Source organism: Pseudoalteromonas sp. Z1A8, assembly GCF_011378855.1.
Lineage (GTDB): Bacteria > Pseudomonadota > Gammaproteobacteria > Enterobacterales > Alteromonadaceae > Pseudoalteromonas.
Genome location: NZ_WTLB01000033.1, coordinates 1 through 49201, shown reverse-complemented (window position 1 = coordinate 49201; position 49201 = coordinate 1). Strand labels below are relative to the sequence as shown.

52 protein-coding genes are annotated in these 49201 nt (G+C 39.8%); 7 read left to right on the top strand and 45 right to left on the bottom strand.

The window, feature by feature from the left end:
* Positions 1-105: 105 nt before the first annotated feature.
* Together GQR55_RS13560 and fadR are read right to left on the bottom strand one after the other, a co-directional pair.
* The gene (locus GQR55_RS13560) at positions 106-711 is read right to left on the bottom strand and encodes a peroxiredoxin C (RefSeq protein WP_166421016.1); all 606 of its coding nucleotides are present in this window, start codon (positions 709-711) and stop codon (positions 106-108) included.
* Positions 712-1074: 363 nt separating this feature from the next.
* Positions 1075-1788, bottom strand: coding sequence for a fatty acid metabolism transcriptional regulator FadR (gene fadR, locus GQR55_RS13555; protein WP_004335692.1), 714 nt, complete (start codon positions 1786-1788; stop codon positions 1075-1077).
* A 529-nt stretch (positions 1789-2317) separates the two neighbouring features.
* Here fadR and dsbB point away from each other — a divergent pair.
* Together dsbB and GQR55_RS13545 are read left to right on the top strand one after the other, a co-directional pair.
* Positions 2318-2836: a disulfide bond formation protein DsbB gene (dsbB, locus tag GQR55_RS13550; RefSeq protein ID WP_165728713.1), complete on the top strand. Its 519-nt coding sequence runs from the start codon at positions 2318-2320 to the stop codon at positions 2834-2836.
* Between the two features lies 1 nt (position 2837).
* Positions 2838-3140 carry a DUF6170 family protein gene (locus GQR55_RS13545; protein ID WP_165728712.1) on the top strand — a complete coding sequence of 101 codons (303 nt, stop codon included), beginning with the start codon at positions 2838-2840 and terminating at the stop codon, positions 3138-3140.
* Positions 3141-3164: 24 nt separating this feature from the next.
* On the opposite strand, the gene GQR55_RS13540 is transcribed toward GQR55_RS13545, so the two are convergent.
* Entirely contained in the window at positions 3165-3461 is a 297-nt protein-coding gene (locus GQR55_RS13540; protein WP_165728711.1) for a helix-hairpin-helix domain-containing protein, read from the bottom strand.
* A gap of 313 nt (positions 3462-3774) precedes the next feature.
* Here GQR55_RS13540 and GQR55_RS13535 point away from each other — a divergent pair, with 313 nt between their 5' ends.
* Positions 3775-4092, top strand: coding sequence for a YebG family protein (locus GQR55_RS13535; protein ID WP_165742291.1), 318 nt, complete (start codon positions 3775-3777; stop codon positions 4090-4092).
* Positions 4093-4365: 273 nt separating this feature from the next.
* On the opposite strand, the gene putP is transcribed toward GQR55_RS13535, so the two are convergent.
* A complete protein-coding gene (putP, locus tag GQR55_RS13530; protein WP_166421015.1) occupies positions 4366-5844 on the bottom strand; it encodes a sodium/proline symporter PutP in 1479 nt (492 codons plus the stop codon).
* Between the two features lie 328 nt (positions 5845-6172).
* Between putP and GQR55_RS13525 the strand changes: the two genes are divergently transcribed.
* On the top strand, positions 6173-7399 hold the full coding sequence (locus GQR55_RS13525) for an HDOD domain-containing protein (protein ID WP_166421014.1): 1227 nt from the start codon (positions 6173-6175) through the stop codon (positions 7397-7399).
* Between the two features lie 60 nt (positions 7400-7459).
* On the opposite strand, the gene GQR55_RS13520 is transcribed toward GQR55_RS13525, so the two are convergent.
* The 10 genes from GQR55_RS13520 to ccmA are packed head-to-tail and all read right to left on the bottom strand — an operon-like array spanning position 7460 to position 15183.
* Positions 7460-8191 (bottom strand): VacJ family lipoprotein, encoded by a 732-nt coding sequence (locus tag GQR55_RS13520; RefSeq protein ID WP_002959276.1) that lies wholly within the window; start codon positions 8189-8191, stop codon positions 7460-7462.
* Positions 8192-8200: 9 nt separating this feature from the next.
* Positions 8201-9457: a c-type cytochrome biogenesis protein CcmI gene (gene ccmI, locus GQR55_RS13515; protein WP_166421013.1), complete on the bottom strand. Its 1257-nt coding sequence runs from the start codon at positions 9455-9457 to the stop codon at positions 8201-8203.
* On the bottom strand, positions 9458-9919 hold the full coding sequence (locus GQR55_RS13510; protein ID WP_166421012.1) for a cytochrome c-type biogenesis protein: 462 nt from the start codon (positions 9917-9919) through the stop codon (positions 9458-9460). It lies immediately after the preceding gene.
* Entirely contained in the window at positions 9919-10488 is a 570-nt protein-coding gene (locus GQR55_RS13505) for a redoxin family protein (RefSeq protein WP_166421011.1), read from the bottom strand. Before GQR55_RS13505 ends, GQR55_RS13510 begins: the two co-directional genes overlap by 1 nt.
* Positions 10485-12455, bottom strand: a complete 1971-nt coding sequence (locus tag GQR55_RS13500) for a heme lyase CcmF/NrfE family subunit (protein ID WP_166421010.1) — start codon at positions 12453-12455, stop codon at positions 10485-10487. Before GQR55_RS13500 ends, GQR55_RS13505 begins: the two co-directional genes overlap by 4 nt.
* 2 nt (positions 12456-12457) lie before the next feature.
* On the bottom strand, positions 12458-12937 hold the full coding sequence (gene ccmE, locus GQR55_RS13495; RefSeq protein WP_166421009.1) for a cytochrome c maturation protein CcmE: 480 nt from the start codon (positions 12935-12937) through the stop codon (positions 12458-12460).
* The gene (ccmD, locus tag GQR55_RS13490; protein ID WP_149614289.1) at positions 12934-13137 is read right to left on the bottom strand and encodes a heme exporter protein CcmD; all 204 of its coding nucleotides are present in this window, start codon (positions 13135-13137) and stop codon (positions 12934-12936) included. The genes ccmE and ccmD overlap by 4 nt, the downstream gene beginning before the upstream one ends.
* 2 nt (positions 13138-13139) lie before the next feature.
* Complete coding sequence (locus GQR55_RS13485; protein ID WP_024610533.1) at positions 13140-13877, bottom strand: heme ABC transporter permease; 738 nt, start codon at positions 13875-13877, stop codon at positions 13140-13142.
* On the bottom strand, positions 13877-14563 hold the full coding sequence (ccmB, locus tag GQR55_RS13480) for a heme exporter protein CcmB (protein ID WP_166421008.1): 687 nt from the start codon (positions 14561-14563) through the stop codon (positions 13877-13879). Before ccmB ends, GQR55_RS13485 begins: the two co-directional genes overlap by 1 nt.
* Positions 14563-15183 carry a cytochrome c biogenesis heme-transporting ATPase CcmA gene (gene ccmA / locus GQR55_RS13475; RefSeq protein WP_166421007.1) on the bottom strand — a complete coding sequence of 207 codons (621 nt, stop codon included), beginning with the start codon at positions 15181-15183 and terminating at the stop codon, positions 14563-14565. The genes ccmB and ccmA overlap by 1 nt, the downstream gene beginning before the upstream one ends.
* 112 nt (positions 15184-15295) lie before the next feature.
* Here ccmA and GQR55_RS13470 point away from each other — a divergent pair, with 112 nt between their 5' ends.
* Both GQR55_RS13470 and GQR55_RS13465 read left to right on the top strand, forming a co-directional pair.
* On the top strand, positions 15296-17746 hold the full coding sequence (locus GQR55_RS13470) for a flagellar hook-length control protein FliK (RefSeq protein WP_166421006.1): 2451 nt from the start codon (positions 15296-15298) through the stop codon (positions 17744-17746).
* Positions 17747-17748: 2 nt separating this feature from the next.
* The gene (locus GQR55_RS13465) at positions 17749-18057 is read left to right on the top strand and encodes an EscU/YscU/HrcU family type III secretion system export apparatus switch protein (RefSeq protein WP_024589934.1); all 309 of its coding nucleotides are present in this window, start codon (positions 17749-17751) and stop codon (positions 18055-18057) included.
* 31 nt (positions 18058-18088) lie between these two features.
* On the opposite strand, the gene GQR55_RS13460 is transcribed toward GQR55_RS13465, so the two are convergent.
* From GQR55_RS13460 to GQR55_RS13310, 31 genes are all read right to left on the bottom strand, one after another.
* Positions 18089-18490 (bottom strand): DUF2802 domain-containing protein, encoded by a 402-nt coding sequence (locus GQR55_RS13460; protein ID WP_166421005.1) that lies wholly within the window; start codon positions 18488-18490, stop codon positions 18089-18091.
* A gap of 17 nt (positions 18491-18507) precedes the next feature.
* Complete coding sequence (locus GQR55_RS13455; protein ID WP_166421004.1) at positions 18508-19005, bottom strand: chemotaxis protein CheW; 498 nt, start codon at positions 19003-19005, stop codon at positions 18508-18510.
* Positions 19006-19029: 24 nt separating this feature from the next.
* The gene (locus GQR55_RS13450) at positions 19030-19824 is read right to left on the bottom strand and encodes a chemotaxis protein CheW (RefSeq protein WP_166421003.1); all 795 of its coding nucleotides are present in this window, start codon (positions 19822-19824) and stop codon (positions 19030-19032) included.
* Positions 19825-19827: 3 nt separating this feature from the next.
* Positions 19828-20598 (bottom strand): ParA family protein, encoded by a 771-nt coding sequence (locus tag GQR55_RS13445; RefSeq protein WP_166421002.1) that lies wholly within the window; start codon positions 20596-20598, stop codon positions 19828-19830.
* Positions 20599-20610: 12 nt separating this feature from the next.
* The gene (locus GQR55_RS13440) at positions 20611-21570 is read right to left on the bottom strand and encodes a flagellar motor protein MotB (RefSeq protein ID WP_166421001.1); all 960 of its coding nucleotides are present in this window, start codon (positions 21568-21570) and stop codon (positions 20611-20613) included.
* Position 21571: 1 nt separating this feature from the next.
* Positions 21572-22336: a flagellar motor protein gene (locus tag GQR55_RS13435; RefSeq protein WP_166421000.1), complete on the bottom strand. Its 765-nt coding sequence runs from the start codon at positions 22334-22336 to the stop codon at positions 21572-21574.
* A complete protein-coding gene (locus GQR55_RS13430; RefSeq protein WP_166420999.1) occupies positions 22329-23495 on the bottom strand; it encodes a chemotaxis response regulator protein-glutamate methylesterase in 1167 nt (388 codons plus the stop codon). Before GQR55_RS13430 ends, GQR55_RS13435 begins: the two co-directional genes overlap by 8 nt.
* Before the next feature lie 58 nt (positions 23496-23553).
* Positions 23554-25734, bottom strand: a complete 2181-nt coding sequence (locus GQR55_RS13425; RefSeq protein WP_166420998.1) for a chemotaxis protein CheA — start codon at positions 25732-25734, stop codon at positions 23554-23556.
* A gap of 15 nt (positions 25735-25749) precedes the next feature.
* On the bottom strand, positions 25750-26523 hold the full coding sequence (locus tag GQR55_RS13420) for a protein phosphatase CheZ (protein ID WP_166420997.1): 774 nt from the start codon (positions 26521-26523) through the stop codon (positions 25750-25752).
* A 17-nt stretch (positions 26524-26540) separates the two neighbouring features.
* Positions 26541-26924, bottom strand: a complete 384-nt coding sequence (gene cheY / locus GQR55_RS13415) for a chemotaxis response regulator CheY (protein WP_008132609.1) — start codon at positions 26922-26924, stop codon at positions 26541-26543.
* Positions 26925-26964: 40 nt separating this feature from the next.
* Positions 26965-27675 (bottom strand): RNA polymerase sigma factor FliA, encoded by a 711-nt coding sequence (locus GQR55_RS13410; RefSeq protein WP_033012732.1) that lies wholly within the window; start codon positions 27673-27675, stop codon positions 26965-26967.
* Between the two features lie 26 nt (positions 27676-27701).
* Entirely contained in the window at positions 27702-28562 is an 861-nt protein-coding gene (locus GQR55_RS13405; RefSeq protein WP_002959312.1) for a MinD/ParA family protein, read from the bottom strand.
* Positions 28555-30036 carry a flagellar biosynthesis protein FlhF gene (flhF, locus tag GQR55_RS13400; RefSeq protein ID WP_166420996.1) on the bottom strand — a complete coding sequence of 494 codons (1482 nt, stop codon included), beginning with the start codon at positions 30034-30036 and terminating at the stop codon, positions 28555-28557. Before flhF ends, GQR55_RS13405 begins: the two co-directional genes overlap by 8 nt.
* A gap of 21 nt (positions 30037-30057) precedes the next feature.
* Entirely contained in the window at positions 30058-32169 is a 2112-nt protein-coding gene (gene flhA / locus GQR55_RS13395; protein WP_166420995.1) for a flagellar biosynthesis protein FlhA, read from the bottom strand.
* Between the two features lie 72 nt (positions 32170-32241).
* Positions 32242-33372, bottom strand: a complete 1131-nt coding sequence (flhB, locus tag GQR55_RS13390) for a flagellar biosynthesis protein FlhB (protein WP_166420994.1) — start codon at positions 33370-33372, stop codon at positions 32242-32244.
* Positions 33373-33381: 9 nt separating this feature from the next.
* Positions 33382-34161: a flagellar biosynthetic protein FliR gene (gene fliR, locus GQR55_RS13385; protein WP_166420993.1), complete on the bottom strand. Its 780-nt coding sequence runs from the start codon at positions 34159-34161 to the stop codon at positions 33382-33384.
* Between the two features lie 2 nt (positions 34162-34163).
* Complete coding sequence (gene fliQ / locus GQR55_RS13380) at positions 34164-34433, bottom strand: flagellar biosynthesis protein FliQ (protein ID WP_002959325.1); 270 nt, start codon at positions 34431-34433, stop codon at positions 34164-34166.
* A 40-nt stretch (positions 34434-34473) separates the two neighbouring features.
* A complete protein-coding gene (gene fliP / locus GQR55_RS13375) occupies positions 34474-35214 on the bottom strand; it encodes a flagellar type III secretion system pore protein FliP (RefSeq protein WP_166420992.1) in 741 nt (246 codons plus the stop codon).
* A gap of 4 nt (positions 35215-35218) precedes the next feature.
* Positions 35219-35602, bottom strand: a complete 384-nt coding sequence (gene fliO / locus GQR55_RS13370) for a flagellar biosynthetic protein FliO (protein ID WP_010553903.1) — start codon at positions 35600-35602, stop codon at positions 35219-35221.
* Positions 35599-35997 carry a flagellar motor switch protein FliN gene (gene fliN, locus GQR55_RS13365; RefSeq protein ID WP_166420991.1) on the bottom strand — a complete coding sequence of 133 codons (399 nt, stop codon included), beginning with the start codon at positions 35995-35997 and terminating at the stop codon, positions 35599-35601. Before fliN ends, fliO begins: the two co-directional genes overlap by 4 nt.
* Before the next feature lie 20 nt (positions 35998-36017).
* On the bottom strand, positions 36018-37109 hold the full coding sequence (gene fliM, locus GQR55_RS13360) for a flagellar motor switch protein FliM (protein ID WP_166420990.1): 1092 nt from the start codon (positions 37107-37109) through the stop codon (positions 36018-36020).
* Positions 37110-37118: 9 nt separating this feature from the next.
* Positions 37119-37649, bottom strand: coding sequence for a flagellar basal body-associated protein FliL (gene fliL / locus GQR55_RS13355; RefSeq protein ID WP_166420989.1), 531 nt, complete (start codon positions 37647-37649; stop codon positions 37119-37121).
* Between the two features lie 57 nt (positions 37650-37706).
* Positions 37707-39659 (bottom strand): flagellar hook-length control protein FliK, encoded by a 1953-nt coding sequence (locus tag GQR55_RS13350; protein ID WP_240916850.1) that lies wholly within the window; start codon positions 39657-39659, stop codon positions 37707-37709.
* 89 nt (positions 39660-39748) lie between these two features.
* Positions 39749-40195, bottom strand: a complete 447-nt coding sequence (gene fliJ / locus GQR55_RS13345; protein WP_166420988.1) for a flagellar export protein FliJ — start codon at positions 40193-40195, stop codon at positions 39749-39751.
* Entirely contained in the window at positions 40195-41529 is a 1335-nt protein-coding gene (gene fliI / locus GQR55_RS13340; RefSeq protein ID WP_002959338.1) for a flagellar protein export ATPase FliI, read from the bottom strand. Before fliI ends, fliJ begins: the two co-directional genes overlap by 1 nt.
* A gap of 18 nt (positions 41530-41547) precedes the next feature.
* Positions 41548-42354 carry a flagellar assembly protein FliH gene (gene fliH / locus GQR55_RS13335; protein ID WP_024589950.1) on the bottom strand — a complete coding sequence of 269 codons (807 nt, stop codon included), beginning with the start codon at positions 42352-42354 and terminating at the stop codon, positions 41548-41550.
* Positions 42355-42357: 3 nt separating this feature from the next.
* Positions 42358-43398 (bottom strand): flagellar motor switch protein FliG, encoded by a 1041-nt coding sequence (gene fliG / locus GQR55_RS13330; protein WP_007581881.1) that lies wholly within the window; start codon positions 43396-43398, stop codon positions 42358-42360.
* Complete coding sequence (gene fliF, locus GQR55_RS13325; protein WP_166420987.1) at positions 43391-45103, bottom strand: flagellar basal-body MS-ring/collar protein FliF; 1713 nt, start codon at positions 45101-45103, stop codon at positions 43391-43393. The genes fliG and fliF overlap by 8 nt, the downstream gene beginning before the upstream one ends.
* Positions 45104-45123: 20 nt before the next feature.
* Positions 45124-45456, bottom strand: coding sequence for a flagellar hook-basal body complex protein FliE (fliE, locus tag GQR55_RS13320; RefSeq protein ID WP_008168784.1), 333 nt, complete (start codon positions 45454-45456; stop codon positions 45124-45126).
* A 156-nt stretch (positions 45457-45612) separates the two neighbouring features.
* Complete coding sequence (locus GQR55_RS13315; protein ID WP_166420986.1) at positions 45613-47079, bottom strand: sigma-54 dependent transcriptional regulator; 1467 nt, start codon at positions 47077-47079, stop codon at positions 45613-45615.
* Positions 47076-48188, bottom strand: coding sequence for an ATP-binding protein (locus GQR55_RS13310; protein WP_166420985.1), 1113 nt, complete (start codon positions 48186-48188; stop codon positions 47076-47078). The genes GQR55_RS13315 and GQR55_RS13310 overlap by 4 nt, the downstream gene beginning before the upstream one ends.
* A 132-nt stretch (positions 48189-48320) precedes the next feature.
* On the opposite strand from GQR55_RS13310, the gene GQR55_RS13305 reads away from it, so the two are divergent.
* Positions 48321-48917 (top strand): DNA-3-methyladenine glycosylase I, encoded by a 597-nt coding sequence (locus GQR55_RS13305; protein WP_166420984.1) that lies wholly within the window; start codon positions 48321-48323, stop codon positions 48915-48917.
* Positions 48918-49201 lie beyond the last annotated feature (284 nt).

Here is a 49201-nt window from a genome sequence, read left to right as displayed (position 1 = left end):
GGACCGTTCGAATTTCAAAAACTCGGTACACCATTAAGTCAAAACATGCTTAACTGAATGGTGTTAGCCAATTGGCGGTTTTTTTATTTAAAACTAAGGGCTAAATTATAGATCGCCTTCGTTTTCAGATAAGAACTTAGCAACGCCTTCAGGGCTTGCGTCCATACCTTTTTTACCTTCAGTCCAACCAGCAGGACATACTTCACCGTGCTCAGTGTGGAACGCTAGTGCGTCAACCATGCGAAGCATTTCGTCGATGTTACGACCTAATGGTAAGTCATTCACTACTTGGTGACGTACGTTACCTTCTTCGTCGATTAAGAATGAACCACGAAATGCAACACCCGCTTCTGGATGCTCAACGTCATACGCTTTACAAATTTCGTGTTTAACGTCTGCAACTAGTGCGTATTGAACTTTACCAATACCGCCGTCTGCAACAGCCGTGTTACGCCATGCGTTATGTGAGAATTGTGAATCGATAGAAACACCAATTACTTCTACGCCACGCTTTTGAAACTCTTCAAAACGCTTATCAAAAGCAATAAGTTCAGAAGGACATACAAACGTGAAATCTAGCGGGTAAAAGAAGATAACTGCTTTTTTACCTTTAATTGTTTCATGAAGGTTATAGCTATCTACAATTTCACCATTACCAAGAACTGCTGCAGCGGTAAAGTCTGGTGCCTGGCGGCCTACTAATACACCCATTTTATTCTCCAAATATTTTGAGTTTGTTTTCAATTGCTTTCGCAATGCTGGTACTTATATGGGCGCTAAAAATTAAAAACCAATAGCGCGTACATATAATTAATTGGCATTCTAAAGTTATTCCCTGCAAAAGAACAATCGCATTTAACGATGTGAGCAATCGAAAATAACGAACACTCATAACTTTTACTAATACACGTGAATAATAAATCTATTCTCATGTATAAGTTGCGCTGTGATTAGAGGAAGTTTTTAATTAGATGGAAGAGAGTTTAATACATAGATTGTTTAAAATTTATATGCTGTGGTGCTTAATTTTTATAAACACAAAAAAACCTGCAAATGCAGGTTTCTCGTTTAGATTTAATCCATTATATCTGAGGGCATATCGCCACGGATTTTCTGCCAAATCTCACCTGTTTGATGACCGTATTTACGCATCATCGAAATAGCACCATCGTGCTCTTTATTCTCTGCTAAGATTGTTAAATCTTTATAAAACTGACGAGCAAGTTCACGAGTTCCGGCATCAGAGAAGTAATGACAACCAATCTTTGAATAAAAACCTCTAAAACCGTTGAGTATTAATACATAAATACGGTTATTACCCGCAACGGCTAATTCGTGATGAACTTTATAATCGTAGTCAGCAAATGCCTGCGCAGTGTCTTCTAGCTCATGACTTTGTGATAAAATTTCAATTACACGTTCAGGATTCAACTTAATTGCAGCACGTGTATAAATAGCACTAATATTAGTACGTGCAGATAAAAGCTGATCTGTCAGCTCTGGCATCTTGTCTTCATCTAAGCGCGCTAGTGTTTCAAGAATATTTAAGCCAGACGTTTCCCAAAAGTTATTTACTTTTGTTGGTTTACCATGCTGAATTGTTAACCAGCCATCACGTGCTAAACGCTGTAATACTTCTCTCAAGGTCGTTCTTGTTACACCAATTAACTCTGAAAGTTCTCGCTCGGCAGGTAGAATTGAACCTGGAGGGAAATCGCCGTTCCAAATAGATTCAACTATATATTCTTCAGCAAATCCTGCTGGGCTTTTCGCTTTAAAAATTCTCATCCAGTTCCCACTCGAATTAATCAACACTCATCGTTTTACACGAATAACTGACTGATTGTACCAGACGAAGCATAACTAACAAGTAAAGTCAGGTATATTAATAAGCAAATGAGTAGAAATTAAAGATTAATAAATAATAAAATTTAGGTTTCTCTAATATCGCTACAATGTATAAATATACAGAGCAATATTCATTGTAGGTACATTGTAATTATTGATATTTTTATTTACACCATACTTAACTGAATAAACTTAATACACATAAGTACATTAAAAAGGAACACCTATGCAACAGAGCGTTCTAACAGCAACTTTAAAGAATTGATCAGGCAATGCACCAAAGTTTATAACTAAGCTCATGTATCAATGGGAACTAAGTAGAGCATCATGTAACCTCTGCTGAGGCTGGATTGAGTGGTCAATAATTTCATCTTACAAAAAGCGACTTCGGTAGCTTTTTTTTCCTTTTTGTTGCCGCATACATTATCCTAGGTCATAATCTAACGTCTTATTTAAACGCGGAATTTTTATGAACTGGCTTGCGCAATTACCCACCCAACGTACCCCGTGGCTTTTATTTACAGCTATCGTTTTTTTACTTGAAGTGACCGCCCTTTTCTTTCAATACCAAATGGGATTGGCGCCTTGCATAATGTGCATATATCAACGTACCGCTGTACTGGGTTTATTAGGTGCAGGCATTGTAGGTTCGACTAAACCACAGAGCAAAGCAGTTCGTATATTAGCGTATGTAATTTGGGGTGTATCGAGTGTTTGGGGATACCTTATAGCTCGCGAGCATATTGATATGCAAACCACCACAGACCCTTTTGCATTTAGCTGTGAGTTTGAACCAAACTTCCCATCGTTTATGCCGTTACACGAATGGATACCTAGCTTTTTTCAGGCGACCGGGGATTGTGGAAATATAGATTGGCAGTTTATTGGTTTGAGCATGCCTGCTTGGATGGAAATTATATTTGCGCTATTCTCAATCACTTTGTTTGCTTTAGTGATTAGCCGCTTAATAACAAAAAAGTCGATTTAATATGTTTACCTTTTTTTCAAGCCAATTAGATGATCTTAAACACTTAAAAGTGCGCAAGCGCCAGGACGTAATAGCACTTTCGTTAAGTATGTTATCGCCAACTGATAAAGTGTTACTACGTATTATTAAATTAATATTACTAAGTCCACTATTTTTAATATTCACGGTATTTAAAGGTTGGATATTAATCCCGTTTTTGATACTTGGTGGGCTTTGCTATCCGCTATTAACAACACCTATTGAAATTAACTTTGCTAAAAAGCACTTAAGCGATGCATTAAAACAATTTAATCAGGGCGCATAGCGCCCTGATTATTACTTAATAGCTTTAAAGTGAAATTTTCCCCTCTAATTTAGCTAATAGTTTTTTACCAATTCCTTTAACTTGCGATAAATCACTGACGCTTTTAAATTCACCGTTTTCTTCACGATAATCCACAATTGCCTGCGCTTTTTTCTTACCTATACCCGGTAGCTTAGCAAGCATATCTGCATCAGCATTATTTATACTAATTGTCTCAACTTGAGGCATTTGCTTGGTTACTTCCGATAGTTGTGCATATACGGTAGTTGCAGGTAGTAAGCATAATAAGCTTATGATGAGTAAATTTTTTAACGTTTTCATTAAACTTGCCCTTATTCTTCTTTTCTTAATTTTGAGTATTGCTCAGGAAATCAATAAATAAGGAACTGTAAAGTTCATCACTTAAAGTGTACCTAAGCGCATTATCACTATGATCCGAAATCCTGAAAATGCAGCTGGTACAACAAAGTGATTGCTTAACTAAAGTAAAGTTACCGTTTTTTGTCAAATTTAAGACACCTAAAAATTAATACTTCACGCTTGCAAATTTACTTGCAAACCATTACTGTACATAAAAACAGTAATCTAATGGTTTTTACAAACCACGGTGCCAAGCAATTTTGCAGGAGAAATCATGGCTGTTGTTGTTAAATATGTTGTAGAACGAAACGGAGTCGAGCGTATGACGTTTACTACCAAAAAAGAAGCTGATGCTTATGACAAGATGCTCGATATAGCAGAATCACTTGAGCTAATGCTAGAAAAGGTAGACGTACCGCTTAGTGAGCAACAAATTGAATCACTTGCTTTAGAAATAGCGAAAAGCAAAGATGACTTTATGACTATATTAAAGGGCGGCAAAGATCCCGTTGTTGCCAAAGCGCCAACAAAAAGTAAAAAGTCAGATAATGTTGCATCAATTGAAGATAGCAACGATAAAAAAGCAAGTTAATTCGTAGATTGCCCTTTCCTCGGACGGGACAAACTAAATAAAAAAGGGAGCAACTAAGTTGCTCCCTTTTTTATTATATCAATTCACTTAATTAAGTGATCTATTTTAAGGATAAAAAAACGTGTTGATAGCTAGGCAAAAAATTCGATATTTAGTTGTTCTAAATGATAATTTTTAATGCCAGTAGCAACACATTAGCCCCGAAAAATAATTAAGTATTATTGCGGATTGGTATTAATTACTACTCATTCAAAAATGAGTAGTAATTGCTATTTAAAGCTCTTTTTCTACTTCATCAAATAAAGCGGTAATGTTTTGCTCTGGCTCTTTTGTAGCTAAGCTAACAACAACAATTGCGATACTAGATAAAATAAAGCCAGGTACTATTTCGTACATAAAGCTACTTAAGCTTTCACCATTAATAGTAAACGGACCATAAACCCAAACAAGCACTGTAAACGCACCTACTAACATACCCGATAACGCACCGGCAAAATTCATACGTTTCCAGTAAAGGCTGAACAGTACCAATGGACCGAAAGCAGCACCAAAGCCTGCCCATGCATTACTTACTAGGTCTAAAATAGAGCTATCTCTATCGTACGCTAAATAAATTGCAAACAGGGCAACAAATGCAACGCTAATTCGACCAACAGTAACTAATTCAAAGTCGCTAGCATCTTTACGTAAAAATGTTTTATATAAATCTTCAGTCAATGAACTTGAGCTTACTAGCAATTGCGATGAGATAGTACTCATGATAGCAGCCAAAATTGCAGCTAGTAAAAAGCCAGCAATAAGTGGGTGGAACAATAACTCAGAAAGAATTAGGAAAATCGTTTCAGGATCTTCAACTACAATATTATTTTCATAAGTATAAGCAGCACCAAATATACCAGTACCAACAGCACCAAGGGCAGCAACAATCATCCATGTCATACCAATACGGCGAGCTTTAGGCATATCTTTAACACTACGTACCGACATAAAGCGAACAATGATATGTGGTTGACCAAAATAACCTAAGCCCCACGCCATTGCAGAAATAATACCTAATGCAGAGCCTGCACCAATCCAGTTAAGCATATCTGGGTTTACGCTATGCAGAGTTGACTCTAGAGGTTGTTCTAGTAAAGAGTATGCTACGGTAGGCACTAGAATCAGTGCGATGAACATAATACAACCTTGCACAAAGTCAGTTAAGCTAACCGCTAAAAAACCACCAAACAAAGTATATAAAACTACAACACCCGTTGTAATGTATAAACCCACTTCATAACTTAGACCAAATGAGCTTTCAAATAGTTTTCCGCCAGCTACAACACCTGATGATGTATAAAGAGTAAAGAAGACTATAATCACAACTGCTGATACAACACGTAATAAGTTAGACTTATCATTGAAGCGATTTGAAAAGTAATCTGGGATTGTTATAGAGTCATTTGCTTTTTCAGTGTACACACGCAATCTTGGTGCAACTAACAGATAGTTTAACCAAGCACCAATCACCAAACCGATTGCTATCCATGTACTACTAAAACCAGTAACAAACATCGCACCAGGTAGGCCCATTAAAATCCAACCACTCATATCAGATGCACCTGCAGACAGTGCAGCAACACTTGGAGATAGATTTCGTCCACCTAGCATGTAACCTGATACATCGCCAGTAGATTGCTTATATGCATATAGTCCGATACCTAACATTACAATAAAATATAATGCTAGTGAAATAATCATTCCTGTTTCCAAATTAGCCTCCGCATAATTATTAATAATAGGCTTTATCCAAATAATGACTCTTAAAGTTTTATAGTTAAGACACTATTGGGGTAAAACCATTCTCGCTGACTATATCATGCTTAATAATAAAATCTCCAACTTGTTACTTCTAGCTGATGTAAAAATATTCATGTTGAGCATTTTAAAAGCGAATTGATGAAATATAATAAATTAAATGCAGAAACGCCTTCATTTTTAATGATAATTTATTAATCTAGCAAATATACGTAATGCTATTTTGAGTCTTTTGCCATATATTATTACAATAACTAATTACATTAATCTTACGGAACTATTTATGTATTTTTACGCTGCACGCCAACCAATTTTAGACAGAGATAAAAAACTCATCGGATATGAGCTTTTATTTCGCGATGGCGTTGATAACGTATTCCCCGATATAGATGGTGACGAAGCAACTACACGACTTATTGAGGGTAGCCAGTTTAACTTTGGCTTAGAAGATTTAACCGACAATAAACCCGCTTACATAAACTTTACCCTAGAAACGCTATTAAAGGGTTACCCTACACTACTGGGTAAAGATACTATAGTTGTAGAAATACTTGAAACAGTGCAGCCTGGTAAACGCTTATTAGCCATTGTTAAAGATTTAAAAGATAAAGGTTACACTATCGCTCTTGATGACTATATTCATCAACCTGTATGGCGTCATTTTTACCCATTTATTGATATTATTAAAATAGACTTTTTAGCATCCGATATAGATACAATAAAAACAGTTCTTAAAGACTTAAAACCACACTCGCATATTAAGTTGCTTGCCGAAAAAGTAGAAACCTACGAAATTTACCAACAAGCTTTAGAGCTAGGTTTTGATTATTTCCAAGGATTTTTCTTCTCAAAACCTGAAATGGTGCAAAGTAAGGCTCTACCACCTTCAGAAATGGCGTTAGCCGAATTACTTTACGAAACATCAAGCGTTGATATGGATCTTAAAAAGATCACCAATGTGTTCGAGCGTGATGTAAACCTATCTTATAAATTACTTAGGTATTCAAATTCAGCAGCGTTTGCTAGGCGTGCTGAAATAAGCACTATTAAGCAAGCACTTATAGTACTTGGTGCTAACGAAATTAAAAAGTTACTATCACTACTATTTGCAGCCCAAGTCTCAGCAGATAAACCTGTAGAGCTTATTAGGCTATCACTTACGCGCGCTCGATTTGGTGAATTACTCGCTATATCTCATGGTCAATTTAAAGACACCGGTATGGCGTTTTTAACAGGTATGATGTCACTAATGGATGCCATTTTAGATGAGAGCATGGAAAGCGTAATGAAAAAGCTGCCACTTTCTAATGATATAAAAGCAGCATTATTAAACGATGAAGGCTTGCTAGCAAAGTATTTGAGCTTAGTTAAATACTACGAACAAGCAAACTGGTCCGCTGCAAACGAAATCACTAAAGAGTTAAATCTAGGTGAAAAAGTACCTGATGCCTATCATGAAGCACTGGCTTGGGTTAATGAACAAATGCAATTAATAGTTAACGAAAAGTGAAACATAAATGGTAAATAAAAACGCCAGCATTAAGCTGGCGTTTTTGTGAGTGTAATTAGATTATAAACTTTCTAAAAAGTCTTCATCAAAATCAGCTGGCTCTTCTTTAATTGGAGGATTGCCATCGTACAGCTCATAAATTTGACGCTGAAAGTAAATATCTTTTACAAATAAGTACGGATCAAGTGAATCATTTAATAATCCTTCTTGCGGGATTAATGACGCACGCGCTTCAACAGCCTTTAAAACAAACACTAAAATAGTTTGTGGAGTCGTTAGCGCAACTTCAGGTAATACAAAATTGTCGACTACGTCACCTGTTAGATTACGTGCTGTTGTTGGACCCATGCCTGGAAGCATTAAATAAGCACCATCACCCACTCCCCATACACCTAACGTTTGTCCAAAGTCTTCGTCGACAATTTCAAGACCAAGTGAGCTTGCAACATCAAAGATACCAAACAGACCGACAGTAGAGTTAACTAAGAAACGCGCGAGGCTCACACTTGCGTTACCCGGTTTACCTTGTAGACCCGCATTAATCATATCGACAGGTGCTGTAATATTACCCGTAAAATTCACAATACCGTTTCTTACTGGTACAGGCGTTACTTCAACATAACCTACAGCAACTGGACGCAATAAATAAGCATCCAATACATCCATATTAAAGTCGTATAACGGACGATTAATACTTTGCAGCGGATCCCTGTCATCTACTTTGCTTTGTGGTACTTGAGCACACCCGGCTAGTATCAATAAACATAAAAAAGTAAAACTGTGTTTTAACATCTAACGTCCTTAAGGTATTAATGTATCAATTTGAAGTTGGTAGTCACTTACACTTTCACGCTTTAACGACTGTGAATGCCCTTCTAGCTCACCAGAACTTGGCATAACCGAATCATCTATAGAAATACGCGCCGAAATAATAATATTTTCTGCACTAGATAAGTTAAGCCCTGCAACCATCGCACTACTATCACTTAGCTCAATAGTAATTGGAAATGAATATTTAGCGAGTTTAACAGCAGCTAGCGGCATTGGCGAACCCGTTGCTGCTTTTGCAAATATAAACAAAATGCCGTCTTTTGGTTGTTTATCAATAAGCTCTTTTGCAATATCTACGGTAACCGCAATCGTGCTGTTGTTACTGATAGTAGCAGGTATAACAGAGCCTTCACTTTGCATTTTCTGTTCTATATCACTAATACGCTCAGAGATCATGCTATATCGAGAATCATTTTTTTCCATACTCGCTAATAAAACCTCAAAAGCGGCTTTGGCTTGCGGCCAATCTTTACGCTCATACGCTATCAGCGCGAGTAACGAAATAGCATCTAAATTTGTAGGCTCAACTTTTAGTACTTTTGAAAGCATACCTGCCGCACGGGTCATATTAGCTTCACTGCCTTCAAGTAATAAAACCTGGCTGTAACTAATAAGTACCTGCATATTATCAGGGTTCATACGCAATGCTTTATCAAATGACTGCTGCGCCATATCAAACTCGTTCAGTGACATAGCAACTCGACCAAGTAGCATCCAAGCAACTTCGTCATCGCCAGAGCGGCTAAGCTTAGTACGAAGCGCCAATGCAAAAGCCTGCAGCTCATTTTGGCTAAGTGGTTCGCCTGTTTGCATTACAGCGCGCTCGCCGTAATCAGCTAAATTATCCATTGCATCATGCCAAGCTGATATTTGTTGCTGGCTACCCGTTAGACCATAAAAAACACCGGTGAGTGCCAGAACAAACGCGCCACCCGTTAAAGCAAAAATACGATTATTACCTTTGCTGTTTAGTGATTTCTCTGGTGATAGCTCGTTCAATAAACGGCGTTTTAATTCAACGATTGATTCTGCATGATTTACGCTATCAATACGTTGATTATCTAAATCAGTTTGCAAATCAACTAAACGCTGCTCATATATGCTAATTAGCTCAGCATTGGCATTATGAGTAATTGTTTGTACACGCTCTTTTTTTAAAAAAGGTAACATCACAAACCCAAGAGCAATCAGTGTGAGTAAAACAAAACACGCCCACATTAAAATCATTTAACTTTGCTCCTGACGTTTATTTTGTTCAATTAGCTTAGCTAACAGCATTTCGTCGTCGCTGCTCCACGTTTGTTTTACTGATGCTTTTCGCTGACGAATAACAATAAAACCAAAGCCGACTATGACAATTAATACAGGTAATACCCACAGTACTAAAGTCGCTGGTGTAACCGGTGGATCGTAATGAACAAAATAGCCAAAGCGGTCGATCATGTAATCAATCACTTCGTCTTTGCTCTTACCTTCTTTAACTAACACGAGTACTTTATCGCGCAGGTCTTTGGCAACAACAGCATCTGAATCTGCAATGTTTTGATTTTGACATTTAGGGCAACGTAGCTCTTTAGTCAGCTCTTCAAACAATATTGCTTGTTTATTACTATCAAATTGATAGCGATCTTGCTCTGCAAACGCACCCATGCTTGCAAAAAGGCTAAGAGTAAGTAATAACCACTTCATTATTTAAGCTCCTGCATTATTGGCGCAAATTTAGCGCGCCATACTCGCGGGTTTATATCACCCGTGTGATGCAACAAAATAGTGCCGTTTTTATCGACTAAAAATGTTTCAGGGGCACCCGACACACCTAAGTCCAATGACAAAGTACGGTGTAAATCTAGAATGTTAAATTGGTATGGGTCGCCAGCACGTTGCAGCATATCGCTCACTTCTGTGCGAAGTGATTGCATATTAAAAGGGCCATCAAAGTCAGCATCGTAGCCTTGTACGTAATAAAGCCCAATAATTTTAACGCCTTGCTCACGTAACTTAGTTAAGTAGCCAAGCTCAACTAAACATGTTGGGCACCAAGTGCCCCATACATTTAGTAAGTAAACCTCACCTTTTAACGACTCGTTAGTCCACGGCTTATTGTCTTGCATTAAATCGGGGAGATTAAATGATGGCATTTCTTGGCCTAATCGTCCCGTTTGAATTTCACGAGGATTAGCAAACAGTCCTTGGTATAAAAATACACATACGAAAGCAAACACTAAAAGCGGCGCAATAGCTAAAATTTTACGGTTCATAAAACACTCTCCGATGCAGCCTTACGAGCTGTTTTAGCTGATGTACGATAGCGTTTATCAAATAAAATCATAAATCCAGCAAGCGAAATAAGCACACCACCAATCCACATCCAACGAACAAACGGTTTATGATAAATTCTAAGTGACCACGCACCTTGGCTTAACTGCTCACCTAATGCTAAGTATAAATCACGTGTAAAACCGGCGTCTATTGCCGCTTCAGTCATAAACTGCATACCAATGTCGTACTTACGTTTTTCGGCGTGTAAGCGTGTTACGAGCTCATTATTTTTAAGCACAGATACAACACCCGCATGGCCGCTGTAGTTTGGTCCGCGAATCGTTTTAACACCATCAAAACGGTATTCATATTCGTTAAGTTGAACGGTATCGCCTTGCTTCATCGATACGTCACGCTCTACTGAATAAGCAGATGTAAGTGTTACACCTGCAATAACAAACGAAATACCAATATGTCCAAGTACCATTGCCCAGTAGCTTACACCTAAACGTTTTAAGCCTTCTTTTAAGGTACCGTGCACAGCCGCTTTGGTGTAAATATCAATAACTGTTGATATCGCAACCCAAACTGCAAGCGTGGTGGCTAGTAGCGTAAGTGGTTTTACTAAATCGTAACTTGAGAACAACCAAGCACAGGTAATCACTACACTGGCTAATACGCCCATTAATATTTTGTTTTGTAAAAAGGCCCATTTATTTTGCTTCCAGCGTAAAAATGGTCCTATTCCCATCAAAATAGCAAACGGGACTAAAATTATTGCAAACATCTTATTAAAAAACGGTTCACCAATAGAAATACTGCCCAAGCCCATTTCTTTATGAACCATAGGTAATAACGTACCCAGCAATACAATTAATGTAGCAACCACTAAAAATATATTATTGAGCCATAATGCCACTTCGCGTGATACAAGTTTGTATCGGCCTTCGCTGTGTACTTGCGATACACGCAGTGCATATAACGCTAAGCCACCACCTACAACTATGCCTAAAAAGGCGAGTATAAATAAACCACGATCAGGGTCTGTAGCAAAAGCATGCACCGATACAATAATACCTGAACGCACAATAAAGGTGCCTAACAAGCTTAATGAAAATGCTGCGATAGCAAGTAATACGGTCCATGATTTAAATACACCGCGTTTTTCGGTTACGCTTAACGAGTGCAGTAATGCGGTTGTAACAAGCCATGGCATTAATGATGCGTTTTCGACTGGATCCCAAAACCACCAGCCACCCCAGCCAAGTTCTGAGTATGCCCACCAGCTACCAATTGTAATACCTAGTGTTAAAAAGCCCCACGCAGTCATTGTCCACGGGCGAGACCATTTAGCCCATGTGTTATCAAGCTTGCCAGTTAATAGCGCAGCAATAGCAAAAGAAAAAGCAACCGATAGCCCTACATAACCCATGTAAAGTAATGGCGGGTGAATAATCATGCCCGGATCTTGAAGTAACGGATTTAAATCACGCCCTTCAACAGGGAAATAAGGAAGTAGGCGCTCAAACGGGCTTGAAAGTAGTAAGGTGTACATCATAAAACCTACACCTAAAAAACCAAGTACGCCCAATACACGAGCACGTAGCACCCAAGGCAATGATTTAGAACGCGCAGCGACAACTGCAGTCCAACCAGCTTGCATTACTAGCCACAGTAAAATAGCACCTTCATGGCCGCCCCATGTAGAGGTGATTTTATAATACCAAGGCAGTGTACTACTTGAATGATATGCCACATACGATACGGTAAAATCATCCGTTACACTGGCGTAAATAAGTGCTGCAAAAGAGATTAAAACAAAAGCGAATTGCCCAATTGCTAAAGAGGGAGCTGCACGCATTAATCGAAGATTACCGGTATGCGCGCCCCAAAGAGGAAAAATACACAGTAAAACGCTTAGCACCATGGCAAGCGTTAATGAAAAATAACCAATTTCTGGGATCATAGCTAATTACCACTATCTAAGTTGTATTTTGGTTTTTCGTGCTTAATACCTTTAACTGCCTCAGCAACTTCTGCTGGCATATATTCTTCGTCATGCTTTGCAAGCACTTCAAATGCTTCTATCACATTAGGTTCGATTAATACGCCCTGCGCTACAATGCCTTGCCCCTCACGAAATAAATCAGGCAATATACCTTGATAGCGCACGGTCACTAATGGACCTGTATCAATTAGCTTAAAGCTTACTTGCAAACTCTCTTCATTACGTTCAACCGTGCCTGGTACAACCATGCCACCAATACGTAGCTTTTGCCCAATGAATGGTTTTTCTTTATTAGGGCCTTTACCATCGATAAGCTCGCTTGGCGTATAAAAAAGATTTATGTTTTCTTGGAGTGCATAAAGCACTAAACCAATTGATCCACCAATACCAAACAATACGGCAATAATTACCAATAGGCGCTTTTTACGTCTAGGATTCATGATACTTGTTCCTGTTTAGCTTTTTTAATTCGCGCTTCACGTATTATTTGTTGCTCTACTGAAGCCATAATACGTTTAGTATCTCTTAAAGAGTTCACTAAAATACCGAGTAAAATAAGTGCGCACGTACCAAAAGAAAGCCATACATAAAACCCGTAGCCTCCCATTGCAATAAAATCAGAAAAAGAGTCAAACTGCATAATTACCCCTTATTTAACAACAAACGCACCCACGGTCGGTGCTTTTCGCGTTGTAAAATTTCATTTTTAAGACGAATTAAAGTCACTGTCCCTACAAAAGCAGCAAAAGCTAAAATATTAACCATAAGTGGCCAAAACATACTTGGGTCAATTGCTTTGGTGTCTAGCTTTGTAATGCTTGCGCCTTGGTGTAGCGTATTCCACCACTCAACTGAGTAATGAATAATAGGTAAGTTAATTACGCCCACAATCGCTAAAATAGAAGCCGCACGCCCTGCTGACTTTTTATCTTCAAACGCATGGTAAAGCGAAAGTACGCCAAGATATAAAAATAATAAAATAAGCTCAGAGGTTAAACGTGCATCCCACACCCACCAAGCACCCCACATAGGTTTACCCCATGCAGCGCCAGTAATAAGTGCGATAGCTGTAATACATGCACCAACAGGCGCAATTGCAATAACGGCGAGTTCAGCATTTCGCAGCTGCCATACAAGTGCAACAATGGCGGCAATTGCCATTGAGGAGTAAGCACCCATAGATAAAATAGCAGAAGGAACATGAATAAAAATGATACGGTAGCTGTCTTTTTGTTGGTAATCGGCAGGTGCAAAACCAAGACCCCATACCCATCCAACAATCATACTAACTACGGTAACTACGGCAAAATAAGGCAGTAACGTATTGCATAACTGGTATGCACGCTCTGCTTTAGCATAGGGATGTAACCATTTCCACATTAACTTACACTCACTTTTAAAGCTGACGATATGGCAATTGGTGCGCTAATAATAGCAATAAGTAACATTGCACCAAGGATGGCAAGCTGCCCGCTATAATCCAGTGACATAGTACTGGTATCGATAGCTGACGTTGCAAAAATCAAAACAGGAATATACAAAGGCAGTACGAGTAAACTCATCAAAATACCCCCTTTTTGTAATCCCACAGTAAGCCCAGCGCCAATTGCGCCAATAAAGCTCAATAGTGGTGTGCCTAATAATAATGTTAACACGGTTGCTGTTAGCGCCGTACTTTCTAGGTTTAATAACAACGCAAATAGTGGCGTCATTAATACAAGCGGTAACCCTGTTACTACCCAATGAGCAGCCACTTTAGCAAGTACCGTTAACGACAACGGATAAGACGATGCAATTAATTGTTCTAATGAGCCATCATTAAAGTCATCTCTAAAGAGCTTATCTAAGCCCAGCATGGTAGAAAGTAATGCGGCAACCCAAATAATCCCCGGCGCCATTCTCGCCAATAGACCGGGCTCAGGCCCTATCGCTAACGGAAATAATGAAATTACAATTAAGAAGAACAAAATAGGATTTACAATTTCGGCACGCTGGCGAAACGCAAGCTTTACATCTTTGCTAAATACCGCACTAAATAACAACCAATAAGAGTGTTGACGAGTCATTAGTGGCGATACTCCAATGTAACTGTTTGCAAGTTACTAAAGTGGGTAGTTAAGTCTTGGTGGGTCGTTAATAAAATAGCGCCACCACTTTGTAAGTGTTCGGTAAATCGCTGCTGTAAAAAGGCAACACCGCTTTTATCAAGCGCGGTAAATGGCTCATCAAGTACCCATAGCTTTGCATCACTTAGCCAAAGCCTTACTAAAGCAACACGTCGTTGTTGCCCCGCAGATAACATTCTAACGGGTACATCTTCAAGTCCAACAAGGCCAAGTTGCGCTAAAATAGGGTATAAGTCTGGCTCGTATATATAGCCATTAATTTGTAACCAGTGGCGAACATTTTCAACTGCACTGAGCTGGGTGTTTACACCTGTTTTATGGCCTATAAAAAGCAGTTCTCTGGCATACTCTTCATAGTACTTAGATATAGGCTGTTCTTGAAATAAAACAGCCCCTTCGTCAGGCACAGAGAAGCCTGCGATAATACGCAATAGCGATGTTTTACCAGCCCCATTAGGACCCGCTAATTGCATGATTTGACCGCTATTAAGGCTAAAATTAAGATCCGCAAACAAACAACGATCTTGCTTGATGCAGGTGACGGACTTAATGTGTAACAAGATGAGATTCTCTCTGCCAAAAATTAGGCGTTAGTCTACCATAATGATAGGGTAATACGAATATTGCTTTAAAATCGATTCACTTAAAATAGAGAAAACTTGATTTAAAATAATGAATACGCCAACGCAAATAACATTATCTAATTCATTGGTTATCAATCAATCGACCAATAGCCAAACCAATGAGTTACCACAGTTACCTAATGAGGTACTTGCGGCTAAAAACATTCAATTTTCGAAGGACTCGATTACGCTTGATGTATTTATAGATAAGCATTGGCAAACATTAAGACTTGGCACTACAAGCGCACCGCAAAATTTACAAAAAATAGCCAGTGCTAACATACAGCTCAGTCCCGATGGCAAACAGCTCAACATCACGCCAAGCAGTACAACCCTTACTTTAAATCAACCAGTGCAATTACAGCGTTTATTAAATTATGTAAGCACAGGCACTGAGGTACAAAGCCAACCCATGGATGTACAAGTGGTTATATCGCCTACTCCTAAGTTAGTTATTGATAAACTCAACTCGAGTATTGCAATAAATAAAGAGGTAGCCCAGTTACTTATAACCGAGCAGCCTTTAAAAGTAGTTGTTAGTACTACTAACAAAGGCGCACAGCTTAATGTTATTAATCGCTTTGCAGATACAATTCACTCGCAACCACTTAGCCAAACTAAGCTTACTAATTTACTCGCGGCCTTATTGCCTAGTGCGCAACTGCAAGCTACACCTAAGCTAGCAATTTTGACTCATCCTCAAAAGTCAGGTTCGTTTACAACGCCTATTACTAATCAACAACTTGCCGAGCTACCTAACACTCCTATTAAAGTAAATTTAGTGAACCAGGCAGATAAATTATTTATTAAAACCGATACAAACAATATAAAAGTAACGCTTAACAACTCATTTTCTAAACCATTTAACGAGTTACTTTTAGCGCAAAAAAGCAGTGTCCCTGAAATACCTTTTTCTGCGTCCACTATTAAAGTAAGCCCACTGCTTACACCTGATAGCCCAATAAAGTCGTGGCTACAAAATAGCTTTAGTGATTTAAAAACGCGAATTAATGATGCAGTTAAATATTTTGAAAGTAAGCCCTTTGCAGCAGCAAATAAATCTGAATTAACAGCGTCATCAATACCCTCTGCTCTACAAAAAGTGCCTTTAGATATACAACTGAGCGAATCACCGAAAAATAGAGTTAATATTATCCAAGGTGCAAGTACCCAGCTAACAAGTAACATTTTGCCAGAGCACTTTTCAAGACTCCCGCCGCTTATGCAGTTAACTCAACTTATGAAAGGAAGTGTTAGCATTTGGCAGTCACCACAAAATACAATAATAACATCAGCTAAAGCGCCGATATCAAGTAATATTAATCAAAGTAAAGTCACTAGCCCTTTGCTTAATGATTTAAAAGCAAACCAATTTAGTCCTCTGAATATTAGTACCAACAGTAAAGTTGATACGTTAATTAAGCCTACAAGTGAAATTGTTACTAAAGGGCAAATAACCTCTTCAGTGCAACCAGTAATAAACGGCAACAATCAAAACAGTGCAAACTCAGCCACGATTAAAAACATTCTCCCATTAGCAGAGCCGTTATCTAATATTGCCTCTCGTAGTCAAATGCTACAACCAATAGAAGCAAAGCTATTAAGCACATTATTAAAGCTTCCTGATACCCCAATCCCTATGAATATAGGGACTGGTAGCAAACCACTTTTAAGTAGTCAAATTACTGACATTACAAATAAAGCGACAAAAGAAACGCCCGATTTAACTCGCTTAATTAACCAAGCATTTAATCGCATGGTCTCAAGTAATAATATTAACCCTGCGACCATACAGCGTGAAGTATTAGCCACCTTACAACCATCTCAATTAACGGGCGATATGCTGCAAAGTAGCTTTACTAAAGGGCTTGAACAAGTTGCTGTGAGTATTTTAGCAGCCCCTATTATCAGCCAATCGGTAACACCAATAAGCTTTAATAACCAAACTGGTTTAGATGCACTTTTAAAAGTACTCATACCTACCTTTAAAACGGGTAACAGCGGGGCAAAAATACTAGAGCAACTTCAGCAAACTCAAGTGCAAGCTTTAGCCAGCGAAATTGTAAACGTTAAAAACACACTTAACCAAGTGAGTGTTTCAACACAAAACCAACAACCAGACACAAACCCACTTGCACAATTTTTATTACCAATGAAATTACCGCCAGACGCCGCCCAAACAGAAATAACGCTGGGGCAATATAAAAAGCCAAGCGCGGATAAATTAGATGATAAAAATGTATGGTTTGTAAGACTGAACTTTGATTATGCACAAATTGGGCAACTACAAATTACCGCTGAGCTAATGGATAAAGCACTTGATTGCCAGCTATTAGCCTCAAGCCAAGAAGTAAGCGCTATTGCTCACCCTCACTTAGATAATTTAAGATCTAAACTAGCGAAGCATGGCTTACAGGTTGGAGAGCTTAACTTAAAGCGAGGCGATGCAAGTAATCAGGCATTTTATAAATCTCATGCAATCATTAATATTAAGGTTTAGTTATGAGTGATACACCCATTAATAAATCAGCCATTGGGCTTTTATACGAAGCTGGCAACACCCCCACTGTAAGTGTAAAAGGGTTTGGTGAGTTAGCTGATGAAATAATTGCAGCGGCAAAATTAAAAGGAATTATGATCCACGAAGATGCCGCGCTTGCTAAAACGTTGTCGCATTTAAGCTTAGGAGAAGAAATCCCTAAAGAGCTTTATTATGTCATTGCAGAGCTTATTGCGTTTTCGTATGTATTAAGAGGTCAATTTCCACCAGGTTGGCAGGATTTTCAAGGTAAGTTAAATATTAAAGCGTGAGATTATTTATACGTTTATAAACAAAAAGGCGCTAAGCGCCTTTTTGTTTATGTAATGAAAATAGTAATTCGGCTTCTGCTCTAGGTAATTCACATTCGCGTATTACTTCATCTAGGTCCGCACCTAATTCAACCATTTTTACAGCACGAGAGTAAATTTTGGCATCAGGATCATCGTACTTTTGCGCTGCTTGTTGTTGCATTAAATCTTGATTTTGTTGCTCAACCTCAAGCACGCGCTTACCAATACTTAAGAGCCCTGTTCTAAGCTCTGATATTTCACTGCGCAAAATATGAGTTTGTTCTGAACTATCTTTAAGCTGCTGCAATACAGCATTAATTTCATTCGCTTGTTTATTTTTTAATGCAATTATTAGCGCAAGCGATATAAGTCCTACCGCTAACGCTGATATAGCTATACTAAGTAACAGCATAATTTATTTGGTAAAGCTTATATATCGCTTAACTCATCCCATTCGTCATCACTGAGTAATTTATTTAAATCAACCAAAATCAGTAATTCGTTATCGCGGTTACAAACACCTTGAATAAACTTAGCACTTTCTTCAGTACCAACATTTGGTGCACTGTCGATTTCAGAGCTGCGTAAATAAACCACTTCAGATACGCTATCAGCTAAAATACCAATAACTTGCTCTTCTGCTTCAATAATTAAGATACGAGAGTTGTCAGTTGCATCCGCAGGTAGCAAACCAAAACGTGAACGTGTATCAATAACCGTTACAACGTTACCACGTAAGTTAATAATACCAATCACATAAGAAGGTGCACCTGGTACAGGGGCTATTTCTGTGTAACGCAGTATTTCTTGAACTTGCATTACATTTACGCCGTAAGTCTCTTCTTCTAGCTTAAACGTAACCCACTGTAAAATTTCATCATTATTATCTGCGTTTTTATTTGCTGACAGTAATTTATCTTGATTCATGCTATTACCCCCTAATGGTCATTATTACTGACGGCTATCTAAGCCTTTCTCTAATAATATATTTAAATTATCTACGTCTATTAAAGCACACATTTTTTCTTTTATAACACCAGCAAGCCATGGGCGCTTACTTTTATTTGTACGCCATTTTACATCTTCTTTACGCAATGTAATATTATTTATCAACTTTTCAGCCAATAAACCCCACTGGCTATCGCCTAAGGTAATTAAATATTGATAATTTAAAGACGCTTCTAATTTATCATCATACTTTTCTGGCATTACCCAACGCGCAGTATCAACAACATTAAGCTTTTCTTCTCTGTTGAGCATAACGCCCTTAAACCACTTTGGCTTACCAAACAAATGATTTACTTCACCTAATTGATGAATACCGCCGAGTGCTTTTAATGGCACCGCAAGAGTTAAACCTGCTACTTCAAAAAATAATGCCTGAAACTCACCATCAAAATAGTCAGATTGACTATTGGCCTCAATCTCTGGCTCTGGTTTTTCTATTGTAGTAGTTACAGGATTTGTAACTTCATCATCTGCGGCTTTATTAACTTCTTCAGCCTCAAACGTTGGTTCAACTATTGGCTCAATTTCAGCATTGAGTAAGTCTTTATCAAATATTTTTTCTGCTGCTTTTATCTGTTCTTTAGGTTTTAAATGAATGCGCTCTTGCTGTGAATCGTCTGGAATTTTCTCAAGTAATTTTGCAACTGGCTCAAGGTCATCTACAGGCTCGTCTTCACATAACAAAGCCCCTAAGTATTGTTTCATTACTTTTTCATTAGCAAACAATTGCTTACTCATTCATTAACCTTGTTCAATTAAATATTCTAGTAGTGCTTTATATGCGTACACACCACGCGAGCGAGGACAATACTCTACAGGCACTTTTTGTGCAAAGCTTGCATCTCTAAATTTGGTATCCACCGGTATTACACCAGGCCAAACTTTATCACCGTATGTATTTTGCAGCGTTTTATATGCTTCTAACGATGCTTTAGTTCGTTTGTCGTACATAGTAGGAATTATAGTATATTGATAATCTTTCGCTTGAGAGGTTTGCATTAATTCCATGGTACGCATCATTCTATCAAGGCCTTTAAGTGCTAAAAATTCCGTTTGCACTGGTACTAAAATCCGCTCGCTTGCTGCAAGCGCATTCACCATCAACACTCCTAAAACCGGAGGGCAATCTAAAATGGCATAATCATAATGTTCGCTTATTTTTGCAAGCGCTTTTTTTAGTATTAACCCCATGCCTGTTTTATTACCCATACTTCTGTCAAGCGTGGCTATCGCCATTGTTGCGGGTAAAATATCTAGATTATCAAGTGTTGATGGGCATAAAGCTTGAAGTATTTCTTCACTTTGCATGCTTGTTCCACGTGCAAAAATATCGTACACACTGACTTCTAAATCTTCTGAGTCAATGCCAAAGTAATAAGTGAGTGATGCATGGGGGTCTGTATCTATAAGCAACACACGCTTACCTTGCAAGGCCAAAATACCAGCAAGGCTCACTGCGGTCGTTGTTTTACCAACTCCCCCCTTTTGATTAGCGACAGTCCAAATCTTCACATTACATCCTAATTACTGTTCATTGCGCGTTGTTATGCGAATACCACCATGAGGCAAACGAATTATTTTTATTGTATCGTCATCTGAAGGTAATTCAATTTCAGGCTCGGCCACTAAAGGTTCATCAGATTGCTCATGACTTTCAATATCTTTTTTTGGCGGTAGCCCATACTTAGAAAGTGCGATAACAACTTTACGATTCTCTGCTCGCCCTTGCTCTGTGTCGTTACTTGCAAAAGGTGAGTATTGGCCATAACCTTCTATCGCCATTCTGGCAGAATTAATACCTAATGCTTCAAGTTCTACCAAAATAGACGTGGCTCTAGCTACAGAGAGCTCCCAATTTGAGCGAAATATTTCATTACGAATACTCTCATCATCAGTATAGCCACGAACTCTTACATAGTTATCTACTGGAGCAATAATATCTTTAACAATTTTGACGACTTGCTTTGCCCTAGAATGTGCCACTGAGCTACCACTTGAAAATAGCATGCCTGAGCTTAGCTCTATAATCAGCCAATCTTGGTTAAGCTCTAAACTAGCTTCTCCATCGCGAATTTCATCAATAAGCGCTGACTGTAATTTAGTTAGTAAGCTGTCGAGAGGCTTTCCTAGATATTTTTGTTGTATGTTACTTGTATCACTTTGACCGTCGAGTAGCTCTGGGCCTTGTTCTTCTTTTAAAACACTTTCGCCGTAAAGAACTTCTTGTTCAGGTGTCACTCTATCGGTCAATATCCCATTACCATTGACGCCTTCACCCTGACCAGAGTGCTGGCGGGCTGATTTATCAAAAACATGTTCGAGGGAGTCTGACAATATTTGAAATTGCTCTTCTTTGTTAATCGCTATTGCATACAGCACTACAAAAAAGGCAAACATAATGGTCATGTAATCGGCATACGATACAAGCCAACGTTCTGTATGTTGGCTTTTAGGAGCAGAATGACGAAGTCGTCGGCGTAACATATTATTCGCCCACTAGATTAGGACGCTCTACGCGGTAGGCTTCAAGCTTTAATTCTATATTTACTGGGCTTTCGCCAACGCTTATTGCGATAATCCCTTCAGCAAACATTTCATGGTAAAGCATTTTTTGCTCTACACGCTGCTTTAACTTATTTGCCATAGGTAAAAACAATAAATTAGCTAAGCCAACACCATAAATGGTCGCAATAAATGCCGTTGCAACGCCCGCACCAAGCATTTGCGGGTCAGTAATAAACGACATTGCCTGTATTAAACCAAGCACTGCGCCTAAAATCCCAATGGTAGGACTGTAGCCTCCCATTGCTTCATAAACACGCGCAGCTTCAAGTAAACGATCGCGTTCTAGCAGTAAATCAATTTCTAGTGTGTCATGCAGTTTTTGCTCTGAGCAGCCATCTACAAGTAAGCTTAAACCCTTTGCAGCATACGCATCTGGGTGAGCCAGCGCTTCATTTTCAAGCGCTAAATAACCTTCTTGACGCGCTTTATGAGACCATCGTTTAACTTGCTCTATTGCGTCTTCAATATCGTATTGTGGCGCAACAAAAACCCACGAGCTCATATTTAACATTTTTTTAAAGGTACTTGCTGATGTTTGCAACATAACAGCGCCAAGCGTGCCGCCTAATACAATAATAAGTGCAGGGCCATTAAATAAAGCAGAAACAACGCCGCCTTCTAAAGAATACCCTAAACTTATTGCGCCTAGTGCTACAAATAGTCCAAATACTGAGAGTTTATCCACAGCCCACCTCTCTCTTTATGCGCGCCGCAACATCACTCAGTGCTAAGCTTTCACTCGAAAGCCCAGCATTAGCAATGGCTTGAGGCATTCCATAAACAACACAGCTTTTCTCATCTTGCGCCCAAATAGTAGCACCCGTTTGTTTTAACATTCTGGCACCGTCACGTCCATCAGCGCCCATTCCTGTTAAAACAATAGCTAGTACATCACCTTGATACGTTTTGGCTGCGCTTGCAAAAGTAACATCTACGCTCGGTTTATAGCTTATTCTCTCGCTATGATCTTCAAATACGCGCAGAGTTCTATTTGCTCCACGCCCTTCTACCATCATTTGCTGTCCACCAGGCGCTAAATAAGCAGTTCCAGACTGTAAGCGGTCACCTTGCTGTGCTTCTTTAACTTTTATTTGGCACAGACCATTTAAGCGCGCTGCGAATGCAGGTGTAAATGCAGCTGGCATATGCTGAATAAGTAAAATCGGGTGAGGAAAATTAGCTGGCAATTGAGTCAGTATAGTTTGCAGTGCAACAGGCCCGCCTGTAGAAGTACCAATAGCAACAAGCTGGTATTGCTTTCCACTTGCTCGCATTGAGGCAACATTTGAACCTGACGATGTTGCAGGGGTTGCTTTTTGAAAGCTTCTATCAGGCTGTTTTATGGAAGGCGTTAATGTGCTTGTTCTTTGCGAAAGTGAACTTGTTGTTGGTTTAGTTGGAATTACTGACTTAGGCGGTGTTGGAACTCTAAATGTTCGCGGTAAACGTCTCCGCCCTATGTCTTTCACTTTACTTTGTAAAAGCTTTATTGCGTCTTCGTTATTGCGTGCAATGTCTTCAAACTTTTTCGGTAAAAAATCCATTGCTCCTGCATCTAGCGCATCAAATGTTGCAGTTGCGCCATCACGCGTAAGTGATGAAAACATCAAAATAGGCGTTGGATTACTCGCCATAATCTCTTTAACTGCGCTAATACCGTCGAGCACAGGCATTTCGACATCCATAGTAATCATATCAGGACGTAGTTGAGCTGCTTTTTCAACAGCCTCTCTGCCATTCACAGCAAAGCCTATAACTTGTATGTCGCTATCTTGCTCAAGAATTTCGCTTACCCTGCGGCGAAAAAAGCTTGAATCATCAACAACTAAAACTTTAACGGCCATTTAGCTCTCTTATTAAATTTATGCGTAGGTATATATTAAATATATACCTACTTTATTATCAGCCTGCGTAATGTTTTAACATGTTTGGAACGTCTAAAATCAGTGCAATGCCACCATCCGAAGTAATTGTAGCACCTGCCATACCTGGCGTGCCTTGTAGTAATGCATCAAGTGGTTTAATTACAACTTCTTCTTGACCAATTAGCGAGTCAACAACAAAACCTATTTGCTGCGTACCAATTTGGACAATGACTACGTGGCCTTTTGCTTTTCGCTGAGAACGATCTGAGCCCTTTACTAACCAGTGCTCAAGGTAAAATAACGGTATTGCCTTTTTACGCACAATAATTGTTAATTGCCCATCAACTACATTTGTCTTAGTTAAATCTAAGTTGAATATTTCACTCACACCGGCAAGTGGTAACGCAAATGTTTGTGAGCCAACAATCACCATTAAGGTCGGTAATATAGCTAAGGTAAGTGGTACTTTTATTTCTAAAATAGTACCTACGCCTAACTCAGATTGAATACTTACTGAACCGTTTAATTGGGTGATTTTAGTTTTCACCACGTCCATTCCTACACCACGACCTGAAATATCAGATATCTCTTCTTTTGTAGAAAAGCCGGGTGCAAAAATCAAGTTATACGCTTCGGTGTCAGAAAGTCGACTCGCTTGGTCGTGATCGAGCACGCCTTTACTAATTGCTATTTTTTTCAGCTTTTCAGCATCCATACCTGCGCCATCATCTTTAATGGTTAGCAAAATATGATCGCCTTCTTGAGACGCTGATAAAGTAACATTACCTGTTCTAGACTTACCTGCGGCCTCACGAACAGCGGGCATTTCAATACCATGGTCAACTGAGTTTCGAACTAAATGCACAAGCGGATCGGCAAGTGCTTCCACCAAGTTTTTATCTAAATCGGTTTCTTCACCTACAAGCTTTAAGTCAATGTCTTTGTTTAAACTGCGCGCTAAATCGCGAACAACTCGAGGGAATCGACCAAATACTTTCTTGATTGGCTGCATTCGGGTTTGCATTACTGCACCTTGAATATCAGCAGTAACCACATCTAAGTTAGAGATAGCCTTGCCCATCGCTTCACTGTCTGAATTAGTTGCTAAACTAACCAAGCGGTTTCGCACAAGTACTAACTCACCAACCATATTCATAATTTGGTCAAGTCGTTTTGTATCTACACGAACGGTAGTTTCTGCTGCTGGCGGCGCTGATTTTTTTGCCGCTGCGGGTGCTGCTTTAACAACAGGCTTTTCTACCGGTTTAGAAACAGGTGCTTTCGCAGGCACTGGTTTTTTTACAGGCACACTAGCTTTAGCGGCTGGTGTTGCAGGAATATTGGGCTGATTCACAGCTGACGTGCTTTCTATTGATTTAGGTGCAGTGCCTTTGCCATGAAGTTCATCAAGGAGTGCTTCAAACTCGTCATCACTAATTTCATCATCTGATGAATTAACCGTGTTTGAGACTGGTTTTGCTGGTTCTACAGGCGCTTTACTTACAACATCACCAAAACTGCCGACTCCATGTAACTCATCTAATAAGCTATCAAATTCATCATCCGTAATGTCACCATTAAAGTCATTGCTGCTTGCTACTGGCTTCTCAATTACAGGACCTTGTCCTTTACCGTGTAGTTCATCCAGTAAGTTTTCAAATTCGTCTTCAGTTATTTCATCAATTTCAGCATCGCTAACCGAAGGCGTTCCGCTAAATAGTTCATCAAATGCAAACGGATCTTCGTCATCAACTATGGGCGTATCAACTACTTCGTTTTGAGGTTGTTCAACTTCATTGTTCGAAGATACACCGTTAAGCTCATCTTCTGTTGGAGGTAGACCTAAAATGTGAAGGGTATGAAGTAATTCAGGATCTGCAGGTTCTGGCTTATCCCTATTTTGGATAGTCGCGAACATTTCATTAATGGTGTCGAGCGCTTGTAAAATAACATCCATTAACTCTGAATTGACCGTCCGCACGCCTTGACGTAATAAATCAAATACGTTTTCAGCACCATGACAAGCATCAACAAGTTCTGTCATAGCTAAAAAGCCTGCGCCACCTTTTACAGTGTGAAAGCCTCTAAATATAGCGTTTAGTAACTCTGTATCTTCTGGATTATTTTCCAGTTCAACCAACTGTTCAGATAAAAGCTCTAGGATTTCTCCTGCCTCTACGAGAAAGTCTTGTAAAATATCTTCATCGACTTCAAACATGCAGTTACTCTCCTCTTAGAAGCCCAAACTTGATAAAAGATCATCGACTTCATCTTGATCAGATACAACATCGTTACGCGATTCTTTATCAATAATAGGGCCTTCAGGACCTGCTAAAGTTTGTGTGGCAACTGGTTCTTTTATTTTTTGTTGTTCTACTTTATTCACGGTGCTGTCACTGTCATCTTGTTCAGCAAACGCTGTTAAAAGATGAAGTAAGCTTTCTTCTACTTCCCTAACAAGTTCTATAACACGGCGAATAACTTGGCCTGTTAAGTCTTGATAGTCTTGAGCCATTAGTACATTTGTCATTAAGCTTTGAAGCTCATCTGTTTTATGATGAGAGTTATTCATAAACTTATCGATACTGTGGCAAAGTTGTTTAAACTCACCAAGCTCGATCTCGCGGCTCATTAAACGATCCCATGTCGGTTTGATATGAGATATTTCATCTGCTAATTGCTGGGCTATAGGAAGACTAGCCTCCACTGCATCCATTGTTTTATTAGCCGCATTTTCTGTCATTTCTATAACATAATTAAGCCGCTTTTTAGCATCTGGAATAGCATCAGTCGTTATGTTAGTTAAGCGAGTGTCAAGCTCAAAACTTTTAAGGGCTTCGTGCAATTGACGGGTCAACTTTCCAACTTCAGCAAATAATTCAGACTGCTCTTGCGAGGCAGTCTCTAAAATCAACTGATTTGCTTTATCTTGCTCATCATTTTCTAAAAAAACAACGAGCTGACGAGCTTGTTCTAACGTTATTTGAGGCGCAGCTAGTGCTGGCATAAGCCTCTCCCCCATCATTAGCCTAAGCGTTCAAATACTTTTTCTAACTTAGTTTTTAATGTTCCAGCCGTAAAAGGCTTAACAATATAACCATTAACGCCAGCTTGCGCTGCAGCTATTATTTGTTCTTTTTTAGCTTCTGCCGTTACCATTAATACAGGGATATGTTTTAACTTATCATCTGCACGAATTGCTCTTAAAAGGTCAATACCTTGCATTCCAGGCATATTCCAATCAGTAACTACAAAATCAAACACTTGATTTTGCAACATAGGCAAAGCTGTAGACCCGTCATCAGCCTCTTGAACGTTAGTGAAACCTAAATCACGTAACAGGTTTTTTATAATGCGTCTCATCGTTGAAAAATCATCAACTACAAGAATTTTCATGTTTTTATCCAAAACATCCCCCAGTGAGGTATTAACCTTTGTTTACTTACTACTAATTTATCCAGTCATTGATTTTAGCTTTAAGCTTAATCATCGCCTGACCATGTATCTGACTTACACGCGATTCACTTACATCGAGTATATGTCCTATTTCTTTTAAATTCATTTCATCGTTATAGTACAAAGAAAGCACCATTGCATCACGCTCTGGTAATGACTTAATTGCACTTAGCAAAGACTCATTAAACCGATCATTTTTAACATTATTAAAAGGTTTATCTTGCGCTAAATCTTGGCCTACGGGAGTAATGACATCCTCATCAACACCAAGGTCTTCAATACCTAGTATTTTACTCGCATTCACATCATTTAAAATATGATGGTACTCATTGAGTGAAATTTCAAGTTTTTCAGCAACTTCTGTATCTGTTGGTTCGCGATTAAGACTACTTTCGAGCCCTGTAATTGCTTCTGCAACTTGTCGGCTTTTACGATGTACTGAGCGAGGAGCCCAATCACCACGGCGCATTTCATCTAGCATGGCACCACGAATACGAATACCTGCAAAGGTTTCAAAGCTTGCGCCCTTAGTTGCATCGAAGTTTTTTGAAGCTTCTATTAAACCTATCATTCCTGATTGAATTAAATCATCAAGCTGAACGCTAGGTGGTAATCGAGCAATTAGATGACATGCCACTTTTTTGACAAGTGATGCATGCTTCTCAACAATCACATTTAAGTTTTGTGTTGATTGATATCCCATAGCTCTATTCACCAATATTGTCATAATTAGCCGTTTACTAGTTTCTCAATGAAAAACTCTAAATGCCCCGATGGTTGGTTTGGTATTGGCCATTTAACTGCTTTTGTTGCCAGCGTTTTAAACGCAAGAGCGGCTGGCGAATTAGGAAAGAGCTCTACTATTACTTTTTGACGACGCGTTGCTTTGCGCATATTTTCGTCATAAGGAACCGTTGCTACTAGCTCCATTGACACATCTAAAAAGCGATCGGTAACCTTAGATAGCTTTGCAAATAATTCAGTGCCTTCACGCATACTGCGGACCATATTGGCAACAATTTTAAATTTATAAACGCCATGCTCACGGCTTAATACTTTAATAAGTGCGTAAGCATCTGTGATTGATGTTGGTTCATCGCACACTACAACCATTACATCTTGTGCTGCGCGCGAAAAGCTCAGCACCATGTCCGAAATACCAGCGGCGGTATCTACAATTAAAATATCAAATTCGGTATTCAATTCGCTAAACGCACGAATTAGTCCAGCATGCTCCGATGGTGATAACTCAACCATACTTTGCGAACCCGATGTAGCGGGTACAATTTTAATACCAGCAGGACCTTCAACTAAAATTTCGTCAAGCTCACACTCACCAGACAAAACATGTGATAAATTACGCTCTACACGTAAACCAAGCATCACATCACAATTTGCTAAACCTAAGTCAGCATCCAGTACTAGTACTCTATTACCTTGCTGCCCTAGTGCAATAGCGGTATTTAGAGAAACATTTGTTTTCCCCACCCCACCTTTACCACCGGTTACAGCGATAACTTTAACGCCGTTGTTATTGTTTTGACTCATTTTGCGCAGGCCGCTTGCTTGATCTAATACTGTGTTAATCATACATCCCTACTGTACTTGGCGCCACTGCTTGATGCCTTGAATGTTGTGCTTTTGTTCTTTTTAAATATAATTGCTCAGCCTTTTTCACTAGTTTTTCAGCATTTGCAACACGAATATCTTCTGGTACTCGTTGTCCGTTAGTAAGATACCCTATTGGAAGGCGATTTTGAATCGCAATACTAATAATCTCACCCAAACTTAATGATTCATCTAACTTGGTGAAAATACAACCACTTAACTGTACTTTTTTAAAGTGGCGTACAGTTTCTTGTAATACATTCATTTGCGCTGTGGCACTGAGTACCAGGTAGTTGCGAATGTCCACACGCTGGTTGCGCATTAACGTATTTAACTGCTCAGTTAAGCGTAAATCTCGTTGGCTCATACCTGCCGTATCAATTAACACTAGACGTTTATTTCGTAAATGATATAAAACTTCAGCTAACTCATTAGCATCTTTAACTTGTTTAACACCACAACCAATAATACGGCCGTAAGTTGCAAGCTGCTCATAAGCACCAATTCTGTATGTATCCGTGGTTATTAAGGCCACTTTATCAGCGCCATACTTTTGTGCACCTAACGCTGCAAGCTTAGCAACTGTCGTGGTTTTGCCCACACCGGTTGGACCCACTAACGCATATACACCACCTTGGCGAAGTATTTCGTTATTGGTCGTTTGCATTTGATCTTCAACCATTGTTAGCAATGCTTTCCAGCCTTGTTGACGAGATACATCGTCAGGTACAAAACATGCCATTTGCTGCGCGACTTCTTTATCAATACCCATGCCGACCAAACGGTCAACCATACAAGCACGAGTTGGGTCGCGGCGTGCCATGTCTTGCTGCATTAAACCCGATACTTGATGTTCTAATAATTGACGAATTGCGTTCATTTCTTCACGCATTGTTGTCATTTCTTCGCTTTCATTATTTTTATTTTGTGGGCGAGCAGTTACCGGGCTATCTAAATCATCAAAGTCACGGTCTAAATCATCAAAACCTAAGCTATCGGCTTGAGTTTGTGGACGTGCCAGGGCTTCATCATCACGTGCAAACATATTTTTAGTACGCGGCTGCGCAGCCGGTTCTTGATAGTTATCGGTTGTATCAATACCCGATTGTGAAAACATAGATGCTAGTTCAGGAGAACGTGGACGCGGTGATTGACGCTCTAATAATGCTTGTAAGCTGTCAGCCACTTTTGCTTGAGGCTCAGGTTTGGCACGCTGAGGCTCTGGCTTTATAAAATTATGCATACTTTGCTGTGGCGCTTGAACACGAGGCTCAGCAGTACGTTGTGGTTGCGCTGCTACTTTAGGGGCTGCTTTGTCATAATCAACTGCCGCTACAATTTCTACACCGTTAGCCAGCTTCTTATTTGACATAATAACCGCATCAACACCTAACTCATCTTTAACTTCTTTAAGTGCTGTGCGCATATCTTTAGCAAAAAAACGTTTAATCTTCATGGTTTAACCCCTGTTAAAATCTTATTGTTGGCCTACCGAGCTTACAATCTTGATCTGTCTTTCATCTGGTACCTCTTGATAAGACATCACTCTCAATCCTGGAATGGTGTACTTAACAAAACGAGATAACACAGTGCGTAACATTCCTGACGTTAGCAATATAGAAGGTTCACCGGCCATTTCTTGATTTTGATGCGCTTGTGTCAATGACACTTGAAGTCGCTCTGCAAGTCCAGGCTCAATACCGGCACCTTCATCGCCTGCATTTTGTAATGACTGATGCAACATCTGTTCCAACTCAGGCGCCAAGGTTATGACAGGGATTTCTGATGACATACCCACCGCATCTTGAACAATTAATCTACGCAGAGAAATACGCACTGCGGCCGTTAATACATCAGGGTCTTGGCTACGCGGGCCGTATTCAACAAGGGTTTGAACAATTGAGCGCATGTCGCGAATAGCCACCCCTTCATTCAATAAATTTTGTAGTACTTTTACAATTGCAGTTAATGGTAATACATCGGGTACTAGTCCTTCCACTAAACGAGGATGACTTTTAGCAAGCATATCAAGCAAGTTTTGGACTTCTTCATGTCCTAGTAATAACGCTGCACTGTTGGTTAATAACTGGCTAATATGGGTTGCAACTACCGTGGCAGAATCAACTACGGTATAACCGAGTGATTGCGCTTCATCTTTTTGATCGGGTTTTATCCATACTGCATCAAGGCCAAAAGCAGGGTCTTTAGTGTCAACGCCTTTAATTGGACCAAATACTTGCCCTGGGTTAATCGCTAGCTCGTCGCCATGTTTAAGCTCGCTCTCACCGGTTGAAACACCCATTAACGTTATTCTGTAAGCATTAGGGTCAAGCTCTAAATTATCGCGAATATGCACAGGCGGCACCAAAAAACCAAGTTCTTGGGAAAGCTTTTTACGTACACCTTTAATACGATTAAGTAACTCACCACCTTGTGATTGGTCAACTAAAGGAATTAATCTGTAACCTACTTCTAAGCCAATTACATCAACCTGTTGAACGTCATCCCAACCAAGTTCTTTTTGTTCTTGTTTATTTGCAACACCCGTTGCTGCACTTCCACCATTGGCGGCCTCTTCAGCTTCTGCAGCAGCGGCTTTTAATTTACTTTGTTGTGTGTAGTAAGCTAAATAGCCTAATAACGCACCTAAACTCAAAAAAGCAAAGTGCGGCATGCCAGGCACAATACCCATGATGATCAAAATACCTGAAGCAATAAATAATGACTTTTCATTACCAAGTTGTTTCTTGAATTGATCCCCCATATTGAGCGATTCATTTTGGCGTGTTACAACAATTGCAGTACCAATAGAAAGCAATAAAGAAGGAAGTTGAGCAACTAAGCCATCACCAATGGTAAGTAATGTATATACTTCCATGGCATCGCCAAAGCCCATATTGTGCTGAATCATCCCTACAAATAAACCACCAACAATATTGATGATTAATATGACAATACCTGCAATGGCGTCGCCTTTTACAAATTTACTTGCACCATCCATTGAACCGTAAAAATCGGCCTCGCGTGTTACTTCCTCACGGCGGTCACGCGCTTGCTCAGCACTGATAAAACCAGCGTTTAAATCGGCGTCAATGGCCATTTGCTTACCCGGCATTGCATCAAGGGTGAAACGTGCAGATACCTCAGAAATACGCCCAGCACCTTTAGTAATTACCACAAAGTTAATAATGATCAGAATTAAAAATACGACCAAACCAACAGCGTAGTTACCACCAATAACCACGGAACCAAACGCTTCAATTACTTTACCTGCAGAGTCACCACCATTATGACCTTCAAGTAGTACAACACGAGTACTGGCCACGTTAAGCGCTAAGCGCATAATCGTAGCGATAAGTAGTACAGAGGGGAATATACCAAACTCAACCGGCTTCATCGTGTAAACAGTCACGAGTAAAACCACTAATGCGAGGGCAATATTAAACGAGAAAAGAATATCGAGTAAAAATGGCGGTAACGGTAAAATCACCATTCCTAAGGCAGCAAGCACCAGCAAAGGAGTACCTACCCCTTTGGCATAGTCTTTTTTATCTCTGTTAAGTTGTTGTAATACCGCTTTAAAACTCATAATTCTACAATTTCAAAAAATTGACACTACGTAGAATTAGCAATAACTATTCCAAGTTACTAAGTTAGCAGTTTAATACTTATAGTCGTCGGGGATTGGGAGCTTATTATTAAGTTTAGTTGGACGTTTTCCGCGCCCTTTATTAAAGCGTTTAAGCTGAAATACATACGCTAAAACTTGCGCCACAGCGGTAAATAGCTGATCAGGTATTTGCTCTCCTACTTCAGCTGTATGATAAAGCGCTCGCGTCAACATGGGGGATTCTAAAATAGGTACTTCGTTACCTATTGCTACTTTACGAATTTGCATCGCCATTTCATCAATACCTTTCGCAATTACAATGGGCGCTCCTGCGCGCTCTGTATCGTATTTTAATGCCACTGAGTAATGAGTTGGATTGGTAACAATAACATCAGCGTCTGGGACGTCTTGCATCATGCGGTTTTGCGACATTTGCCGTTGTGTTTGCCTAATACGCGCTTTTATTTGAGGATCACCTTCAGAGTTTTTATACTCATCTTTAATCTCTTGCATGGTCATTTTAAGTTGTTTGTTATGGTTATAACTTTGAAATGGCGCATCAATAGCCGCAATAATAATTAAAGTGCATGAAAGGCCTAAAAACATCCAGCCTAAAATCTCTAAGGCATGAATAATATTACCCGGTGCACTTTCTAAACTTAAATGCAGTATTTCATCAAAATAAGTATTAATTAAAAACACAGCAAAACTTGCAACCAAGCCAAACTTTAAAAGTGATTTTATAAGCTCAATAGCCGCTTGCGGGCCAAACATGCGCTTAAAGCCTTTCATTGGCGACATTTTACTTGCTTTAGGGGCGGCGGCTTCCCAGCTAAAGTTAAAACCACCCAACAACGTATTACCGATAAATGCAGCTAACACTATAATTAATACAAACATAGCCATAGGAAACATTAGTGCGTCTGCAACTTCTCCCCATACGGCAAACATTTTAGTAGTATCAAAGGCTTCGTTGCGATTTAAGCTAAGGGTTCGGCCCATTACATTGTATAAACCTTTGCCAATTTCGGGTCCATACATCAAAAGCGATATAGCCGAAAAAATAAGTACAAACATGGTACCTAGCTCTTTTGAGCGCGCTATTTGGCCTTTCTTTTTAGATTCTTCAAGCTTTTTGGATGTGGGTTCTTCTGTTTTTTCTTGTCCTGAGTCTTCAGACATACCTTTCTCCTAAGGTGAGCAACCAACTAAAGTACACATAAGCTCAACCATTTTTAGCCACTGAAACTCAAACTGAGTAACAAAGTTACCTAATGTTGCCCAAATAATAATAAGCCCAGCCACCAAGGTAAACGGAAAACCAATAGAGAAAATATTCAACTGCGGTGCCGCACGCGTCATAATGCCAAACGACATATTAATCACGAGCATAGCGGTAAGCGGAGCAAGGGAGAGTACCAATGCTGTAGTAAACATCCAGCCACCCCACGTCACTATGTCCCAGTAATGGTCTACAGACCACCATGTACCATCAATCGGTAGCACTTGAAAGCTATGCACCACCATTTGAATCATCATTAAATGACCATTAAAAGCAAAAAATAGCAAGGTGGCCAAAATAAGAAAAAACTGGCCAACTGCGGGCACACTTGCACCATTAGAAGGGTCAATAACCGAAGCAAAACCTAAGCCTGTTTGCATAGCGAGTATTTGCCCTGCCAACACAAAGGTATTTAATAAAAGTATTGATGCAAAACCAATAGCAACACCAATCATCATTTGTTGGATAACGACTAAAATCATCTCAAACGAAAACAAATTAGTGAAGGTTGCAGGCGGCAGAACAGGCACTACAACAAGGGTTACAACAACCGACAACCCCATTTTTATACGCGTAGGCACATTTTTAGCACCCAAACCTGCCATAATCATAATCATTGAGCTAATACGTACCAGGGGCAGCAAAAAGTCGCTCAACCATTGAATAACTACCGCAAAGGGATACTCCACATTTAACCTGCAATTTCAGGAATGAGTAACACTAGGCGAGTAAAAAAGTCCATTAGCTCTTGAGTTAGCCAATGCCCACCAACAATAAGCGCACTTATGGTAATTAATAAACGAGGTAAAAAACTCAATGTTTGTTCGTTGATTGACGTTGCAGCCTGAAACACCGCAACCACTAAACCAATAATTAAGCCTGGTACTACAATTGCCGACACCAATTTAATAACTAAAAATAGTGCGTCACTAAGAATATCAACAAAAATTTCCGGTTCCATGTTGTACTCCTATTGTTGAATCGTGTTGATGCTTTGCATACTAAGTCCCTAAACCAAAGCTTTTGGCTAAAGTACCCATTACCAAGCTCCAACCGTCTACAAGTACAAATAGCATTATTTTGAACGGCAAGGACACTATCATGGGGGAAAGCATCATCATACCCATCGCCATTAATACCGAAGCGACCACTAAATCTACGATTAAAAATGGGATAAAAAACATAAATCCGATTATAAATGCGGTTTGCAGTTCACTGGTTACAAATGCAGGGATCAATACTATTAATGGCGTATCTTGTGGCGAGTCGAGTTGATCGTAACCTGCAATTTTAGCAAACGTTTCTAAATCTTTAAGACGAACTTGAGAAAGCATAAACGCTTTCATTGGCTCTTTAGCAAGCTCTAAAGCCTCTACTGATGTAACCTGTTCATTTAAGTAGGGTTCTATAGCTCGCTCGTTTACCTGCTGATAAATAGGCGACATTATAAAAATACTTAAAAAAAGCGACATACCTAATAACACTTGGTTTGACGGTGTTTGCTGCAAACCTATTGCTTGGCGCAAAATGGCGAGTACAACAATTATTCGTGTAAAGGAGGTCATCATAATTATGGCAGCCGGTATAAAACTCAGCGCCGTCATAATTGCTAAAACTTGTAACGTTACTGAGTAATCCTGTGTGCCATCAGCGTTTGTTGTAATAGTAAGCGCATCAATTCCTTCTGCGCTTACACTTGGTACAAACACCATGGCAAAAATAATAAGCAGCCACTTTGTCATAGGTTTAATTCTTTTTATTTTGGTTTGATTGCGGGTTTAAAAGTTTACCAAATCGTTTAGCGAGTTCAGGCAGTTCTTTTTCACTTAATGGGGTTTCTAACTTGTGTAAGTAATTAATACTGTGAGGAGTTACACCAAGTAAGTGCTGAGCATTATCTATTTCAACAACCATTAAACGCTCGCGAGAGCCTAAAGGTAGGCTTCTGACTACTTTAAATTCATCGCTGTTTGCTAAATTTGGATTAAGCTTTTTAACAAAAAATGCCAGCACAATAATTAGTACTAGCACCATAACAAGCGACAGCACCATAGAGAGTATATCTCCAGTGGGTGTTGCCACATCTGCTTTTGAAAAAACGGAACTCGTTAAAGCAATTAATAAGCTCATCGTAGTTTTTTGATCCGCTCTACTTGGCTTATTACGTCAGTTAAGCGAATACCAAACTTATCGTTTACTACAACTACTTCGCCATGCGCAATCAATGTGCCGTTAACTAATACATCAAGTGGCTCACCTGCAACACGATCAAGCTCAACTACTGAGCCTTGGTTAAGTTGCAATAAGTTACGAATATTAATTTTAGAGCGCCCTACTTCCATTGAAATAGTAACGGGAATATCTAAAATAGTGTCGAGTTTTCGCTTTTCATCGCCACTCATTTCATGTTTTGAATCGCTTAACTCATCAAGCTCTGCAACGTGTGCTTCGCCACTTTCATCCGGACCTTCGGCTTCTGCTAATGCTGCTGCCCATTCGTCCATTGTATCTTGATCATCGCTCATACTTTTAACCTTTTAATCAATTACCAGTCTAAGTCTACACCGTCAGAGAGGTGTAAATCATCTTCTAGTTCTGCTAATTCTGCATCTGAGTCAATTTTCTTGCCGCCTTTGGTAAATACATGCAGCTCAGATTTAACTGAATCAGGTCGTTTAATTTTTTCACTAATTTGCAGCGCAACATTATCGCGAGAGCGACCCATTTTAGCTCTAAATGTAGGGAGTTCTTCAACAAACACGGTTATATGCTCAGGCATTTCAACCGGAATAATATCACCGGCTTTGAGTTCCATAATTTGTTTTAAGGTTAAATCAACTTCAAGTAACTGAGTTGATATTTCAACCTCTACATCCATTATTTCATCACGAAGTGCTTTGCTCCAACGTAAATCCGTATCTTCAGTATCAGATTGAACACCCGCATCTAACAGTTCTCGAATCGGCTCAAGCATTGAGTAAGGTAAAGCAATATGAAAATCGCCACCGCCACCATCAAGCTCAATATGAAAAGAGCTAATAACCACAACCTCGGTTGGGCTTACAATGTTAGCCATTGCTGGGTTTACTTCAGAATCGAGATATTCAAACGATACATCCATAACCGGTGCCCATGCTTCTTTGTAATCTTCAAAGATTATTTTAAGGAGCATTTGTACAATTCGACGTTCTGTAGGAGTAAATTCTCGGCCTTCTATTTTTGCATGATAACGCCCGTCACCACCAAAAAAGTTATCTACCAAAATAAACACAAGCCGTGCTTCCATGGTAATCAGGCCAGTGCCTTTTAAAGGTCTAAAACGCACCATATTCAAACTGGTTGGTACAAATAGAGTATGAATATACTCGCCAAATTTAATCATTTGTACGCCGTTAATAGACACCTCTGCGGTGCGGCGCATCATGTTAAATAGGCTAATTCGCATATGGCGAGCAAAGCGTTCATTAACAATTTCCAGCGTCGGCATACGACCACGTACGATCCGATCTTGCGAAGAAAAATCGTACTGAAGCGTACTCCCTCCGCCATCTTCACCTTCGTGTATATCTTCCTCTTCAACGTCATCAACACCATGCAATAGCGCATCAATTTCCTCTTGGGATAATAAATCGCTCACGCTAGCCCCTTATTGCATTACAAAGCCGGTAAACAATACCCGCTCAATTACTTTACTGCCTTCAACATCCATTAAGGCTTTTTGTACCTTTTCAAGTGCAGAAAAACGAAGTGTTTCTTTACCACTACTTGTACTTAATTCATCAGCTGTTGTAGTAGAAAACACGCTTAGTAGCGTCCCTTCTATAAGCGGAATATGTTTCTTGGCTGTTTCTTCATTTACTTCACCACGTACTAATAATTGTACTTTAATTTGTACAATTCTGTCGCGGCTTGAGCCCGGTACGTTAAACACAAATGGGCGTGGCATAGCAACATATAAAGCACTGCCCATTTCTGCTGAATCACCCGCTGCAGCAGAAGGAGCATCAGTAGACATTGCAGTCTCTTCATCTAAGGTTTCAACTGGCGTATCCGAACCCGACATAAAAAAGTAACCCGCAGCCCCACCTACAATAAGTAGTACCGCTACTATAATTATTATTAGTTTCTTTTTACTTTTTCCGGTTTCTTCAATTTCTAAACTTGCTTCTTCAGCCATCATGATTCCTTTAATTGCAAAGGTACTTGCTTGTTTTAACTATTATAATAGCAGTACTTAGGCATAGTAATCTATTGATGATGAAGTTTGTTGTCGAGAACTTTGTGCAGTATTATTTGCTTGCTCGTTATTTTCATCATTAACCGACTTATTATTAGCCAAATTACCTTGAGTTCCGCTCTCACTTTGATCCGAGGTTTCACTACCTGATTGCCCATAAGAAATAGTGCTTTCACCAAGCTCTAGCCCCTGTTGCGCTAGCATTTCACGCAAACGCGGCATTGATTGCTCAAGTGCCTCTTTAGCTTGTTGGTTTTGTACTACAAAGTTTATGTGTGCTTGTTCTGCATCGCTACGAATACGAATTTGCATGCTACCCATTTCAGGTGGATCAAGGCGAATTTCTGCTTCTTTATTATTAATGCTCAGCATTGAGCTAACGCGATCTTGCAGTAATTTAGCCGCATCACTTTTAACAATATTAATTGCCTGCATAACACCTGGGTCAATACTTATCTGCTTTACTTGTGATGTACTTTGTAATTGTTGAGTTTGTATTATTTGGGTATCAAGTAAGCTCTGATCATAACCCAATGAGTCGTATTGGCTTAATGTACTTGATTGCTGAGTATTTAGAGCGGCTGTAATTTGCGTAAATACTTGTGCTACGCGTGCCGGTGTTTGCTCTGCAGTAATATTTTTTAGCCCATCTTTTTGCATCAGCTCAGATGACTTTGCTGCGTTTTCATCCTTTATATAAGCTGTAGCAACCTTACTTGGTTCAGCATTTTCACTTATCGATATTTTTGAGCTGATTTTTTGCAAGTCATTTACAACGCTCTGAGTAACTGGCGCTACAAATATTTTTGAGTCTGATTTTGCTGTATCAGCCAAACCTATTTCAATTGAAGCTTTTAATTCATTAACTGTTTGCTTAAGCACTGACAACTGCTCGCCTTTAGGCTGCTCAGCTTTAATATAAGCGTTTAATTGTGTTAACAAGCTTTGCTTTTCAGTGGTATTAAGCGTATCAATCTCAGAACTAAAAGACTGTTTAACTACGCTACCTTGTGCTTCTTCATTATCAGTAATAAATTGCGCAAGCATTTGTTTAAGGTTGGCAGTGCGATCAGTAGTCGCACTATTAGTCGAGCCGGCATTGTCTAATGTCTTAATTTGCGCATTAAGTTGCGAGCGCTGCTCAGGCGTTAAACTAGTAATAACGTTATTAGCTTTAATTAAGCTCGTATCCTTAGTCATTAAAGTATCTATTGCAGCACTTTTTTCACTTTCAGATGTCTGTGAATTTACTTGTATCATTTCTGGTTCAGCTAATAGAGAGGTCGCTGAAGAAGGAGTTACTGGCGTAGGCACTGGTGTTGGCAACACTATATTTTTTGAGTTTTTATCAACGGGTTTGTCTTGAACTAATTGATTTTTTATATCCATTGAAATTAATTCAGCATCATCAACTATAGGGCCAATACTGTCATCAGGCTTTTTATTTAATGGCTGTTCAATAGCTTCGGCAACACCACTTTTATGATACTTGCCTTCATTTAATGGTAACGAATTCAAAGGTAGTGAGTTTGAGCTATCAATTTTTGAGCCCTTTAAGTCCGCTGTTTTAGAGTCAGCATTATCTAACTCTGTACTTTCAGTTGCTTCAAAAGGCTTATTAATCGAAGTGCTCATTGCTTGTGCTGAATTAATCTGGTCAAGCATCTCAACAGATACAAAAGTAACGTCGTCTGCTGTGTCTTCATCTCGCTTTGCACTCAGATTTTCATTTTCTTCTTTTTGTTTATGCTTAGGAATGGCAATCGAATTTTCGGCATTAGGATTTTTATTGCCTTTTAGCAAAGGCTCCATAGAGTTATGCGCTTCGTTTAGTTGGCTTAAAAACTCCTCGCCTAAATTTTCTTCGCTATTAGCTAAGCTATTGTCTTTAAAAGCTAACAAAGAGTCTTTTTCAGAAGAAGCTAAAAACGAAATGTTATTCATCGCCATAAATCACCTAATACCATTACGGCAATATGCCACCGCATACTGCCAAAAGTTAAATTCCACTAAGTAACAAAGCAATTAACGTGCCTGAATTACAAAGCTTTACGACGTTGAAAAAACTGATTAGCAGAAAATTCATCTAACATTTTTTGCTCATTTTTTGCCATTAACGCATTTGCTTTGAGTTTTTGATTTTCGATTAATTTGGCGACTGCTTTAGCTTTAATTTGCTGCTTAAGCCACAGCGTTTTACGTTGAGTAACAACTTGCTTAGCCGTATTTACGGTACTTGCTTGTTGACGAATTGCTTCTTCAATTTTAGCTATAAAGGCATGGTACTGCCCAAACCCGGCGCTGGATAAACCCGACTTACCTTTTATGTGTAACTGCTGAGAGTATTCAAGTCTAAAATTATTTAAACCTTGTAGCTTTTGTTGATTCGATTGCAAGTTTTGATTAGCTTGTAAGTAACTCATGCGCAAATTTTCTTCTTTATCATTTTCAATTTTGAGCAATAAATCGAGTTTGTTTTTAGCCATTATGCTTGTCCTAGTAACTGAGCAAGACCTTGCAGACCATCATCGTAACTAATGACATCTCGCATACCTTGTTGTAAAAATGCATTTACTCTTGGCATCATGTTTATTGCTTGGTCGAGCATTTGATCGGTCCCTTTTTGATAGGCACCTAACGTAATCATGTCTTTGTTTTGTTGATACATTGAATACACTTGTTTAAGCACTCGGGCTTGTTGCATATGCGGCTCAGAAACAACTTGAGGCATAACACGCGAAATCGACTTTTCTATATCTATTGCGGGATAGTGCCCACTGTCAGCTAAATCACGCGATAGTACAATGTGGCCATCTAAAATAGCTCGCGCGGCATCAGCAATAGGGTCTTGCATATCATCGCCTTCACTTAACACCGTAAAAAAAGCCGTTATTGAGCCTTGCCCTTCACCACCATTACCAGCACGCTCCACCAGCGCAGGTAATTTAGCAAACACCGAAGGCGGGTAACCCTTTGTAGCAGGCGGCTCGCCTACAGCAAGTGCAATTTCACGTTGCGCCATTGCGTAACGCGTTACCGAATCGAGTAACAATAATACGTTTAAACCCTGATCTCTAAAATACTCTGCAATAGTTACGGCGCTCTCACAGCCTTTTAAACGCATAAGCGGTGATGAATCAGCAGGCGCTGCAACAACGACTGAACGTTTACGGCCTTCTACACCGAGTATTTCTTCAATAAATTCTTTTACTTCGCGGCCACGCTCACCTACTAGGCCAACAACAATTACATCAGCTTCGCTACCTCGGGTCATCATACCCAACAGTACTGATTTACCGACACCAGAGCCTGCAAACAAGCCCATACGTTGGCCTTGCCCTACTGTAATTACCGAGTTAATAGCACGCACACCTACGTCCATAGGTTTAGTGATTGGTCTTCTTGAAAGCGGGTTTATAGTATTTTGCGCAAACTTTAAATGATGCTCAGCATTAATTTTACCCAAGCCATCTAGCGGTCGACCTAAGCCATCCACCACGCGCCCCAATAAGCTCATGCCTACAGGTAAACCTAAATTATTAACTTGGGGAATAACACGCGCACCAGGAAGTACACCAGAGATATGATCGTTAGGCATTAAGTACAAAGTTTGATCGTTAAAACCGACTATTTCGGCATCTACAAAGCCGTTCATGGTTTCTATTTTACATTGGCTACCAACGGGTGCACGTAAACCTCTAGCCTCAAGCGTAAGGCCAACAACACGCGTTAAAATACCGGCCACAGCAGGCGCTGGGGTTTTAATATGTTGTTGATACTGAGATAAGCGTTCGCTTAAAGGTGCACGTTGAGTTGACATAACACGCCAATAAAGTAGTTAGATACCACTATTATGCAAAAAACTATCCAACGTTTCTTTGACACGTGTTTTAAGAGTCATATCGAGTGACGATTGCGCTGTTTTAACTTCACAGCCACCGCGTTCAAGTGTCGGTTCTGCCATTAATTGCCAGTTATTATCAATAATGGTTTGTTCGCCGTAGCTCTCTTTTATGAGTTCTAAATCTTCGGGATTTAAATGTATTCGTACTTTTTCTTGTTCCGCATTAAGTGAATCAATACTTTGCTTTAACGTATGTAAAATCACATCTGGCGATGTTTTTACTTCTTGATAAATAACAGCTTCCGCCAACATGCTAGCAAGTTGTACTAATTGCTTCTCGGCTTGTTCGTCCACTTTATCTAGCGGTGCAGTTAACCCTTCTAAAATAGCTTTTAAACTTGTTAACTGCTCTTCAATTAATGGTTTTACATCTTCAAGGCCTTGTGTTTTACCTTGTTCTAAGCCTTCTTTGTAGCCTGCTTCTTTACCTTCGCCAACGCCTTTTTCAAAACCGTCTATGTAGCCTTGCTCATGACCTTGCTTAAGGCCTTCTTCGTACGCGTCTTGTCTTATGCGTTCAAGCTCAACCATGGTAAGCGCAGGAAGCTCTGGTTCTTGCGGCTCATCAATTGGCATTTCTTCGGCTAATTCTTTTTTGTACAACTCACTAAGTGGAGTGCCATAAGCTGTAGAGCGATTACCAAAACTGCTCTCATCTGGTGCTACATCTGGAATAGCCCAGTTTTTTAATAATTCATCTGCTTCATCAGCTCGAAGTGTGCGCCCTTTGAGTTTGCTCATGGTTTACAGGAACTCCTCGCCACCGCCGCCGCCCAGCTGAATTTCACCCGAGTCAGATAAACGACGTGCTGTTGATAAAATCTCTTTTTGTGCTGCTTCTACTTCGCTTATACGCACCGGTGCCATGGCTTCTAAGTCATCAGCAAGCATTTCGGCTGCGCGCTTAGACATATTGCCCAGTATTTTATCTTTAAGGGCATCGTCGGTGCCCTTAATTGCTTTCATTAATACGTCTTGTTGTACTTCTCGTAGGATTGCTTGAATACCACGGTCTTCAACATCCATTAAGTTTTCAAATACAAACATTAAGTCTTGAATTTGCTGCGACATCTCTTCATCGTGCTCACGAATAGAGTCCATTAACTGCCCTTCTACGTTGGTATCAAGGTAATTCATAATATCTGCAGCCGCTTTTAAGCCGCCCATTTTAGCGGCTTGTGCACCAGCTTGGCCGGCAAATTGTTTTTCCATGATTTCGTTTAGTTCTTGCAGTGCAGCTGGCTGAACTTCTTCAAGGTTTGCAATACGCATTGTTAAATCTAAGCGCACTTTTTCAGGAAACTGAGCAATAATTTCAGCCGACTGCTCTGGCTCTAAGTACGATAATACAATGGTTTGAATTTGTGGATGCTCATTACGAATAATATTCGCTACCTGCTTAGAGTCCATCCATTTTAATGAATCCAAGCCTTTAGCGCCTGAGCCCATAACAATTTGGTCAATAAGGCTAGCGGCTTTGTCTTCACCAAGTGCTGCTGTAAGTGCTTTTTTAATAAAGTCTTCTGACTGAAAACCAATAGTACTAAAGCTTTGAATTTGTTCTATAAACAAGTTGTGTACAGCGCTAATCTTAGCTTGTGATAAGTCCTGTAAACCAGCCATTGCCATACCCACTTTTTGCACCTGTTTTGGTTCTAAGTGTTTAAGGATTTGCGCGGCATCTTCTTCTGATAAACTCAAAAGTAATATAGCGGCTTTATCTACTCCATCTAGCTTATCAACATCAAAGGCTGGTGGGAGTTGTTTTTGTTCTTGATCAGTCATCTTCTGTTAACCACGCTTTGACTACTTGTGATGATAGTTCTGGTTCGTTAGCTACAAGGGCACGAATTGCTTTAAGTAGATCTTCGTCGCCATGTAAATCTGGTAATTGCAGTGTACCATCACTTGAGAAACCAACCGAAGCAGAATCAAAGTCTTTATTTAGCATATCAAGTGTATTGTCGCCAATATCTACGCCTGAGCTTAATGCATCGTCATCGTATTCTTCTAGTGTATCGTCTGGGTAAATTAAGCGTTTAAGCATTGGTTTAACTACTGCCATTATCAGTACTATAATAACTAAGGCTCCCAATACAAGGCGGGCTATTTTCATAAACCAGTCTTGTTCCCACAGTGGCACTTCTATTGCTAAATTTGTTTCTTCACGTACAAACGGCACTGTTACGACTTCAAGTGCATCACCACGTTGCATATCAAAACCCACACCACCTTGTAGTAAGCGACGAATATTTGACAATGCCTCTACCGAACGTGGAGTCATGGTTGTTTCGCCGTTTTCTCCCACTTTAGGGACGTAGTCAACAGCAACTGATACGCTTATTCTACGTATTACACCGCTTTGCTGGCGCTTATGAGAAATGGTTGTATCGAGTTCATAATTACGTGTGGCTTCTTTGTGGCTGCGTGTTGGTGATGTAGCTGTGCCTGCACCACCTTGCCCTGCAACCTCAGGAATGTTCGAGTTTAACGGTGGCTGATTTGTAAGCGCACCTGGAATACCAACAGCTAGGCCGCCAATGTTATTTTCTTCAAATGTGGTTTCGCTTCTAACCGCTGGTAGGTCTGGGTTATAACGCTTTTGAGTTTCCTCAATCGAGCTAAAGTCCATACTCAAATCAACTTGAGCTGTATAGTTTGCAAGCCCAACAACCGGTATTAAAATACTGTCTATTTTTTCAAGGTACTCTTGTTCGCGCTTACGTTCTAAATCGTATTCTTTACGAGAGCGTGCTGCTAATGAGCTTTGCGAACCTGAATTTAGTAATCGACCATTTTGATCGGTAACAGTAACTCGCATAGGCTCTAAACCCTGTACTGCCGAGGCAATCATATCAACAACAGAGTCTACTTCTTCACGGTCGAGTGAGCGACCACGCTTAAGCGTTAATACAACAGTTGCTGATGGTTTTTTCTCTCTACGCGCAAATACGTTTTCTTTAGGAATAGCTAACAATACTTTGGCGCGAGTAATGTTGTTAAGCTCTTCAATGGTGCGAGCTAATTGTTGTTCACGGCCATGTTTTAGGCGTTCACGCTCTAAGCGTTGGCTTACACCAAAGCCCATATCTTGCATGATGATGTCAGAACCCGACGCAGGACCTTGCTCTAACCCTTCGCGAGTCATTAACAGTTTAATATTTTGGTATTCACTTTCATCAACCGATACCACATTGCCATCGAGTTGATATTCAATTTGTTGCGCATCTAAAAAGTCGAGCGTTTGAATCAGCTCTTCAGTTTGCATTTTCCCCAATGGGCGCATATCTGGCTGACGAGCCCAAATAATAATAAAAATCGCGATAGCTAAACAAATAGCTAATGCTATAACCAGTGTTACTTGGCGCAATACATCAACGCCATTTAAAGCACTTAAATAGCCTGATTTTTGTTCTTGTTGATCATCACCACTTTGGTCGATACCGCCACCAGCAAGTGCTAGGTCTGTAGATTGGTTAGATTGCGCCACAATAATTCTCCACTACCTAATTAAACAGGCATGTTCATGATTTCTTTATAAGCTTCAACAAGTTTATTACGAACCTGTACTGTAGCCTCAAAAGCAACTGACGATTTTTGAGAAGCAATCATCGCCTCAGCAAGCGATACACTTCGATCCCCCATTTCAACCGCTTTTACTTTTTGACCCGCATCTTGTTGCAAACCGTGCACTGTATTTAGCGCATCACTTAACATGTCGCCAAACTGGGAAGTAGAAGTAGGCTGAACTTGAGTCGGCAATTTATTTATTTGATTATTACGGCCGGCTTCTAAAGCCATTGATTGCATTTCTTGAAATACAGCACTGTTTTGAATTTTCATAATTTATCTCTGACACGCAGTGAACTCTTACAAGTAATAAAGCACAAAGCATGCCAAACATTTAATTGTTTAAATACAGTAAGTTAACTTGATATTTTGTGAGTCAGAGTTTTGACAACCCTAAGTTCGCAGCGCAAACTTAGGGTTTATAGGAGGTTATGCAGGAAGTGAAATACCTAAATCGCGCATTTGCGCTAGTTTATAACGTAAAGTTCGCGGGCTTATTCCCAACGTTTCGGCAACGTCTTTACGTTTACCTTGGCAACGTGCAAGAGTTTCTAAAATAATACGATGCTCTTTGTCTTTAAGCTCATCTTTATAACTACCGGTATCTGCCGCTAGTAAACCTTGCTTAGGTTCAACCTCAACAGGTGATTTTTCATCGTAATATGCAGAGCTTAACGTGCTTTTCTCAATACCTTTATCTGCGTGAGCTAATTCTATTGGTGATACGGTTTGAGCAGGTGCCAATGAAGGCTCCATAACAAAGTTACTAGATACTAAATTTTCAATAAAAATTGCATGCTCATTTATCGTGTTACCAGTTCGCAGTATAAGTGCACGCTGTATAACGTTATCAAGCTCGCGTACATTACCAGGCCACGCGTGAGCCAATAACTTTTGCTCAGCCGCTTTATCTAAATACGCCATGGGCTCTTTGCTTTTACTTATATGGCGCTCAATTAAATGCTTAGCCAATACAATAATATCGCCAGGGCGTTGGCACAATGGTCTCCACATAAGTGGAAACACATTAAGCCTGTAATATAAATCTTCTCTAAACTGGTTTTTAGCAACCGCTTCTTTTAAATCACGATTACTGGTTGCCAAAATACGTACATCAAGCTGAATTGTTTTACGACCCCCTAAACGCTCTACTTCACGCTCTTGCAGTACGCGTAACAGCTTAGCTTGTAGCCCTAAGTCCATCTCTGTAATTTCATCGAGTAAAATAGTGCCGCCTTGTGCTTGCTCAAACTTACCCGGACATGCTTGAATCGCCCCCGTAAAAGCCCCTTTTTCGTAACCAAATAACGTGGCTTCGAGCATATTTTCAGGAATAGCCGCACAGTTAATCGCCACAAATGACTCATTACATCGGCTCGACTTATCATGAATATAACGAGCAAGTACTTCTTTACCAGAACCACTTGGGCCAAGTACCATTACACTTGCATCAGAGCGTGCTACTTTACTTGCAAGCTCCAATAATTGAATACTGGTTGGGTCGGCAACAATAGGGCCGTCGGTTTCTTTTGCTTTTTCAGGCAAATAACGGCTCACCATATTTAATAACACTTCAGGTGCAAATGGCTTAGCCATGTAGTCAATTGCACCTAGGCGCATAGCCTCAACCGCATCATCAATTGTGGCGTACGCCGTCATCATCAATACAGGTAAATCAGGGTGGTTTAATTTAATACTGCGTAGTAAATCAAGGCCACTCATTGCGCCCATTTGCACGTCGCTTACTACAAGCGAAAATTGATCTTTTTTAAGCAGTAACATTGCTTGCTCAGCACTGTTGGCTGCAACACATTCAATACCCGACATTTCAAGGGTATCAATTAAGGCTTCACGAAGCCCAGCGTCATCTTCGACAACTAAAATAGTGTTACTCATAATGACCCCTCTAATTTAGATGTTGCCTTAATAGGCAGTAACAAGCTAAAGCAGGCACCACCCTGCGTATTATTAGTCACATCAACACGGCCTTGGTGCGCACTAGCCACCGAACTCACTACAGCAAGCCCTAAACCTGTGCCCTGACTTTTTGTAGTAAAAAATGGTTCAAAAATTTTATCGCTTTGGCTTAAATCAACACCTGGGCCATTGTCGCTCACACTAATACGAACCATATCTAAATCTTTTAAATCTCTTTGTGCGCTAATTTTTACTTTTGCACCGCCGCCAATAACTTGAATACTATTGTGCACAAGATTTTGAATAGCACTGGCCAGTGCCGTTTTATTACCGACTATTTGTATATCCGGCTCTGGTAAACTTACATCCAACTCACTTTCATTAAGTGCGACCATCGCATCGGCGCCTGCTTTAACTTCTGTTAAAAGCTGCTGCATTGAAACTTGCTCAACCACTTGCTGATCGCCACTTTTAGCAAATAAAAGCATGTCGTTTACTTGAGTTTCTAAATCTTTTAAGCGCGACATTAACTTTGTTTGAAAGTTATCACGAGATGTTTCGGGTAAGCGCTTTGACCCTAAATTAGCAGCATAAAGCATAGCGGCTGAGAGCGGCGTACGTACTTGATGCGCTAACGATGCAACCATTTTACCCAGCGCGCTTAAACGCTGCATATGTGCAACACGTTTTTGTAAGCGGCGGGTTTCGGTTAAATCCGTCATTAAAATAAGTTGCCCAGGCTCTGGTGCTAAAGCGGTAATATCAAGCTTTATTAGGCGCCCGTCTTTTAAAGACACTTCGTGGCCATCATCTTGATGCGGCCTAAAAGAGCGCTGAATAACATTAAACCAGCGTTCGCCTTCAAGTGGCTCACCGAGCATATCAATCGCTATTTGATTCGCTTTCGCAATCAAGCCTTTGCCATCAAGTACAACCACGCCTGCTGGCATGGTATCAACCAAATGCGAAAGCCAACTTGCTTGCTTGCGCAGATCGCTTAATTCACCAATGTACTCCTCTTGAAGTAAACATGGGTTATACTGATTTGCAGAAAAAAACTGTGGTTTTAGCACGCTAGCAAGGGCCATAATCAAATCTCGAATTGATGTAGATACATGTCTAAATGCACGATTTATACCAAAATTTATTTACATACTTATCATTAAGTTACATAAATAATTTGAGCGACATAAAAATGACGCACACAAAAAGGAATAATAATGAGTGAGCAAATAAAGTGCCGTTGCCCGTGGCTCGACACCACTAAACCCGACTACGTTATTTACCATGATGAAGAATGGGGCGTCCCCCTTTATGATGATACAAAGCTGTTTGAATTTATCACGCTTGAATCCGCGCAAGCTGGCTTAAGCTGGTACACAATTTTAAAAAAACGCAGCGGTTATAAAAAAGCATTTGCTAATTTTGACGTACAAAAAGTAGCGCAATTCAGACAAGATGACGTTGAGAGACTAATGCTTAATGAGGGTATTGTGCGCAATCGCTTAAAAATTGCGGCAACTGTTAACAACGCTAAATGCTTTATAGAAATACAAAAAGAATTTGGAAGTTTTAGTAACTACCAATGGCAGTTTGTGGGTAACAAACCGATTATAAGTAATTTAAATAACGTTGAGGATTATCCAGCAATTACAGAGGCATCAACTGCATTCGCTAAAGATTTAAAAAAGCGCGGATTTAAGTTTTTAGGACCAACCACGGTTTACGCTCATATGCAGGCCTGCGGCATGGTTAACGATCACAGTAATGATTGTTTTAGAAAAAAAGAAATTATTGAAGCTTTTAGTGGTGAGTGATTAAAAGCCATAAAAGTGATTTGTTCACAAAGAGGCCAAGAGACGCTGCGCTTTAGAAAAGTAAAGCGTAAGTTGACTATGGTTTCTCATTTACCTTCGTTTTTTTCTTTGTGAAATAACGTTTTATTTAAGTAATTAAAAGCTTCGCTTTTCACGCGAGCAAGCTCTACGTCTACCGCCGAGGTTTAAGTTTGCGTTTATCTTGTAGATACCATCTCTCATTTTAAGCTTCAAGGTCGTATTTAACTTTCTTGGAGCTTAAACGCTTCTTGGTTTTTTATTAC

Coding starts and splice junctions, on each gene's coding strand:
- GQR55_RS13560 (WP_166421016.1), bottom strand. CDS start 711: ATGGGTGTATTAGTAGGCCGCCAGGCACCAGACTTTACCGCTGCAGCA.
- fadR (WP_004335692.1), bottom strand. CDS start 1,788: ATGAGAATTTTTAAAGCGAAAAGCCCAGCAGGATTTGCTGAAGAATAT.
- dsbB (WP_165728713.1), top strand. CDS start 2,318: ATGAACTGGCTTGCGCAATTACCCACCCAACGTACCCCGTGGCTTTTA.
- GQR55_RS13545 (WP_165728712.1), top strand. CDS start 2,838: ATGTTTACCTTTTTTTCAAGCCAATTAGATGATCTTAAACACTTAAAA.
- GQR55_RS13540 (WP_165728711.1), bottom strand. CDS start 3,461: ATGAAAACGTTAAAAAATTTACTCATCATAAGCTTATTATGCTTACTA.
- GQR55_RS13535 (WP_165742291.1), top strand. CDS start 3,775: ATGGCTGTTGTTGTTAAATATGTTGTAGAACGAAACGGAGTCGAGCGT.
- GQR55_RS13525 (WP_166421014.1), top strand. CDS start 6,173: ATGTATTTTTACGCTGCACGCCAACCAATTTTAGACAGAGATAAAAAA.
- GQR55_RS13520 (WP_002959276.1), bottom strand. CDS start 8,191: ATGTTAAAACACAGTTTTACTTTTTTATGTTTATTGATACTAGCCGGG.
- ccmI (WP_166421013.1), bottom strand. CDS start 9,457: ATGATTTTAATGTGGGCGTGTTTTGTTTTACTCACACTGATTGCTCTT.
- GQR55_RS13510 (WP_166421012.1), bottom strand. CDS start 9,919: ATGAAGTGGTTATTACTTACTCTTAGCCTTTTTGCAAGCATGGGTGCG.
- GQR55_RS13505 (WP_166421011.1), bottom strand. CDS start 10,488: ATGAACCGTAAAATTTTAGCTATTGCGCCGCTTTTAGTGTTTGCTTTC.
- GQR55_RS13500 (WP_166421010.1), bottom strand. CDS start 12,455: ATGATCCCAGAAATTGGTTATTTTTCATTAACGCTTGCCATGGTGCTA.
- ccmE (WP_166421009.1), bottom strand. CDS start 12,937: ATGAATCCTAGACGTAAAAAGCGCCTATTGGTAATTATTGCCGTATTG.
- ccmD (WP_149614289.1), bottom strand. CDS start 13,137: ATGCAGTTTGACTCTTTTTCTGATTTTATTGCAATGGGAGGCTACGGG.
- GQR55_RS13485 (WP_024610533.1), bottom strand. CDS start 13,877: ATGTGGAAATGGTTACATCCCTATGCTAAAGCAGAGCGTGCATACCAG.
- ccmB (WP_166421008.1), bottom strand. CDS start 14,563: ATGACTCGTCAACACTCTTATTGGTTGTTATTTAGTGCGGTATTTAGC.
- GQR55_RS13470 (WP_166421006.1), top strand. CDS start 15,296: ATGAATACGCCAACGCAAATAACATTATCTAATTCATTGGTTATCAAT.
- GQR55_RS13465 (WP_024589934.1), top strand. CDS start 17,749: ATGAGTGATACACCCATTAATAAATCAGCCATTGGGCTTTTATACGAA.
- GQR55_RS13460 (WP_166421005.1), bottom strand. CDS start 18,490: ATGCTGTTACTTAGTATAGCTATATCAGCGTTAGCGGTAGGACTTATA.
- GQR55_RS13455 (WP_166421004.1), bottom strand. CDS start 19,005: ATGAATCAAGATAAATTACTGTCAGCAAATAAAAACGCAGATAATAAT.
- GQR55_RS13450 (WP_166421003.1), bottom strand. CDS start 19,824: ATGAGTAAGCAATTGTTTGCTAATGAAAAAGTAATGAAACAATACTTA.
- GQR55_RS13440 (WP_166421001.1), bottom strand. CDS start 21,570: ATGTTACGCCGACGACTTCGTCATTCTGCTCCTAAAAGCCAACATACA.
- GQR55_RS13430 (WP_166420999.1), bottom strand. CDS start 23,495: ATGGCCGTTAAAGTTTTAGTTGTTGATGATTCAAGCTTTTTTCGCCGC.
- GQR55_RS13425 (WP_166420998.1), bottom strand. CDS start 25,734: ATGTTTGAAGTCGATGAAGATATTTTACAAGACTTTCTCGTAGAGGCA.
- GQR55_RS13420 (WP_166420997.1), bottom strand. CDS start 26,523: ATGCCAGCACTAGCTGCGCCTCAAATAACGTTAGAACAAGCTCGTCAG.
- GQR55_RS13410 (WP_033012732.1), bottom strand. CDS start 27,675: ATGGGATATCAATCAACACAAAACTTAAATGTGATTGTTGAGAAGCAT.
- GQR55_RS13405 (WP_002959312.1), bottom strand. CDS start 28,562: ATGATTAACACAGTATTAGATCAAGCAAGCGGCCTGCGCAAAATGAGT.
- flhF (WP_166420996.1), bottom strand. CDS start 30,036: ATGAAGATTAAACGTTTTTTTGCTAAAGATATGCGCACAGCACTTAAA.
- flhA (WP_166420995.1), bottom strand. CDS start 32,169: ATGAGTTTTAAAGCGGTATTACAACAACTTAACAGAGATAAAAAAGAC.
- flhB (WP_166420994.1), bottom strand. CDS start 33,372: ATGTCTGAAGACTCAGGACAAGAAAAAACAGAAGAACCCACATCCAAA.
- fliQ (WP_002959325.1), bottom strand. CDS start 34,433: ATGGAACCGGAAATTTTTGTTGATATTCTTAGTGACGCACTATTTTTA.
- fliP (WP_166420992.1), bottom strand. CDS start 35,214: ATGACAAAGTGGCTGCTTATTATTTTTGCCATGGTGTTTGTACCAAGT.
- fliO (WP_010553903.1), bottom strand. CDS start 35,602: ATGAGCTTATTAATTGCTTTAACGAGTTCCGTTTTTTCAAAAGCAGAT.
- fliN (WP_166420991.1), bottom strand. CDS start 35,997: ATGAGCGATGATCAAGATACAATGGACGAATGGGCAGCAGCATTAGCA.
- fliL (WP_166420989.1), bottom strand. CDS start 37,649: ATGGCTGAAGAAGCAAGTTTAGAAATTGAAGAAACCGGAAAAAGTAAA.
- GQR55_RS13350 (WP_240916850.1), bottom strand. CDS start 39,659: ATGGCGATGAATAACATTTCGTTTTTAGCTTCTTCTGAAAAAGACTCT.
- fliJ (WP_166420988.1), bottom strand. CDS start 40,195: ATGGCTAAAAACAAACTCGATTTATTGCTCAAAATTGAAAATGATAAA.
- fliI (WP_002959338.1), bottom strand. CDS start 41,529: ATGTCAACTCAACGTGCACCTTTAAGCGAACGCTTATCTCAGTATCAA.
- fliH (WP_024589950.1), bottom strand. CDS start 42,354: ATGAGCAAACTCAAAGGGCGCACACTTCGAGCTGATGAAGCAGATGAA.
- fliG (WP_007581881.1), bottom strand. CDS start 43,398: ATGACTGATCAAGAACAAAAACAACTCCCACCAGCCTTTGATGTTGAT.
- fliE (WP_008168784.1), bottom strand. CDS start 45,456: ATGAAAATTCAAAACAGTGCTGTATTTCAAGAAATGCAATCAATGGCT.
- GQR55_RS13315 (WP_166420986.1), bottom strand. CDS start 47,079: ATGAGTAACACTATTTTAGTTGTCGAAGATGACGCTGGGCTTCGTGAA.
- GQR55_RS13310 (WP_166420985.1), bottom strand. CDS start 48,188: ATGGCCCTTGCTAGCGTGCTAAAACCACAGTTTTTTTCTGCAAATCAG.
- GQR55_RS13305 (WP_166420984.1), top strand. CDS start 48,321: ATGAGTGAGCAAATAAAGTGCCGTTGCCCGTGGCTCGACACCACTAAA.